This is a genomic window from Burkholderia sp. Se-20373 (assembly GCF_017104705.1).
GTDB lineage: Bacteria > Pseudomonadota > Gammaproteobacteria > Burkholderiales > Burkholderiaceae > Burkholderia.
In genome coordinates this window covers 1-57441 of sequence record NZ_JAAGPH010000015.1, presented here as the reverse complement: position 1 = coordinate 57441, position 57441 = coordinate 1, and the positions used below count along the sequence as shown (strand labels likewise).

Genomic DNA, 57441 nt, shown 5'->3' with positions numbered 1-57441 from the left:
CCCGCATCGCGCAGCTCGATCTGGATCGCGTTCTGCTCGAGCACCGTCGACAGCGAGCGGCGCAGCTCGGTCATCAGCTCCGCGAAGCTCGTGCGCAGGTCGTCGTGCACGTAGACCGCAAGCGACTGCGGGCGCCGGCCGGCCGCCGTGAACGTGCTCAGGTCGCAGGCGAGCTTCAGCCAGTCGCAGAACAGCGCCTCCGGGTGCGTCGACACATGCTGCTGCGCGTGCCAGGTCAGCGCCAGATAGCGGTTCACGAGTTGCAGCAGCAGGAAATCCGCGACTTCCGACACGCCGCCGCGCCCGGGCTCCGACAGCCGCGCCGCGAGCGCTTCGCTGCGTTGCGTGAGCAGCCCGTGCAGCTCGCGCGCATACGCCAGCAGCACGGCGTCGTGCTGCGCGACGAGGCGCGGCGGAATGTAGCCGTCGTCGACGAGCAGCCGCGCGTCGGTGCGCCGCTCGACGATCCGTGCGACGCCGAGCGCGTGCCAGTCGCCGGTCAGTTCGGCTGCGAGCATCAGCCGCACGTTCAGGCGGCCCGTCTGCAGCAGCGCGGGGCCGAGCGCGACCGCGTTCGCGTCGGCCACTTCGTATTCGCGGACGACGTAGCGCGCGACGTCGGCGCTGCTATTTGCACCACTTGCGCCGATCGCGGCATTGGCGCCGCTTGCACGTGCACCCGCACCGAACGACACCTCCTCGCCGCCGCCGCGCCACAGCGGCAGCGCGAGCACGACGAGCTGGTCCTTCGCATCGGCGGGCACGTCGAGCGGCTCGGGGAGATCGTCCGGATGGGACAGGTCGAACGGCGTGCCGTCGCGCATCACGCCCGATGCGGTGCGCAGCGCGACCTTGCCGAGCGCCAGTTGCTCGCGATCGAGTTCCAGCGTGTCGAAGCCCCAGTAGAAGCCTTGCAGCGGCAGGCAGCGCAGCGCGACGTAGCGTTCCCAATGCCGTTCGAGCTGCTGGAAATGCTGCGGCCGCAGGAACATCCCCTCGGTCCACACCACCCGCTGGCGGAGCGCCGCGACCGGCGTCGCGGACATCGTCGGTTCGGTCATGGGCGCCCCTTCGCGTCGTTCAGCGCGACGCCGCCGTTGCGGACGGCGATCGACAGCTTCAGCTCGCCCGGCGACGTCTGCCAGAACTTGTAGAGATTGAGCTGCTTCGCGCGCGGCAGCGGCACCGTCAGCCGCCAGCGGTTCTTGTCGAGCATCCGGTATTCGGCGACCACGCCGATCGCGCCGGCCTCGACGTTGCCACGATAGTGCAGCGTGCGCGACTCGCCCGGCCGCAGGATCACGCGGTCGGTGCCGAGCAGGTCCGCGCCGAGCACGTTTTCCGGCTTGTCCTGCAGCGAGAAGAAATCCGCGCTGTCGAACGACGCCGCCGCGCGGAGCTGGAACACCTTCAGCACGATCGGCGAAGGCTTGCGGTTCATGTCAGGGTTGACGTCCGGCGCAACGTCAACCGTGATCGCATACGGCACCGCCGCGGCGTGCTCCGTCGCACCGCACCCCGGCAACAGCATCACGCATCCCCATACGATGAAACTGCTCGACCGACATTGCATATTCCACCCTCGCCACCCAATAGCCGTGCGCCGGTTTTCAACTTCGAAGCCGGATGATCTGATTGAAAAAGGGACAATTAATTGATCGGTAATTGTGTAACTTGCATATCCATCCATTGCAATCCGTGTCGGCAAATTATTCTTGTAAAAAGCCGGGTCGTATCATTAATGGTTTTTGAAAGCCGCTTTGGCGAGATGATGGGCAATTGAATTTAGATTGGTAAATTAATGGCAAAAATTAATCCGACCGGTGCGCGTGGGCGGCCCGGTTCTGTGGCGTGGACACCTGTCGGATGGGCGCGGGGCGCAAGCCAGCTGGCCGCCGGGCGAGGGACGCTCGCGACGCTGGTGGTGTGCCAGGCTATTCGCTTCGCACGAACGGATGGCACCGTTTTTCGTGCATTGACGTGCGCTGACCAAACAACTGATGAATCCGAAAAACACAGCGAACTATAGGCCGTTTTTCCGGTTTAACAAGGACTGAAATTCGTAGTCGATTCCGTATTCAGGTAGAAGCGGATTGGCGAAATGAAACAAAACGTAACAGCTGGTTGAGTGCCGGTGATTGGCACTAGAATCCAACAGCGCTTGTGTGCCACCTTCCAATTACGCCCATTTTTAATTTCAATAATGAAAGGTCGTTCATCGCTCGTTCTTTTCCTCGGCGCATTGTTGCTGGGGGCCGGCGGGTGCAGTACGTCCCCGACACAGTCGGCTGCACGCGCGACGGTCGACAGCGCGCGCGCCGCATACGACAGCGGCGACTACGGGCGCACGATCGCACTGCTGAGCCATGCGAAGGAGATCGACGGTGCCGACACCGACACGCAGGTGGCCGCGCACAAGCTCCTTGCGTTCAGCTATTGCGTGACGAACCGCATCACGCCGTGCCGCGCCGAGTTCTCGAAAATTCTCGACCTCAACCCGCGCTTCGACTTGTCCCCTGCCGAGAAGGGGCATCCGATCTGGGGGCCCGCGTTCGAATTCGCGCGCCGCAGGCATGCGTCGTCATCCTGAACGAACCGGTTTCCACGCGAGCGCTTCACCGAGCGACGTATGACATGCAACTGATCGTGATCGAACATGCCGGCGAGCCGGTCGAAAACGACTCCTACGATGCCGTCGTGTTTCATCCGCCCGGCGGCACCATCGGCCGGGCCAGCGACAACCATCTCGTGTTGCGCGACGACACCCGGCAGATCTCGCGGCTGCAAGCGCTGCTGCAGGTCGGCGACGACGCGTGCCTGCTGAAGAACCTGAGCAGCGTCTCGACGATCGAGGTGAACCGCGAGCCGGTCGGCTATGCGCAGGAGCGCCCGCTCAATACCGGCGACATCATCCGCATCGGGCCGTACGTGCTGCGCGCCGAACGTGACGACGGCGGCCAGGGCGACGATGCGCCGGTCATCGACATGGCGACCGATACCGGCGTGCACGTCGATCCGCCGTCGCAGGCGCGAACGTCGGCGGCGCCCTCGCCCGCATCGTCTGCGCGGATCGATACGAAAGGCGCCGGCAACCGGCTGTGGGGGCTGCTCCAGGATCGTCTCGCGCCGCGGGGCAAGCCGGCAGATGCCGGTACACGCCCCAGTGGCCCTGCGCAGCGGGATGCCGCGCAACCGCCGAACCGCGCGGCGCAGGCCGCTCCGCCCGCGCCGTCGCAGCGCGACCTGAACCAGCTGTCGATCGATCCGCTCGACCTGTTCGCGCAGCCGTCGGGCGATATCGGCACATCAGGCGCAACGGGCACGGCACCGCATGCCGATCGCGGCAACACGGAACGCGAAGCGTCGTCCGCGACCCAGGCCGACCATGCGCCCGAGTGGACGCAACACGTGCGGGTGCAGCCCGCTGCCGCGCGCGCTGCCGATACGCATCCGCAGCCGGCCGACGAACCGGCGCCGCATGCCACGCGCCCGCCGACGCCCGATGAACTGCTGAGCGCGTTCTTCGAAGGCGCGGGGCTCGATACGGCTGCCGAGTCGCATCAGTGGTCGGCCGAGCAGCTGTACATCGCGGGCCAGTTGCTGGCGCTGTTCGCGAACGGCACGGTCGAGCTGCTGTCGTCGCGCAGCATCCTGAAGCGCGAGGTGAAGGCGCACATGACGATGCTGCTCGATCGCGAGAACAACCCGCTGAAGCTGCTGCCGGACGGCGGCGCCGTGCTGCGGCAGATGTTCGGGCTGCCGCTGCCGGGCTTCATGTCGCCGCAGAGCGCGGTGAGCGACGCGTTCCAGGATCTGCATGCGCACCAGATCGGCATGGTGGCCGGCATGCGCGCCGCGTTGATGGACCTGCTGACGCGCTTTTCGCCGCAACGGCTGCGCGAGCGCGACGACGCGATGCGCTGGTACGAGAAGCGCGTGCCCGTGCTGTACAAGGCGAGGATGTGGGATCGCTACGCGGCGACCCATCGCGACACGGTGTTCGCGATCGAGGACGATTTCGCGTCGGTGTTCGGCAAGGCGTTTCTGGCGGCGTACGACGCGGAAGTGGAAAGCTATCGCGGCAGCGGCCGGCATTGAGACTGAGCCCGGAACGCCACCTCCGCCATCGGCAGCAGGCGGTGCGTGCCGGCGATGGTGTCAGGCGCCCGTTTCATGCGAGGCCACCTTGTTTCGCCCCGTTTCCTTCGCGTGGTACAGCGCTTCGTCGGCCGCCCTGATCACCGACTCGACTTCCCCTTCCTGCCCGGGGTCCCAGCTTGCCACGCCGATGCTCGCGGTGACGTGCCCGAATTCGCTTTCCGCATGTTCGATCGCGAGCCCGTCGATGGCCGCGCGAATCCGTTCGGCGATCTCGGTCGCGCCCGTGGCCGGCGTATCGGGCAGGATCACGACGAATTCCTCGCCGCCATAGCGGGCGGCGGTGTCCGCGGGACGCCGGATGTTGTCGCCGATGCATCGCGCAACCGCCGCCAGCGCGTCGTCGCCGGCCTGGTGACCATACATGTCGTTGAAGGCCTTGAAGCGGTCGACGTCGACGAACAGCAGCGAAAACACCGAACGGGCACGGCGGGCGCGGCGCCATTCGAGATCCAGCACTTCCCCGAACGAGCGGCGATTGTTGAGCCCGGTGAGGCCGTCGGTGCGTGCGAGCATCACCAGCTCGGATTCGGCCCGCATCCTGCGCCGCAGCTGGGTGCCCAGCAAAAAGGACAGCACGATGAACGCCGCGCCGAAGGTCGCCACCAGCGCGCCGATCGTGATCGCGCGCCGCCGCCACGCCGCGTAGATGTCCTGCTCCGCCTCGGCGACCATGATGATCAGCGGCAGGTGCGGCAGCGTCTTGAAGTAGTACAGGCGGCGCACGTGGTCGATCGTCGAGGTCTCGATGAACGAGCCTTCCGGCGCCGTCATGAAGCGGCGGAACGTCGCCGCCTTGCTGATGTCGCGGCCGATGGTGCGCACGTCGTACGGCTGGCGCATGAACATGATGCCGTCCCGGCCGACCAGCGAGATCGCGCCGTGCGAGCCGAGCGCGAGGCCGGCGAACAGCGTGTGGAAATACTCGAGATTGACCGCGATCAGTGCAATGCCGGCAAACGAGCCGTCCGGATTCGACACGCGGCGCGTCAGTGCCACGCTGAGTGAGCCGCCGCGCAGGCGGGATGCAAACGGATCGCTGATGTAAAGCCCGGCATTCGGATTGTCCCGGTGAACCGTAAAGTATGTGCGGTCGCCGAAATTGCCCTGGCGCGGCACGTCGTTCGCCGAATCGAGGATGATGTTGCCGGCCGCATCCAGCACGAGCATCGAGCCGAGAAATTGCGCGGTCATCGCATGATCGAACAGAACGCTGCGCCGTAGGGCCGGCGTGGCCGTCATGACGTCCTGCCGCTGGAGGCCCTGGATCACCGCCTCCAGTGACAGGCCGTACAGCTCGATATTGCGTTCGATGTCGCGCTCGGCGACGAGCGCCAGGTTTCGCGACGTCTCGCGTGCGCGGTCGAGCGCGTCGTGACGGCTCTGAAACAACTGCAACACGCAGAGGCCCATCAGCGCGCACGCTATCAAGGTGCCCGCCAGCACAACGTAGTACGGCGCTGCCGACCGCGAATGCATCTGTGTCCTCTCAGGTTGGGCCGACGCTGACGCACCGGTTGTTATCGTTTCTTCTGAATAAGCTATACCAAAAAGTGTGACACCCGGGTACGAGGGGCAGTCCGTACTTGCCAGGTTGCGGGTCACGCGAGCTGAGCGGTATCGGGCGGAAGGTGCCGACGTCAATTCACCGGCGGATGCGGCACGCGTCGTTGCCGGTGACGGAATTGAAACGATCCGCCCGCAGTGACACGCATATTGAAATACCGAGGGAGTTGCCGTTCGAATGAATGGCGGGAGTGAGACGCTGGCAATAGGCCGGGCGCCCCGCCCGGCCCACGCCGATCGCGTGCGCGACGCCGACAGCGCCGCGCACGCGATCGATCGACGGCCGTCAGACGGCCATCACCGTCACCGACTTCGTGACGAGGTACGGCTCGAGCGCTTCCGGCCCGCCTTCCGATCCGTAGCCCGAGTCCTTCACGCCGCCGAACGGCATTTCCGGCCACGGCGTTGCCGGCTGGTTGATCCACAACATCCCGACTTCGAGGCGCTGCGTGAGCAGATGCACGTTCGCGAACGAACGCGTGAACGCGTAGCCGGCGAGACCGAACGGCAGACGGTTCGCTTCCGCGATCGCCTCTTCGAGCTTGTCGAAACCGCGAATCGCCGCGACCGGGCCGAACGGCTCGTTGTTGAACACGTCCGCTTCGAGCGGCACGTTCGCGATCACGGTCGGCGCGAAGAAGTTGCCTTCCGAGCCGATCCGCTCGCCGCCGGTTTCGATGCTCGCGCCGACCTTGCGCGCGTTGTCGATGACCGACGCCATCGCGGTCAGCCGGCGCGGGTTCGCGAGCGCGCCGAGCGTCGTGCCTTCCTCGAGGCCGTTGCCGACCTTCAGCCCTTCGGCATGCTTGACCAGCGCGCGCGTGAATTCGTCGCGGATGCTGTTGTGCACGAGGAAGCGCGTCGGCGAGATGCAGACCTGCCCCGCGTTGCGGAACTTCGCGCCGCCGGCCGCCTTCACCGCGAGCGCGACGTCGGCGTCCTCGGCCACGATCACCGGTGCATGGCCGCCCAGCTCCATCGTCGCGCGCTTCATGTGCAGGCCCGCCATCGCGGCGAGCTGCTTGCCGACCGGCGTCGAACCCGTGAACGTGACCTTGCGGATCACCGGGTGCGGGATCAGGTACGACGAGATTTCAGCCGGATCGCCGTATACGAGGCCGATCACGCCGGCCGGCACGCCCGCGTCGACGAACGCGCGCAGCAGCGCGGCCGGCGAGGCCGGGGTTTCTTCCGGCGCTTTCACGAGGAACGAGCAGCCGGTGGCCAGCGCGGCGCTCAGCTTGCGCACGACCTGGTTGACCGGGAAGTTCCACGGCGTGAAGGCGGCGACCGGGCCGACCGGCTCCTTCACGACCGTCTGCTGTGCGCCGAGGTTGCGCGGCGGCACGATCCGGCCGTACACGCGGCGGCCTTCGTCCGCGAACCATTCGATGATGTCCGCCGCCGACAGCACTTCGACGCGCGCTTCGGTGAGCGGCTTGCCCTGCTCCTGCGTCATCAGCTGCGCGATCGCGTCGGCGCGTTCGCGCACCAGCGCGGCCGCCTTGCGCATCGTCGCCGCGCGCTCGTGCGCGGGCACCTTGCGCCACGCTTCGAAGCCGCGTTGCGCGGCGGCGAGCGCCCGGTCGAGATCGGCGATGCCCGCGTGGGCCACCTTGCCGATCGGCTTGCCGGTCGCCGGGTTCACGACGTCGATCGTCTTGCCGCTCGCGGCGTCGACCCACTCGCCGTCGATCAGCAGTTGCGTATCCGTATAAGTCACGTTAGCCATCCAGACACCCCTACATTGCGTCGATAAACGCGCGCTGCCGCGAACGGCCGCGCGCCGGTTGACAGAAAAAGCCACGCCGCCGGGGCAGGCACGCACCCGGCGGCAGTGACGGCGGGCACGCGGGCCCGCCCTCGTTCCGCATGGGGCCGCGCTCAGCGCGCGGCCGCCGTCGCCTTGCGGAGTTTCGCGACGTCCGCCGCCTGCACGGCCGGCGCGCCGTTGTTCCAGCCGGCGCGCATGAACGTCAGCACGTCCGCGATCTGCCGGTCGTTCAACTGGTTCGAGAACGCCGGCATCGGATACGCGGACGGCACGCCGTCGATCACGAGCGTGTCGCTGCCGTTCAGCGTCACGTTGATCAGCGACGATGCATCGGCTTCGAGCACGTTCGGATTGCCGGCGAGCGGCGCGAGCAGCGGCGCGTAACCGCGCCCGTCCGCGCCGTGGCAATGCAGGCAGTAAGCGTTATACACCTTCGCGCCCGGATCGGCCGCCGGCCGGCCCAGCGCGGCCTGCGTCGCCTTCGGATCGTAGCTGTACGGCGGCGCGCCCGTGCCGCCCGCCGCCGGCAGCGATTTCAGGTAACGCGAAATCGCTGTCAGATCGTCGTCGGAGAGCGCCTGCGTGCTGTGGTTGATCACGCTGACCATCGAGCCGAACGCAGTCGCATGGCGGTTCGCGCCGGTCTTCAGGAACTGCGTGACCTCGGCCTCGTTCCAGCGGCCGAGCCCCGTATTGGGCTCGCCGGTCAGGTTCGACGCGAACCAGTTGTCGATCGGCGCACCCGACAGGAACGCCGCGCCGCCTTCGTCGAGCGCCTTCTCCTGGAAGCCGACGCCGCGCGGCGTGTGGCACGACCCGCAGTGCCCGAGCCCCTGCACGAGATACGCGCCGCGGTTCCACATCGCGTCCTTGGCCGGCTTGTCGGCGTAAGGCGTCGTGTCGAGGAACACCTTGTTCCACAACGCGAGCGGCCAGCGCATGTTGAGCGGCCACGGGATGTCCGACGGCCGGTTCGCCTGCTTCACCGGTTCGACGCCGTGCATGAAATACGCGTACAGCGCCTTCACGTCGTCGTCCTTCAGCTTCGCGTACGACGGGTACGGCATCGCCGGATACAGGTTGTGACCGTCCTTCGCGACACCCTTGCGCAACGCGCCGGCGAAGTCGGCTTCGGTATAGCCGCCGATGCCCGTCTCCGGATCGGGCGTGATGTTGGTCGTGTAGATCGCGCCCATCGGCGTGACCATCTTCAGGCCGCCGGCGAACGGCGTGCCGCGCGGCGCGGTGTGGCACGCGACGCAGTCGCCCGCTTTCGCGAGATACGCGCCGCGCGCGACGAGCGCGCTGTCGGCCGGTGCCGCCTGCGCGGCGTGCGCGGCCGTGCCGGCCAGCAGTGCGGACACGGCGAGCAACGACGTGCCGAGCGTCTTCAAGGTGAGGTTTTGCATGGTCGTCTCCTCCCCTCAAGCCGTCTTCAGCTGGTCGCCGACCGGCAGCTTGCGCAGCCGCTTGCCGGTCGCCGCGAAGATCGCGTTGGCCACCGCCGCGGCGGTCGCGGCCGTACCCGGCTCGCCGATCCCGCCCGGCGCCTCGCCGCTTTTCACGAGATGGACCTCGATCGGCGGCGTCTCGTTGATCCGCAGCATCCGGTAGTCGGTGAAGTTGCTCTGCACGACGCGGCCCTCCTCGATCGTGATCTCGCCGTACAGCGCGCCGGTGATCCCGAAAATGATGCCGCCCTGTACCTGCGCCTCGATCGTGTTCGGGTTGACGACCATGCCGCAATCGACCGCGCACACGACGCGCTTCACCTGCACCTCGCCGTTGTCCACCGCGACATCGACGACGATCGAGAAGAAGCTGCCGAACGCGTGCATCACCGAGACGCCGCGCCCCTGCCCCGTCGGCAGCGCCGGGCCGCCCCAGCCGGCCGCCTTCGTCGCGACGTCGAGCACGTTGAGCGCACGCGGCGTCTTGCCGAGCAGCGCGCGGCGGTATTGCACCGGGTCGGTCTTGGTCTGCGCGGCGAGTTCGTCGATGAAGCTCTCGACCACGAACGTGCCGCGCGTCGGGCCGACGCCGCGCCAGAACGCGGTCGGCACGTGGCGCGGCTCCTGGCGCACGTAGTCGACCAGCTGGTTCGGCAGGTCGTACGGCAGCTCGGCCGCGACTTCGACCGCATCGGGATCGACGCCGTGCTGGAACGCCGGCGGCGCGAAGCGCGCCATGATCGACGAGCCGACGATCCGGTGCTGCCATGCGACCGGCTTGCCGTTCGCGTCGAGGCCGGCCGAGATCCTGTCGTGGTAGCACGGCCGGTACATGTCGTGCTGCACGTCTTCCTCGCGCGTCCAGATCACCTTCACCGGCGCGTTGACCTGTTTGCCGACCTTCACGGCCTGGCCGATCATGTCCGTCTCGAGCCGCCGGCCGAAGCCGCCGCCGAGCAGGTGGTTGTGCACGACGATCCGCTCGGGCGCGAGGCCCGTGAGCTGCTGCACGGTATCGCGCGCCCGCGTCGGCACCTGCGTGCCGACCCAGATCTCGCACCCGTCGCCGCGCACGTGCACCGTGCAGTTCACCGGTTCCATCGTCGCGTGGGCGAGCAACGGCTGTTCGTAGACGGCGTCGACGCGCGTCTTCGCATTCGCGAAGGCCTTGTCGACGTCGCCGTCCTTGCGGGCGACCGCGCCCTTGCCGTTCGCCGCCGCCTGCGCGAGATCCGCGAACAGGTCCTTCGTCGAGACCTTCGCGCCCGCGCCCTCGTTCCACTTCACGACCAGCGCCGACGCGCCGCGCTTCGCGGCCCACGTGTGATCGCCGACCACCGCCACCGCGTTGTCGACGCGCACGACCTGGCGCACGCCGGGGAGCTTCTTCGCGGCCGTGTCGTCGACGCTCGCGACCGTGCCGCCGAACACCGGGCTGTTCACGATCACCGCGACCAGCATGCCGGGCAGGCGCACGTCGAGCCCGAACTGCGCGGTGCCGTCGACCTTTTCCGGCGAATCGAGCCGCTTCGCGGGCGTGCCGATCAGCTTGAAATCCGCCGGCGGCTTCAGCGCGACGTCCTTCGGCACCGGCAGCTTCGCTGCCGCATCGGCGAGCTGGCCGTACGACGCGCGCCGGCCGCTCGGCGGATGCTGCACTTCGCCGTTCGCGGCGCGGCAGGCTGCCGGATCGACGTTCCATTGTTTCGCGGCGGCCGCGACCAGCAGCGTGCGCGCGGTGGCGCCGGCACGGCGCAGCGGTTCCCATGCGTAGCGCACCGACGTCGAGCCGCCGGTGAGCTGGCCACCGAGCAGCGGATCGAGGAACAGCTTCTCGTTCGGCGGCGCATGGTCGAGCGTCACGCTCGACAGCGGCACTTCGAGTTCTTCCGCGATCAGCATCGGCAGCGCCGTATAGACGCCTTGCCCCATCTCGACCTTCGGCATCACCAGCGTGACCTTGCCGGCGCGGTCGATCTGCACGAACGCGTTCGGTGCGAAGACGCCCGGTTGAGCCGGTTCGGCGGCGTCGCCGCCGATCACCGAACGACGCGCATCGTCACCCGCGGCCGGCATGCTGAAGCCGAGCAGCAATCCGCCGCCTGCCGCCGCGCCCAGCGACATGCCGAGCTTGAGGAACGAACGGCGCGACACGCCCGCGCCGGCCCGACCGGCTTCGATCAGTCCTCGTGACATGTCAGGCCTCCTTCGCGGCTTGCTTCACGGCCGCGCGAATCCGGTTGTACGTGCCGCAGCGGCAGATGTTGCCGGCCATCGCCGCATCGATGTCGGCGTCGCTCGGGTTCGGGTTCGACGCGATCAGCGCGGTGGCGGCCATCACCTGCCCCGACTGGCAGTAACCGCACTGGACGACGTCGAGCGCGCGCCAGGCCTGCTGGACCTTGTGGCCGGCCGGCGTCGCGCCGACGGCTTCGATCGTCGTGATCTTGCGGCCGGCGACCGCCGCGACCGGCAGCACGCACGAGCGCGCGGCAACGCCGTCGAGATGCACCGTGCACGCGCCGCACTGCGCGATCCCGCAGCCGAACTTCGTGCCGGTGAGACCGACGACGTCGCGCAGCACCCAGAGCAAGGGCATGTCGTCGGGGGCGTCGACCGAGCGGGTTTCGCCGTTGATGTTGAGGGTGATCATTCAGCCTCCGGGGCCGGTGTATGGGGGAAGCGGCGCGAACGATGCGCCGCGTGGTGTCGTCATCGCCGCCGCGTGCCGTGCGGCGGGTGTCGTGCGGCCCGGGTGGGCGCGAGCCGCGACGAGGGTGCTGCGTGGTTACTCGGCGACGTCGATGCCCGCCAGCACCTTGATCACCGGCGGCGCGGTGAACCAGTCGGCCGACTTCGTGCGGAATTCGCCGAAATACGGGCTCGCGAGGTGCGCGTCGAACGCGGCCTGGTCGTCGTAGATCTCGTACAGGTGCAGGTTCGGCGAGCCGTCCTGTTCGCGGAACAGGTCGTAGCGCCGGTTGCCCGGCTCGGTGCGCGTCTTCGCGACCATGCTGCGCAGCTCGGCCTCGGCGGCCGCCGCGTGTTCGGGTTTCAGGAACAGGGAAGCAATCACGTGAAGCGCCATCTTGTCATTCTCCTAGTCGTCGATAGCGGAATCGAGCATGCCACAAGCCGGCGTCGCGTGACGCCAGCGTGCAGCCGTTGTGTGTCGCCGTGCCGAGGCGTCAGGCCAGTTCGTCCGGGCCCACGCGCACGACGACCTTGCCGAAGTTCTTGCCGGCAAGCAAGCCGATCAGCGCTTCCGGCGCATCGGCGAGATCGGGGACGACGTCCTCGCGCGTCTTCACCTTGCCCTGCGCGACCCATTCGCTCATGTCCTTCATGAACGTCGCATAGCCGGTTGCATAGTGATCCATGATGATGAAACCCTGCATCCGGATGCGCTTGCGCAGGATCGTGCCCATCAGTGCCGGCACGCGGTCGCGGCCGGTCGATAGGGCCTTGTCGTCGTAGGCCGCGTCGTTGTAGTGCGCGATGATCCCGCACACGGGCACGCGCGCATGGTCGTTGAGCAGCGGCCACACCGCGTCGAACACGGCCCCGCCGACGTTCTCGAAATAGATGTCGATGCCGTTCGGGCATGCTTCCTTCAGCTTCGCGGCGAACGCCGGATCGCGGTGGTCGACGCACACGTCGAAACCGAGCGCTTCGGTCACGTACGCGCACTTGTCGGCGCCGCCCGCGACGCCGACCACGCGGCAGCCCTTCAGCTTGGCGATCTGGCCGACCACCGCGCCGACCGCACCGCTCGCCGCCGCGACCACCACGGTTTCGCCGGCCTTCGGCTCGCCGATCGTCAGCAGGCCGGTATAGGCGGTGAAGCCCGGCATGCCGAGCACGCCGAGCGCGTACGACGGATGGGCGAAGTCGCGGCCGAGCGGAATCAGGCCGCGGCCGTCGGACAACGCATAGTCCTGCCAGCCGGCGCCTGCGACCACCAGGTCGCCTTCGCGGAACGCAGGCAGGTTCGACGAGACGACCTGGCTGACGGTGCCGCCGACCATCGGCTGGCCGAGTTCGGCCGGCGGCGCATAGGACGGTGCGTCGCTCATCCGGCCGCGCATGTACGGGTCGAGTGACAACCAGACCGTGCGCAGCAGCACCTGGCCGGCGCCGGGCGTCGGCACGTCACCGGATTCGGCGCGGAAGTTGTCCGGCGTCGGCGCGCCGACCGGGCGCGAATTCAGGATGATCTGGCGATTAGCGGTCTTGCTTTGTGGCATGTGAGTCTCCGTCAACAGGAAAGAACGTGCTTCGTGGGCACGATCGGATCAGGGATGGACCAGCGGGGGACGCACGCGGGCGGCGGCGTCGGCGCTCAGGCCGTCGCGGCTGCGCGCATGCGGTTGAATCAATCGGAACAGCCTAACGCGGCGTGGCACGTTCGTCATGCGGGATTGAGTAGACCAGTCGTCTAGAATCAGGGTAAAAACTAGGCGCGCCGATGCGCGCCCGGGTTACGACTGCTCCCCGCCCGGCTCGAGCGGCGGCAGGTTCAGCATGCGCCGCGTTTCGACCATCGCTCTTTCGAGCGGCTGGCGATTGCGGTGAATCTTTTCCAGCAGCGTAGCGCCCAGCCACAGCTCGTACAGGATCGCGGCCGTATGCGACGGATCGGCGACCCCGCTCAGCGAACCGTCGGCCAGCCCGGCCTCGATGCCGCCCGCGAGCCGCTCGATGATCTGGCTCGTGCCGTTCCGCAGCACCGCGCGCATCGCTTCCGACAGATCCGACACTTCCGCGCCGAGCTTCACCGCGAGGCACTTGCCTTCCGGATCGTCCGCGCACTGCGTATGCAGCCAGTTGCGCCAGTACGTCATCAGCCGCTCGGCGCCCGTGCCGGCCTGATGCTTGAACAGGTTGTCGAGATGCGCGAGATAGCCGTCGAAATACGATTCGAGCAGCGCTTCGCCGAATGCCTCTTTCGAGCCGAAGTAATGGTAGAACGAGCCCTTCGGGATGCCCGCGGCAGCGAGAATCTCGTTCAGGCCGACCGCCGAAAACCCCTTGTGGAGCATGATCGGCTTGGCGATATTCAGGATGTGCTGGCGGACTTCCGCGCCCGAAGATGCGTTCATGATGGCGTATGTTAGCAACGATTAGACCGGTCGTCTAGTAACGTCGAGCCGGCATGTTGAGCGGCACTTTACCCGATCCCCGCCCGGCGCCCAAACGTCGCGCCGGCATGCCTCCCTCCTTCCCGCCCCGCCGAGCGCGCGGCGTCACACGCCCGACTCGGTTTCGTCGCAGGCGTTTCATCGATCTCCCGCATAAATACGCGCGGCGCATGTGCCGGCAATCGAGCCTTCTCGACCGGCATTGCACACGTGTGCAATGCGCCGGATCGTCGTTGTCGCCTCCCGAAACCGTGACCAGGAACGTCCATGACCGCTTCGAAACCCGCACGCCCGTCCGCGCCGAACCGCCGGCGCTTCATCCAGCGCGGCGCCGCGCTGACCCTGTCGCCGCTCGTCGGCTCGCTGGCTGCCTGCGGCGGCGACGGCAGCCCGACGGCCGCGTCGTCGTTCGCCGCCGCCGGCGCCGCGGATGCATCCGCGCGCAGCTACGGCATCGCCGACCGCTCGATCACGATCAACGTCGTCAATGCGATCCCGTCGACGACGCTCGCGTACGGCAACGCGGCGAGCCAGAGCGGCTCGCTGCCGCAGGCTTCGCAAACGCAGGTCGCAACCGGGCAATCGACCGCCGTCAGCGCGTCGAACAGCTGGGGCGACTGCACGGGATCGTTCAGCCTTGCCGGCGGCGACGCATCGTTTGCCATTTCGTACACGCATCCGTTCGGGTCGCAACCGACCACCGTCAGCGTCACGCCGTCGGCCGGCTACGTGTCGGGCGCCGACGCCGCCACGTTTCCCGGTCACGATTCGGTCGCGAATCTCACGCTGTATCGCGGCGTCCCGACCGCGAATGGCGCGTGGGTCGTCCCGCTCGCGCAGCTCGCGACGCCGCCGGCCAACAATTGCCAGGATTTCGCGAACAGCATGTTCGGCAGCAACGTGCGCACAGCCGCGGCCATCCAGTCCGCCTATCAAAGCACCGGCCCGCTCGGCTACGTGCCGCCCGCCGACTTCACCGGCGGCCAGCTGGCGGGCTTCGTCGCGCAGTGGGTGCAGCGCTGGCAGCGCGGCGCGGCCTATGGCGTGTTGCCCGCGGCCGATGCGCAACTCATCGACGCGCTGAAGCAGTACGTGTCCAGTGCGTCGAACGCCGGCCCGCTGACGATGTGGGTGCCGCAGATCGCGTGGCAGGCCGCCTCCGATCCGGCGGTGTTCGCGCTGACGGGCTATCGCGCGTTTCCGTTCGTCGATGCGCAGGGCAACTGGAACGCGAGCACGCTGTCCGCGTTCCTGACGCTGCTGGCGGCCGGCTCGCATCTCGTCGCGATCAGCGCGACGAACGACCTGCCGGCGGGCGTCACGATGCAGGCGTTCGACAGCTTCATGGGCGCGAGCGGGCTGACGACGTCGACGGATATCGGCAACTCGCACTACGCGTCGGTGTTGAACACGACGGGCCGCTATTACCTGAGCGTCGGCAGCGATTTCGCGCCGGCGAACTGCGGGCTGATCCTGTCGTTCCTGTACGGGCGCACGGTGAACAACCTGCTCGCGGGCGCCGGCACGTACAACACGTTCATCCAGCTCGAAGGCTGGCAGGCCGGCGGTTCGCGGCACAACGCCGACTATGCGACGTATCAGCAGACGCTGTGGAACATCTCGACCTATGGGGCATCCGCGTATAGCGAGAAGCGTGCGACGTCGATCTTCCTCGCGCCCGCCGGGTGGACGCCGCGGGTCTATCAGACGACGCGGATGATGCCGTACGTCGGCGCCTATGCGCAGTCGAATGGGCCGCCGCAGGGCTGGCTCAATACGTCGCTCGTCACGATTCCGGCGGATGCGCCGGCGTTGCCGTCGCGGTATGTGTCGAGTTGATCGGTATCGGTGGATGGGTGGGTGATCGGGTGTGTGAGGGGCTCGGTCGCTTGCGGGGCCGCTTCAGGCTTCAGGCGTGCGTCGCTTTCGGCTGACGCACGCTCGTGGTTTTGCCGTCAGCGCGGCGGCGCTTCGTCCGCGCGCTTTCGCGTGCGCGCCCTCCGCTCGTCCCGTTGTGCGGCGGGCGCTGCCTTGGCGCCACGCAGCGCCGACCGGCGCGAGAGCGCCGTCATTTCGCGCCGCAGCGCATCGAGTTCCTTGACCCGTGCCGCATCGGTCGCCAGCGCGCCGTCGAGCTGCCCTTGAAGCACGCCGCATCGATGCAGCGCATCGCCGAGCTGCGTCTGCAGCGCGGCCACGTCCTTGCGCTGCTGCGCATCGCGCTGCTCCATGCGCAATGCCGCGGCCTCGAGTTCCTTCTGCAGCCGCGCGGCCGCGAGCCGCTCGCGATCGATCTCCTGAAGCGCCCGCTTCTCCGACGCGCGCAAGCGCTCCTCGGCCCGGCCGGCATCGTCGCGCAGCCGGTCGAGCTGGGTGGTGAAATCCGCGCGCGCCTGCGCAAGTGCGCGGTCGCCTTCCGCGTTGTCGGCCGTGAGGCGTTCGATGTCCGCTTGCAGCGCTTGCCGCGATGCGTCATCCGCCGCCCTCGCCTGTTCCAGTTCCTGAATGCGCACCTGCGCGGCCAGCAGTGCGGCCGTGCGTTGCTCCAGCGCGGTTTCGGTGCGGGCCAGTTCGGCCTGCATGGCTGCCACTTCCGCCTTTGCCTCCACCCGCTCGGCCTCGACCTCCGCGCGCAATGCGTCGAGCGCGCCGGCCGCGTCGGCGCTCGACCGATTCCACAGCGCCGCCACCAGTTCACCGGCGGCCGCCTGCAGATCGGCCGGCAGATCGGGATGCTCGATGCGCACGCGACTCTTTTCCCGCAGCTCAGCCCAGAACTCGCCGAGGACGGCCGTCGGCGTGCTCATGCTGCCCTTGCGGACGAGCTGGTACAGGCGATTGGCGGTGGGCGTGATGCCGAAGCGGAAGAACAGCAGCGCGCAGGCTTCGCGATACAGCTCGCGGGTTTTCGGGAAGTCGGCCTTGAGGCGCTCGATTTCGGCGGTCAGGCGGGATTCGTCGGCAGCGAGATCGGACATGGCGGGGTTCGGTCGGTAATTTCGGAAATAATATAACGTAAACCGTTAAATATCCAATTCATCGCCTCGTATAATTTGACATTATTTCTATAATGTCGAGATGGTAGAAGACGGCATCGCGTACAGAATCGCCGAGCGCAACGCTTCACCCCGATTCCCTCCCAGCCGGCCGGCATACCCCAACGCCTCTGCAATCTGCGCAAAAGACCGGTATTGCGAGATAGAAAGCCGACCGCCGGCCGCGACGAGTGCATCGTCATGCGCGACCCCGCCCCCGATGACGTGCCCTGCCCCTCATTCCCATACGCAAAGCCCCCGTTGACAGTATGCATATGCATAGATACCGTTCTCTCACGGAGCGGCGCGTGATCCGGTCATCGGAGGCGGCCGCATTGCACCACGCCGGCGAGGGCCGCCGGCGTTACGGCGCAATCGAACCGGCGACGCGAAGGGCGCGGCGCGCCCCCCGTTCGCCACCGACTCGTCCGCGCGGCTTGCAACGCGATCCAGGAACGCAACATGAGTACACGTGAAGTCGTCATCTGCCACCCCGTCCGGACACCGATTGGTACGTTCAACGGGTCCCTGAAGGACACCCCGCCCACCGAACTCGGGGCGATCGCCATCCGTGAAACCTTGCGGCGCAGCGGCCTCGACGGCGCGGCGATCGACACGGTCGTGCTGGGCAACGTGATCCAGGCCGGCAACAAGATGAATCCGGCCCGGCAGGCCGCCATCGGCGCGGGCTTGCCGGTCAAGGTGCCGGCGCTCACGGTCAACCGCGTCTGCGGCTCCGGCGCGCAGGCGGTCGTCAACGCCGCGCAGGAGATCCTGCTGGGCTATGCGAATGCGGCGATTGCCGGCGGCATGGAAAGCATGGAGCGTGCGCCGTACCTGCTCGACGGCGCACGCTCGGGGTACCGGATGGGCGACGCGCCGATCCGCGACAGCATGCTGCGCGACGGCCTCGTCGATGCGTTTTCCGACCAGCATTCGGGTTGGCATACCGAGGATCTCGCGAGCCAGCTCGACATCTCGCGCGATCGCCAGGATCGCTGGGCGCTCCGCTCGCAGCAGCGCTTTTCCGCCGCGCTGGCCGACGGCAAGTTCGACGCCGAACTCGTGCCGGTCGACGTCCTGCAGCGCAAGACGCGCGTCGCGTTTGCGCGTGACGAGACGCCGCGCCCCGATACGACGCTCGAAGCGCTCGCGAAGCTGAAGCCCGCGTTCCGTCCGGACGGCACGATTACCGCGGGCAATGCGCCGGGCCTGAACAGCGGCGCGGCGGCGATGCTGGTAATGGATCGCGCATTCGCCGACACGCACGGGATTGCGCCGAGTGCGCGGCTGGTTGCATTCGGCGTCGCTGCCGTCGAACCCGGCATGTTCGGGCTCGGCCCCGTGCCGGCCGTCAGGATCGCGCTGGAGCGGGCGGGCTGGACGCTGGCCGATGTCGAGCGTTTCGAGATCAACGAAGCGTTTGCGGTCGTGCCGATCGCGGTGGCCGCCCAGCTCGGCATCGCCGAGGAAATCGTCAACGTCGAAGGCGGCGCGATTGCGCACGGTCATGCGATCGGGGCGACGGGCGCGGTGCTGACGACTCGGCTGATCCATTCGATGCAGCGCGACGGCATCAAGCGCGGCGTCGTCACGCTTTGCATAGGCGGCGGCCAGGGCATCGCGCTGGCGATCGAGACGCTTTGAGTCGACGCTGACGCCGGCACATCCATGATTCGGAGGAAAGGGAAAAGCCGCGGGCGATGCGGCTCGCGGCGCGGGCTTCCCGAGTAACGGCGCAGCCGGTCACCTGCTCGGCCGCACCGCGCCACGCCGGCGGGCAGCCCGGAGGCTTTCGTACGCATCGCGCACGGATTCGGCGATTCCGCCCGTGTCACCGATCTGCCACCGTCGACCGGTAGCGTTCGGGTCTGCCCCACGCTCTCGACAGACGAATCCGCCATGCAGCGCACGTCGCGCGCCACGCCCCACGTTTATGCGGCCACGTCCCGCGCCCTTGCCGTCAGCCTCGCGATCAACCTGCTGTTGCTCGCCGTCGAGGTGGTCGCGGCATGGTCCGCGCATTCGTCGGGGCTGCTCGCGGACGTCGCCCATGCGGCGATCGATCTCGCGGCCGATGCAATGATCCTCATTGCGTGCCGGCTCGACGCGCGCCTGCCGCCAGCGCGGCGCCCGACCTACGAACCGCTCGCGCTCGCGGGCCTCGGCGCGTTGCTCGTCGTAACCGGCGCGCAGATGATCTGGCATGCAACGAATCGGTTCGCGACGCCGCCCGTCGTGCAGCCGGGCGCGACGCCGCTCGCGCTCGTCGCCGTCACGCTCGCCGGCAAGGCCGCGCTGTCGTACTGGATGCTGCGCAAGGCGCGCGAGACCGGCTCCGCGCTGCTCGAGGCGAGCGGCTGGCATGTGCGGACCGATGCGTTGTCGTCGTTGCTGGCGGCGCTCGCGATGAGCGCGGCGCTGGTCGGTCTCGGCCGTCTCGACGATCTGGCCGCGCTGGCGATCGGCGCACTCGTGATCCGCACGGGTGTGGGTTTCATCCGGCGCGGCTGTGCGCAGTGGCCGGCGCTGTCGGCATGGGCCGATCGGTCGACGCGCGGCTCGTGAACGCAGCGGGCATCGCCCTGCATCGCGGGCGGCACAGTAGCCGCTATCTGCGGCGATGAATGAAGAAGAGGCTCGCGCGGTGCGAGCCTCTTTTGCATGAGGTCGCCGCTCTCATCGTGCAATACGCGACGCGTTGACCGATGTCGATGTATCGCCAGACGAATGCGGCCGGTTCCGATGGATCGACCTTGATGGTCGCCTACCCGAGCGGCACGACACTCCCGAGCAGAATCCGCACGAGCGTCGCCTGGCGCGTGACACCCGTCTTCGAGAAGATCGCGCGCAGATGCGTGCGCGCCGTGTTCTTGCTGATCCCCGATTCCTCCGCTGCCTCCTCGAGCGTCAGCCCGTTCGTCAGCAGCAACGCGAGCGACGTCTCGGCGGGCGTCAGGTCGAACAGCTTGCGAATGATCTCCTGCGCGCCCTGCGGCTTGCGGTCGGGATCGCGCAGGAACAGCGTGACGGCCGGCCGCCGCTTGTTGTCCTCCGACCAGTCGGACAGCAGCACCGTGCGCACCAGCAGCCCAAGGCGCGGCTTGTCGAAGCTGCGCGTGATCGGCATCGCCTCGACGGTCGCCGCGGCCGTGCCGTGGTGCCCCATCACCGCATGGCGGATCAGCCGTTTCAGCGTGCGGTTCTCCTGCGCATCGGTCGCCTCGATCGTGCCGCGCGCAATCGTCAGACCGTTGTTCTGCTTGAGGATCTCGTCGGCCACGCTGTTCAGGTCGATGATCGTGCCGTTCTCGTCGAGCGTGATCGTGCCGATCTGCATCCGGTTGATCGCATTCGCATAGATCGAGCGTTCGACCTCGGCCGTGTCGAGCCGCGAATGCAATTCCACCGCGCGTTTCAGGTGCGGCAGCAGCAGCGCGCAGATCGCCTTGTCGCGCGCGGAAAACTGCTTCGACGCATGGTTGCGGCACACGCGGAAGCGGCACTCGACGCCCGACGCCGTGCGCAGGTCGGCGCCGAGGATATAACGCACGTCCTGCGGTTTCAGGAATTGCTTGTACAGCTCGCTCGACAGCCAGCCCGTGTCGCCGAACACGTCGTCGACCGTGACCACGCGATCGGCCGGCAGGCCGACGAACGGGTCGAGCGAATAGTAGTAGTTGTTGTACGACGCTTCGCCGTCGCCCGGCACCACCGGGCCGAATTCCGACGCGTGCACGGACAGCGGCGCGCGGCGGTCGCTGGCGGCCGCGCGCAGGATCAGCGTCACGTAGTTCGCCTGCAGCCAGCGCCGGACCAGTTCGAGCGCCCCCGCCCAGGGCGGCGTCTCCAGCGGCCCCTGGTAGATGCGCGCCATCAGTTCGCTGAAATCCGCGACGCCGATGTCGGCCTCGTCACCGGTTGCCTGGCTCTCTTGCGGAGCCCATCTCGTCTCCATCAGCACGCTCCATCCTCCATACGACATGTTTCCGGCGCGACCCAACCGCGCCGCCATGATTAAGACGCGTCTAAATTCCGGCGTCATCGGGAGATTCACTGAATGGTGAGAATTGGCCATCCGTGCGAACGAACCATCGTCCGATCGGATGATGTGGCGCCCTGCCCGCTGCGCTGGAATGCCCGTCAGGCCGTGCCGGCAAGCGTCCGGCGCGGACTCAGGGAAAACCGCGACACGGGTTTACCTGATTCAAAACGCATCCGATTCAGACAGGAGTCCCCATGCCGCTCGACCCACAGGCGCAGGCGCTGCTCGCCGCGTTTGCCCAGGCACCCGCGATCGATTTCGCGCAGCTGACCGTTCCCGCGTATCGCGCGAGCCTTGCCGCCGGCGGCGCGTTCGCCCCGGGCGATGCCGTCGCCGCCGAAGAGGACTGGCGGATTCCCCTGTCGGGCCGTCAGTTGTCCGCACGGCTGTATCGGCCCGCCGCCGACGGGCCGTTGCCGCTGACCGTGTTCTTCCACGGCGGCGGCTTCGTGTCGTGCGGGATCGATACGCATGCGAACCTGTGCCGCAGCCTGGCAACCCGGGCGCGCACGCTCGTGCTGTCGGTCGACTACCGGCTTGCGCCCGAGGCGCGCTTCCCGGCGGCCGCGCACGACGCGTGCGACGCGGTGCGCTGGGCCGCCGCCAGTGCGCACGATCTCGGCGCGTGCGCCGGTGCGCTCGCCGTGGCCGGCGACAGCGCCGGCGGCAATCTCGCGGCGGTCGCCGCGCTGCAGTTGCGCGGCTCGGGCATCGCGATCGCGCACCAGTTGCTGCTGTATCCGGTCGTCGATTGCGCGACCGAGCATCCGTCGTACGAAACGCTCGGTAACGGCTATTTCCTGACGGCGGACGCGATGCGCTGGTTCAAGCACCACTATTTCGACGACGGCGCCGATCGCGCGTCGCCGCTCGCGAGCCCGCTCGCCGCGCCGGACGTCGCAGGCGTGGCGCCGGCAACGATCATCAGCGCCGAATTCGATCCGCTGCGCGACGAGGCCGAAGCCTATGCGCTGCGCCTCGCGCAGGCCGGCACCCCGGTGACGCTCGTGCGCTGGCCGGGCCAGCTCCATGGTTTCGCGAGCATGCTCGGCGCGATCGATGCAGCCGACCGCGTGCTGACCGTCGGCGCCGATGCGTTGCGCCGCGCGTTCGATGTGACGGAGGCACGATGACGCTCGCCGGCACGCTGGAGATCGTCGACGAACTGCGGGCGGGCCGGATGGTCCTGCTCGTCGACGAAGAGGATCGCGAGAACGAAGGCGATCTCGTGATCGCGGCCGATCACGTGACGCCGGCCGCGATCAATTTCATGGCGCGCTTCGGGCGCGGGCTGATCTGCGTCACGCTGACCGCCGAGCGCTGCGAGCAGCTGAAGCTGCCGCCGATGGCCGATCACAACGGCACGCCGTTCGGCACCGCGTTTACCGTCAGCATCGAGGCGGCCGAAGGCGTGACGACCGGCATTTCGGCGGCCGATCGCGCCCACACGATCCGTGCGGCGGTGCGGGCCGGCGCCCGTCCGGACGATCTGGTGCAGCCCGGCCACGTGTTCCCGATCGCCGCGCGCCCCGGCGGCGTGCTCGTGCGTGCGGGACACACCGAGGCCGGCTGCGATCTCGCGGCGCTCGCAGGGCTCACGCCCGCCTCGGTGATCTGCGAGGTGATGAACGACGACGGCACGATGGCGCGGCTGCCGGAGCTGAAGGCGTTCGCCGCGCATCACGGGCTGAAGATCGGCACGATCGCCGACCTGATTCATTACCGACGCGAACACGAATCGCTCGTCGAACGCATCGGCGAGCGGCCGCTGCATACGCCCTGGGGACGATTCCGCGCGATCGAATATCGCGACACCGTGCACGGCGCGCCGCATCTCGCGCTCGTGCGCGGCGAGCCCGATCCGTCGACGCCGGTGCTGACGCGCGTGCACGAATGCCATTCGCTGCTCGACCTGCTCGATGCGGAGCCGTCCGCGCACTCGTGGCCGCTGCACGCCGCGCTGCAACGGATCGACGCGGCCGGCTGCGGGGTGGCGGTGCTGCTCGACTGCGACATGCGTGGCGACGCGACGCGGGTGCCGACCGGCCATGCGCGCCGCGACGGACGCGTGACGGGGATCGGCTCGCAGATCCTGCGCGAGCTCGGCGTGCGGCGGCTGAACGTGCTGTCGAGCCCGTTCCGGCTGCCGGCGCTGTCGGGGCACGACCTCGAGATCATGGCGTTCATTCCGCTCGGAGACGACGATCCGGAAAGCGCGCGGAGCGTGCAGGCGAATCCGCTGCGGGTGGGGTGAGGTGTTGACGCGGGATGGCGGGCGGGGTCTTCATTTGACAGTCTATCGTTTGTTTTTATTGAATACAGTCTATCATTTGTATTTTGACAATACATGTCATGGGTTGTATTTTAAAATTACAAACGATCGCTTGTCATCCTGCGGAGCGCCCGATGGCCTTTCCTGTCCAGACCCTGACCCAACTGCGTCCGATACTCGTCGGCTTCCGGAAAGCCGCGGGCCTCACGCAGGCGCAATTGGCTGCCCGTCTGGGCGTCACGCAACAATCCTACGCGCAGCTCGAGGCGAACCCGTCGGCGGTCAGCATCGAGCGGCTCTTCAAAGTGCTGAACGCGCTCGGCGTTCACATGACGCTCGCACTGGGCAAGCAGGACGTGTCGGCGGCATCGGCCGATCCCGTGCCGGTGCCCGATGCCACGCCGGCGGTTCGGAAACCGGCTTCGAGCCAACGCAAGCAGGAAACGTCACGCGGCACCACGCCCGCCATGAATCCAGCCAAACCTGCAACCGGCGCCAAGCGCAAGCGGCCCACTGACGCAGCACCCGGCAAGCCCCGGGGTTCGAAGCGGGAGGACTGGTGACGATGGCCACGCGTGGCCGCCACGACCGGCTCGACCTTTGGATGAATGGCATTCCGGTCGGCTACTGGGAAGTCCGGCGCGGCGTCGAGCGCCTCGTCTACCGGCCGGAATGGCTCGACGATCCACAGGGGCGGCCGCTGTCGCTGTCGCTGCCCTTCACGCCCGGCAACCAGCCGCACCAGGGCGCGATCGTCGCCGATTACTTCGACAACCTGCTGCCGGACAGCGAGCCGATCCGCCGTCGCATCGCGCAGCGTTACCGGCTCCGCTCGACGGCGCCGTTCGAACTGCTCGCGTCGATCGGCCGCGATTGCGTCGGCGCGATCCAGATGCTGCCGCCCGGTGAGACGCCCGTCGATCTCGAGGCGATCGACGGCATGACGCTTGACGACGCGGCCGTCGCCGACGTGCTGCGCCACGCGACCGCCACGCCGCTGCCCGGCCGCGCGGAGCTGGAAGGCGACCTGCGCCTGTCGATTGCCGGCGCGCAGGAAAAGACCGCGTTGCTGCGTCACGGAAACCGCTGGCTGAGACCATTGGGCAGCACGCCGACGACGCACATTTTCAAGCTGCCGCTCGGGCGCGTCGGGAACATGCAGGCCGACATGCGGACGTCCGTCGAAAACGAATGGCTGTGCTCGACGCTCGTCGCCGCGTACGGCCTGCCGGTCGCACCGTGCGAGATCGGCCGGTTCGACGACCAGAAAGCGCTGATCGTCGAGCGCTTCGACCGGCGTCCATCGCGCGACCGCACGTGGATCCTGCGATTGCCGCAGGAGGACATGTGCCAGGCAACCGGCACGCCCTCAGGCGCGAAATACGAATCCGACGGCGGCCCCGGCATCGAGACGATCATGGGCATCCTCGCGAATTCGGCCGACGCTGCGCGCGACCGGATGAATTTCTTCGTCGCGCAACTCGTGTTCTGGGTGCTGGCGGCGATCGACGGCCACGCGAAGAACTTCAGCATCGCGCATTTGCCCGGCAACACCTACCGCAGCACGCCGCTGTACGACGTGCTGTCCGCGCATCCGATCATCGGCACGCGCCGCAACCAGCTTCCGCCGCGCCGCGCGCGGCTCGCGATGGCCGTGTGCGGGAATAACCGGCACTACGTGATCGGCGAGATCCAGCCGCGCCACTGGATCGCGCAGGGCCGGCGTGTCGGCCTGACCGAAGATGACGTGCACGCCGCGATGGCAGCCGTCGTCGCGCGCACGGAACCCGCGATCGCCGAGGTTGCCGCGCAGATCCCGGCGGCGTTTCCGGCGGACGTGGCGGAGGCGATCTTCGATGGCATGCGACGGCAGGCCGGCAAACTGCGCGCGGCGGGGTAGCCTTGGCCGTCGACCGCGGCGACACGCTACGCTCCGGCGGCGAAGCGCCGGCAATGCTCCAGATACCCCGCTTCATGGCTACTCACGAGCTGGACGATGCTGTTCCACAGCCACATCGGTGCATCGATCGTCTTCGCGCGGTTGCGGCCGAGTTCGGTGCGCCACGCCATGCGTGTCGGCTTGTCCATCTGGCGCGCGTGAGCGGCGCCGACGGCCGCACCGAGATAGCGCGCGACGTCACGCGCATCGTCCTCGGCGAGCAGATCGATGTCGAGCTTCAGGTCCTGCGGCAGCAGTTCGCGGATCACGACCGCGCGATCGAGCAGGCGCGCGGCCCGCATCCGCTCGCCGAGGGCCGGCGACAGATGCCGTGCGCCTTCCACCACGCGCTCGGCGTTGTCGCGCGGCATCGTGGCCGTTTCGTCGCGCGGTGCAGCGGCCGTCATGCCCTCCTTGATGTCCATCAGACACAGGTCGTCGCCGTCGCTCACGTCGCCGTCGATGTCGAGCAGCACCGCGTAGCGCAGCCGTCCAAGCGAACTGCAGCCCTTCACCCAGTACGCCGCGTCGAGCACGTCGACCTTGCCCCCGTCCTTGCGGCCCTTGAGGCTCGTCGCGAGTGACGCGATCGCCTCGTCGCCGAACAGCTTGCCGATCGCGCGGGATTCCTTCGCACTCAGCGGCCAGAAGCGACGGCCAAGCGGAATCGTCGGCGCGAGCCCTTCGATCCGTTCGACCGCGAGTTGCCGCCACGAGCGGCGCATGGCCTGCTTCATCACGAGGTGCACGGGTTCGGGGCGTTCGGGCAGCTTCGCGTGGCGGCTGCCGAATGCCGACGTATAACCCGCCGTCATCGCCTCCATCATGTGCACGATCGTCAGGCCCGCCAGTGCGGACCCGCGCGCGGCCGTCGCCAGCGAAAGCCCGAGGCGGATCAGGTCGTGAACGGGATTGCCGATGACCGTTTGGTCGAGATCCCGGATCTGCACGTCGACCTTCCCTTCGCTGTTCGCGACCGGGCCGAGATTGCCGGTATGGCAGTCGCCACAGATCCAGATCGACGGCCCGTGCGGCAGTGCGCTGCCGTTGGTTTCGACGAGCCATTCGTAGAAACGCGCCGTATTGCCGCGCACGTACGCGTGAGGTGAGCGCGCCATCTTCCGGCGGCGCTGTTCCGTCAGGATCGCCTGGCGCGCGGCGGGTTTCGGCATGCGCTTCTGTTTGTGTTTCTGCTTCGGCTGTGACTGGCTGCTCATTCGGTTCTCCGGATGTTCCTGTCGTGTGTGGCATGCCGTTTCGTCACGATGCCATTGATCGATGCCATTCTGCAAACCGGTAGCGTCGCCACAGTCCGCCCCCCGGCCTGCCATCTCATGCTTCATTCGGCCGGATCGGGGCCATCCACCTGGACGATGCGCGCCGGTGCGGGTTGCGCACAATGACCGTCGAACCCATTCCCGACGTCTTCCCGACATGGAACCCACCGAACTGTCCCCCGCGTTCAGCCCGCTGCAGATCGGCCCGCTGACGCTGCGCAACCGCCTGATCAAGTCCGCCACCAACGAGGGGATGACGCCGAACGGTATACCGTCGCGTGCGCTCGTCCGCTTTCACGAACGCATCGCCGAAGGCGGCGCCGCGCTGACGACCGTCGCGTACTGCGCGATCAGCGACGACGGCCGCACGTTCGTCGACCAGGCGCGGCTCGACGCGCCGACGGTCCGCCAGTTCCGCGCGCTGACCGACGCCGTCCATCGCCACGGCGCCGCCGCATCCGCGCAGATCACGCACGGCGGCTGCTTCACGTTCCTGCGGTCGCTGTCGACCAAGCGGCCATTGAGCGCGTCCGGCGGCTTCAACAAGGTCGGCGTGATGAGCGGCCGCTTCCTGAAGCAGGCGATGACGCGCGACCAGATGTCGATCGTCGCCGATGAATTCGCGCAGGCCGCACGCCATGCGCGCGACGCCGGATTCGACGCAGTCGAGATCCACATGGGGCACGGCTATCTGCTCAGCCAGTTCCTTTCGCCGCTGTACAACCGCCGTCGCGATGCATTTGGCGGCGACGCGGCGCGGCGGGCCGCGTTCCCGGTCGAGGTGCTGCGCCGCGTGCTCGATGCGGTGGGCCGCGACCTCGCCGTCGTCTGCAAGATCGGCGTGACCGAAGGCGTGCGCGGCGGCGGTACGGCCGACGACGCTTGCGAAGTCGCGCGGCGGCTCGAAGCCGAAGGCGCGCACCTGCTCGTGCTCAGCGGCGGGATGAACGTCGAATCGGTGTGGCAGCTGTTCGGCAGCCCGTTGCCGGGCGACGCGCGCGCGAATGCCGACAACGCGATCGTGCGCGCGGCAATGGCGCTGCAGAAGCTCACCGAGCCGAAGATGGGTGAGTTTCGGGAGATGTATTTCCTCGAGCACTCGAGGAAGGTGCGCGCGGCCGTCAGGATGCCGCTCGCTTACCTCGGCGGCGTGCGTTCACGCGGGAACGTCGAGCGGGCGATGCGCGAAGGGTTCGACGCGGTGGCGCTCGCACGTGCGCTCGTGTTCGAGCCGGATTTCGTCAACGGGCTGCGCGACGGCCGGCTCGCGCAGTCGGGCTGCACGTCGTGCAACCGCTGTGTCGTGTCGATGTACACGCCGGGCGGCACCGCGTGCGTGCTGCGCGAGCCGAACGACCCCGCGCCGAACCGCGTGCCGGCCGCCGGCGCGTGAGGCTCGATGTGTAACGCGTGATGCCTGATGCCCGATGCGGGCGCCGCGGCCGCTCAGCCGGCGTCGCGCGCGCGGGCGAGTGCCGCGAGATTCCCTTCGCCGAACCCGTGGTGCCCCTTGCGCTGCACGATTTCGAAGAAGATCTCGCCGGGCCGGCGCTTGACGAAGGTCTGGAAAAACAGGCGCGGCACGCCGTCGCTGCCGACCTCCCCGTCGACCAGCACCGCGCGGTGGCGCAGCGCGTCGAGGTCGACGCCGTGCCCCGGCAGCCGTGCGTCGACGTCGTCGTAATAGCGGGCCGGCGGCTCGACGAATTCGACGCCGTTCGCCCGCAGCGCATCGACGCAGGACAGGATGTCGTCGGTGGCCAGCGCGACGTGCTGCACGCCCTCACCGGGGTGGTCGGGCAGGTACGCATGCATCAGTTGGGTGCGCCGCGTGCCTTCCTCATAGACCGGAATCCGCACCGCGCCGCACGGCGACACCATCACGCGCGATTCCTCGGACACATGCCAGTGCGCGTCGATTTCGTGGATCTCGCGAAAATGCAGCAGGTCGTGGTAGAAATCCAGCCACTCCTGCATGCGCCCCGCGCCGACGGTCTGCGTGAAATGATCGACCTGCTGCAGCCCGACGCCCACGCAGTCGAGATCGGTATGCGCAGTCGCGATGTCGATCGGCCGGAAATCGATGTCGAAGATGGAAATATCGCCGACGCCGCCGCGCTGGCCATCGCGCCCGCGCCAGCGGTCGACGAAATAAAGGTGCGAATCGCCGATGCCCTGGATCGCCGGAATCTTCAGCTCGCCGACGCCGACCTTCTCGCCCTCGAACGCCCACGCGCCGAGCTCGATCGCCCGCTCGAACGCGCGCCGGGCGCTGGCCACGCGCAACCCGATCGCGCAGACACCCATTCCGTATTCCTCCGCGTAGCGCGCGGCGAACGAATCGGGCTCGGCGTTGATCAGGAAGTGCATCTGCCCTTGCCGGTACAGCGTGACGTTCTTGCTGACGTGCCGTGCGATCGCCTTGAAGCCGAGCTGCTCGAAGCGCTGCGCGAGCGCTTCCGGCACGGGCGCCGCGAATTCGACGAACTCGAGGCCGGCCATCCCGAGCGGATTGGCAGCCGGATCGGCAACGGGCGGCGTATCGCTGGACAGGGGGTGGGAATTGCCGGGCATTCCAGTCTCCGGAGGCATGCGTCGATGGGGATGGCGCCCGTTGCGTGCGGAAGGCGCGGCCAGGGTGGCGACCGCGCGTCCCGCCCCGAACGGGCGAGTTTTCAATGCTGCCGATTTTAACCAGTTCGTTCACGGCGGCACACCCTGGCCAAACGGGATATCGCCACGCCGCCTAGTGCAAACCCGAAAAGCGTTCGATAATCGCACGGACTTGAACGATAATCGCGCATTCTGTCCGAATGGCCAATTGCCGCCGTGCGGCGCGCGCCCTATTCTCCGTTCACTCATCGACTTCAATGCAGCATCGGACGCGGCGCCGCCACGATTCCACGATGCGCCGTGCCAGGAGACATCACCATGACCCCCACCTTCGACACCCTCAACGCCGCCGCCAGTGCCCGCATACGCAGCCAGGCCCGCAAGGCCGCGATCGGCAGCTTCGTCGGCGCCGTCGTCGACTGGTACGACTTCCTGCTGTACGGGATCGTCGCCGCGCTCGTATTCAATTCCGAGTTCTTCCCGAAAGTCAGCCCGACGATGGGCACGCTCGCGGCGTTCGCGACCTTCGGCGTCGGCTTCCTGTTCCGGCCGCTCGGCGGCGTCGTGTTCGGCCACTACGGCGACCGGCTCGGCCGCAAGCGGATGCTGGTGCTGACCGTGATGCTGATGGGGCTGTCGACGGTCGCGATCGGCCTGCTGCCGGCGTTCTCGACGATCGGCTGGTGGGCGCCCGTGCTGCTGGTGCTGATGCGCGCGATCCAGGGTTTCGCCGTCGGCGGCGAATGGGGCGGCGCGGCGCTGATGGCCGTCGAGAGCGCGCCGAAGCAGAAGAAGGCGTTCTACAGCAGCGGCGTGCAGGTCGGCTACGGCGTCGGCCTCGTGCTGGCCACGGGCATCGTGTCGATCCTGAGCCACACGCTCGGCGAGGCCGCGTTCAAGTCGTGGGGCTGGCGCCTGCCGTTCGTGTTCAGCATCGTGCTCGTGCTGATCGGGCTGTGGGTGCGCAAGAACATGGACGAATCGCAGGAGTTCGTCGAGAAGGTCGAACACGGCAACCGCAAGCTGCGCCTGCCGGTGCTGGAAGCGCTCACGCGTCATCCGAAGGCATTCCTGCTGATCATCGCGCTGCGCCTGGCCGAACTGTTCACGATGTATATCGTCACCGCGTTCGCGCTCAGCTATTCGACGACCAACCTCGGCATGTCGCGCGACCTGTTCCTGAACATCGGCCTGCTGGTGGGCGCGGTGAGCTGCGTGACGATCCCGTGCTTCGCATGGCTGGCCGACCGCTACGGCCTGCGCCGCATCTACCTGATCGGCGCGCTGATCGGCCTCGCGTCCGCGGTGCCGTTCTTCGTCGCGCTGGAAGCGCGGTCGATCGCATGGATCGTGATCTTCTCGATCCTGCTTGCGAATGCCGCGCACGACATGGTCGTGAGCGTCCAGCAGCCGCTGTTCACCGAGCTGTTCGGCGCCGAATACCGCTATAGCGGCGCGGGCGTCGGCTACCAGTTCGCGAGCGTGGTCGGCGGCGGGTTCACGCCGTTCATCGCGGTCGGCCTCGTCAGCGTGGCCGGCGGCTCGTGGCACCTGGTCGCCGGTTATCTCGCGGTGGGCTGCCTGATCTCGCTGGTGGTCGCCGCGCGGATGCGGGCGGCGCAGTAACACCCTGACCGGATGGCCGGCCCGATGCGCGGCCGGCCATCCCGCGTGGCTCGACGATGACCTGCAACGGCGCCGCTGCCTCGCGTTCGAGCGCACGACGTCAAACAGTGTCAGTTGCACGCGTCGATTCCCCCTTTTCCCCGCTGAACATGCCACGCCGCGTGCCGACCAATGGCATCATATGGGCCTACGTCAGTCACCGATACGCCCCCATATCATGTCGAATCTCATCGTCCACGGCGGCACTCCGCTGCGCGGGGACATCAAGCCGTCCGCGAACAAGAACGCCGTCCTGCCGATTCTGTGCGCCACCCTGTTGACCGATCAGCCGCTGCGCCTCATCGGCGTGCCGGACATCACCGACGTGCGCAAGATCCTCGACATCTTCCGCACGCTCGGCAGCGACGTGTCGGTCGACTTCACGACGGGCCTGCTCGAACTCCACCATCGCAACACGAAATTTGATCCGGCCGTCCACCGGCTGCCGGAAGCGATGCGCTCGTCGATCATGCTGATCCCGCCGCTGCTCGCGCGCTTCGGCGTCGCGCGCCTCGAGAACGACGTGAAGGGCTGCACGCTCGGCGTGCGCGAGATCGATCCGCACGTCGAGGTGTTCGAGCGCTTCGGCGCGCACATCGAGCGCACGCCTGATTCGCTGATCGTCCGCACCGACGGCCCGCTGACGGCCAACGATCACTGGCTCGACTACGCATCGGTGACGACCACCGAGAACTTCGCGCTGTGCGCGACGGCCGCCAACGGCACGTCGACGCTGATGAACGCCGCGTCCGAGCCGCATGTGCAGGAGTTCAGCCAGTTCCTCGCGATGATCGGCGTCGCGATCGAGGGCATCGGCACGTCGCGGCTGTGCGTGACGGGCGGCGGCAAGCTCGGCGGCGGCGAGTTCCGCTTCGCCGAGGATTTCCATGAAATCGCGACGTTCCTCGCGCTCGGCGCGATCACCGGCGGCGACATCACGGTGCGCAATTCGTCGCCCGAGCATTTCCCGCTGATCGACCGCACGTTCGCGAAATTCGGCGTGACCGTCACGCACCGCGACGGCTGGTCGCGCGCGGAACGCGACGGCCCGCTACGCGTGCGCCGGCCGTTCACGCAGAACATCCTCACCAAGGTCGAAGCCGCGCCGTGGCCGTATCTGCCGGTCGACCTGCTACCGATCTTCATCGCACTCGGCGTGCGCGCGGAAGGTAGCGCGATGTTCTGGAACAAGGTGTACGACGGCGCGCTTGGCTGGTCCGGCGAACTGTCGAAGTTCGGTGCGCACGTGCTGCTGTCCGATCCGCACCGACTGATTACGTTCGGCGGGCTGCAACTGACGCCGGCGCGCGTCGAGAGCCCGTACATCATCCGCGTCGCGATCGCGCTGCTGATGGTGGCCGCGAGTATCGAAGGCCGCTCGGAAATCATGAACGCGCTGCCGATCCGCCGTGCTCACCCGCATTTCGTCGAGAACCTGCGCTCGGTCGGCGCGAACGTCGAGTGGACGAGCAGCGAGTAAAGCCCTGACGGTACGGCGCACGCGCGGCGAGCGGCCGTACCACCCGCCACACCCGGTCGGCGCCTGCGCCGGCCGCGCCCTCCCGCGTTACTCGCCTCCCCCGCAATCGACATCGCCGCCGCCCATGTGGTCGAAGCCGTAGAGCATCACGGCCGTCGTGCCGCGCGCGGGGTTGCTTGCGCGTTTCGCCAGGCTTTCATCGAGCGGAGACGACGGGTACTGGACACTCGTGTCCATCAGGTTGCCCGGCTCCGAGCGCAACTCCGCTTCGGTCAGCTTGCCCCCTTCCGCGCGCGGCAGCCCGAACGCCTTGCGCACGTCCGTTTCGTTCCACGTCCCCTTCAGCGTGACGGTGACCATCTGCAGCCTGCCTTGCTCCCAGTCGAGCTCGACCTTCGTCGCGAGCGGATGCACGCGGGCCGCGAGCCGGTCGGGGAACGCCGGGCCCTCGTAGTACGCCTTCGTGTTCTTGCACGCGTCGCCCGTGTTCCGGGACTGCTTCAGCGCGCAATTGAAGCGCTTGTCACGGTAGCCGAAGGCCGTTTCGACGTAGCAGCCGAATTTCGGTGACGTCATGCGCGGCCACGCACGGACGTCGACGGTCGGACGCGGCAAAGACGTGTCAGCCGAGGAATTGGCAGCGGCAAGTAACGGCACGAACGAGGCGTACGCAATAAACAGGGATTGTCGGATTTTCATGTCGAGTTCAAGTCGATGCCGCGTTTGGCCCGATGTCATGTTCGCCTGCGCTGACAGACGCACGGGGCGGGCAACTGAAAGCGTCGTTACTCACGCGAACGGATTTTTCAGCACCGGCCCGCCCTCCACACACAAGCCGTCATGCATGTCCTCGGTATAGAGGTATTCACAACCCTCGATCGAAGCGCTTGCAACGATACACGCGTCGTAAAAGGACAAACCGTGCCGCTCCGCCAGCTTTCGCCCCAGGTCGTGTGTATCGACCGAGATCGGCACGACACGGCACAAACCCCTGATCGGCTCCAGAAACTGTCCCACGTCGATCCACGGCATCCGCAATTTGCGACTGCAGACACGGGCTACCTCGTTCAGTACCTGGACACTGATGATCGGCCGCCGAAGCAGGAGCGACTCTGCCAGGTCCGCCTTGCGATCGTCCTCGGACAACAGATAAAGCACGACGTTGCTGTCGACGAACGATCGCGTCGCATCAGTCCTGCTCATTCGCGTCATCCCGGCTGAACTTGAAATCGGCAGGCAACTTGCCACGGAAACGCCGCAACCGCTGCAGAAGCTCTTCGGGCCTGGGCTTGCGACTCACGGCAAAAACGCGCGGGCTATCGACCACGATTTCGATGTCGTCACCTTCGCGAAGCTCCAGGGCGTCGACCACACTGGCCGGAAGGCGGACGGCCAGACTATTGCCCCACTTTGCAACCAGCATATGGACCTCCTTGGATATACATTGACGATTGTATATCCCGGTCTGCCGCCTGCAAAGCTGACCCAATGGGGGGATCCCGTCCTCCGCACGCCTCTCACCTGAAAAAGTGCGCGATAATCGCCCATTCACGCGCGATGATCGCGCATTCCGAGGCCTGCTCACGATGATGAAAAAGCCCGAACTCGACCGACGCGACTGGATTGCCGGCCTCGAAAAAGGCCTGGCGATCCTCGAGGCGTTCGACAGCCAGCATGCGCGCATGACGCCCACCCAGGCCGCCGCGCGCACCGGCCTCACGCGCACGGCCGCACGGCGCTACCTGCTGACGCTCGAATCGCTCGGCTACGTGTACACCGACGGCAAGCTGTACGGTCTCACGCCGCGCGTGCTGCGGGTCGGCTGGTCGTACTTCGATTCGGCCCGCCTGCCGCGCACGGTCCAGCCCTATCTGCAGCAATTGAGCGCATCGCTGAACGAGTCCGCGTACGTGAGCGTGCTCGACGACTGGGAACTCGTGTTCATCGCGCGCAACGGCGTGTCGCGGGTGATGACGACCGGCTTCGTGCTCGGCGCGCGCGTGCCGGCGCCGCTGACGTCGCCCGGCGTCGTGCTGCTCGCCCATCATCCGGATCGCGAAGCCGTGCGCGCGTGGCTCGACGACACCGAACTGCCGCCGTTCACGCCGCACACGATCACCAACAAGGCGCGCCTGCTCGAACAGGTCGACCACGCACGCGACGCCGGTTTCGCGGCGATCGAACAGCAATTGCAGGTCGGCGTGCGCGGGATCGCGGTGCCGCTGAAGAACCGTCATGGTGAAGTGGTCGCCGCGCTGAGCACGAACATGCCGATCGGCGCGGAGACGACCGACGCGGCCGTGCGGCGCGTCCTGCCGCATCTGCAGGAAGCCGCGCTCGCGATGCTGAATGTGCTATAGCGGCAGCACTCACCCAGGCCGCGTCCGCGGCCGCCCGATCTCGCTACGCGACGGATGGCGCTCACCTGCCCGAATCGGCAGCCTGCCGGCAGCGCCTCGTCCGTCTCACCCGATCCGCCACCACCGCGGCAGCAGGTCGCGCACTTCGCGCCGCCGGTAACGGTCGTCGATCAGGTGCACGACACCTTCGTCGTGCTCGGTGCGGATCACGCGCCCGGCCGCCTGCACGACCTTCTGCAAGCCCGGGTACAAGTACATGTAGTCGTAGCCGTTGCCGAAGCGCGCGTCCATCGCACGCCGCATCTGCTCGTTGACGTCGTTGACCTGCGGCAACCCGAGCGTCGCGATGAACGCGCCGATCAGCCGCTCGCCAACGAGGTCCACACCTTCCGAGAACGCCCCGCCCAGCACCGCGAAGCCGACGCCGCGCCCGCCTGCGTCGAAGCGGGCGAGAAAGGCGTCGCGCTCGCTTTCCGCCATGCCGGGCGCCTGCGCCCAGACGGGCACGTCCGGATGCCGCGTCTGCATCAGCGCGACCACGCGCCCCAGGTAGTCGAAGCTGCTCAGGAAGCCGAGGTAGTTGCCGGGCCGCGTCGCGTATTGCGCGGCGATCAGGTCGGCGATCGGTTCGAGCGAACGGTCGCGGTCGCGCCAGCGCGTCGACACGTGGCTCGCGACGCGCACCGTCAGTTGCTCGGCGCGGAACGGCCCGTCGACGTCGAGCCAGCCCGTGTCGCCGGGCAACCCGAGCGTGTCGCGGTAGAAATGAAACGGGCTCAGCGTGCCCGAGAACAGCACGGTCGCGCACGCGGCTTCGTAGCGCGAGGCGAGAAAACCGGCCGGAATCACGTTGCGCACGCACAGCGTCGACTGGACGCGGCGCCGGCGGCCGGCCGACCCGACGCCGTCGAGCGCCGGCTGGCGCGGCATCGGTTCGCCCTGCTGCGTCGCATCGAAGATCGACGCGCTGTCGAACGCGTCGGCCAGCACGCCGAACTGGATCGCCTCGAAATGAAACCGCAGCAGCGCATCGCCGTTCGCGCGCGGCGCGTCGGCCAGGTGTTCGCCGATTGCCGCAACGAGGTTCTGCACGGCCGACACGATCGGGCCCGGGATCTCCGGATACGCGGCATAGCGCTCGGCCTGCGCGCGGCTGACCGTGCCCCAGGCGCGGGCGAGCCGGTCAAACGCCTTGCGCAGCGCCGCGGGCGCAATCTCGCGGGCCGCCGCGAACGCGAACGGATCGAGCGACGCGCTGAACATCTTCCTCGCGCGATCGAGCAGGTTGTGCGCTTCGTCGACGAGCACGCCGACACGCCACTGGTTCTGCTGCGCGAGCGTGTGCAGCATCGCGCTGCCGTCGTAGTAGTAGTTGTAGTCGCCGATCACCATGTCGGACCAGCGCGCGAGCTCCTGCGACAGGTAGTACGGGCAGACGTCGTGCGCGAGCGCCGCTGCGCGCACGGTCTCGCGGTCGAGCAGCCCGGCCTCGATGGCCGCATCGCGCGCGGCCGGCAGCCGGTCGTAGAAGCCTTTCGCGAGCGGACACGATTCGCCGTGGCATGCGCTGTCCGGATGCTCGCACGCCTTGTCGCGTGCGACGAGTTCCAGCACGCGCAGCGGCAGCGCCGGCGTGCCGGCGCCGAGCGTCATCGCCGCTTCGAGCGCGAGCGCGCGGCCGGGTGTCTTCGCGGTCAGGAAGTACACATGATCGAGCTCGCCCTCGCCGCAGGCCTTCAGCAGCGGAAACACGGTGCCGAGCGTCTTGCCGATGCCGGTCGGCGCCTGCGCCATCAGGCACCGCTCGTCGCGTGCCGCGCGATAGACGGCCACCGCCAGCTCGCGCTGGCCGCTGCGGAACCGGCCGTGCGGAAACGCCAGCGCGCGCAGCGCCGCATCGCGCGCCGCCCGATGGGCCGTCTCGCGCTCGGCCCAGCCGACGAAGCACGCGCACTGCTCGGCAAAGAACGTCGCGAGCTCGGCCGCGCCCAGCGTTTGCGTCAGCACCGTCTCGCGCTCGGACACGATGTCGAAATAGACGAGCGCGACGTCGATTTCGGGGAGGCTGCGCGCGTCGCACATCAGGTGCGCGTAGACCTTTGCCTGCGCCCAGTGCAGCGCACGGTGGTTGTCGGGCATCGCATCGAGGCTGCCGCGATAGGTCTTGATTTCCTCGAGACGGTTCGCCACCGGGTCGTAGCCGTCCGCGCGGCCGCGCACGGTGAGCGTGCCCCAGGTGCCCGTCAGCGCGATCTCGGTTTCGTAGCGGGCGCCGCGATTCGACGTGACCGCACCGTGGCCGGCGATGCCTTCGAGCGCGGTCGGTGCGGGCGTGAAGCGCAGGTCGAGGTCGCCGCGTCGCGCGGTGAACTCGCACATCGCCCGCACCGCGACGACGTAGCTCATGCGGACAGTCCCGCCGCTTCGGCGTGCGCGACGCCCTCGCCGGCCCACTCGACATCGATCACGCGCACCGGCATGCCGTGCGCGACGCAGTACGCGAGCCAGCGCGTCTGGTTGTCCTGCAGGCGGTCGCCGGGGCCTTTCACCTCGATCAGCTCGTAGCGGCGCTCGCCGGGCCAGAAACGGACGAGATCGGGCAACCCCGAACGGTTGCTGCGGATATCCGCGAGCAGGCGCGTGAACCACAGCCGCAGGTGCTCGGGCGGCAGGCACGCGAGCGCCTCGTCGAGCAATGCGCCCGTCAGCACGCCCCAGAACACGAACGGCGATTGCAGCCCGGCTTTCGTCGCGAAATGCCGTCGGATCGTGTCGCGATAGGCGCCCGAATCGAGCTGCGCAAAGCATGCGGCGAACGCTTCCGCACGACGTGCGACGAAATCGGGTGCGTGCAGATCGGCCGGGCCGCGCTGGAACGGGTGGAAGAACGCACCGGGCACCGCGGCGAACACGGGCTCCCAGCACAGCAGCCCGAACAGCGAATTGATCAGCGTGTTTTCGACGTAATGGACCGGCGACGCCGGGTGCGCGAGATGGTCGCGCACCGCGAATTCGACGCTGACGAACGCATCGGGGCGCGCGATCACGAGCGTCTCGCGCGGCACGTCTGCGACCGCGGCAGCACGTTCGACGCGCTGGCCGAGCCGGCGCTGCAGGCGCGGCAGCATCCGCTCGACACGCTGGCGCTCCTCGTCGCTCTCGAAGCCGCCGCGCGCGGCGAGCGCCAGCGCGAGCGCCTCGTCGTCACGCCCGCAGCGTTCCAGCACGCGGATACGCCGATGGCGGCTGCCGGGCCACGCGCTGCGTGCATACGCGTCGAGCGCGCCGTCCCAGTCGGCCCGGCGCTCACACGTCTGCCCGAGCGCGAACAGCAGCTTCGCGCGACGCGTCGCAAGCCACGGCTGGGTGCAGCCGACCGCGTCGATGGCGCGCATCAGGTCGTCGAACGGCAGATCGTCGGGCCACGCGTCGAGCGCATCGCGGCACATCTGCAGCGCGAGATACGCATCGACGTCGCCGCGCTGCTGGAACGCACGCGACGACGGCGCGATCGGCACGCTTTCGTACTGGAACACGCCGAGATCGGCGAGCACGAACTCGCTCCAGTCCTGATGGAGATTGCCGAAGAACATCAGGCGCAGCCGGTCGCACAGCGCGCCGACCGTCACGCGCAGCACGCGGTCGCCGGCCTGCGCGCACCACGCGTCGAGCGGTTGCGCGACGTCGTGCGCGGGCCGCAGCCGCTCGAGCCAGTCGGGCTTGCGCTCGCCCGCATGCGCGGCGAGTGCCGGAAAGATGCGCAGCAGATCGGCCTTGGTCGACAGCGCGAACAGCTCGTCGAGCGTCAGCGCAGGCGCCGGATCGACCCAGCCGAGTGCGACGAGCGGCGCGACCGCGTCGAGCGCGCAGCCGATTTCGTCGTAGACGAGCTTGCTGGCGCGGAAGTCGGACCCGTTGCGCATCAGCATCCGCACGAGCAGCGCGCGCGACGCCTGCGGCAGCGTCGCGAACTGCCGGACGAACGCGTGCTCGTGCTCGTCGAACAGGTCGTCGTAACGCGCGCCGAGCCAGGCCAGCGCGCGTTCGAAATTGGTCAGGTAGTAAAACGCCGGGGGCGTCGGCGATGCAGGCGTCACGGGGATCGATCACTGTACATTTGTACAGGTCGGAATCATATCAAATGTGACGGCAACTGCCGCACGCCCCGTCGGCGATCGGCTGCACGGCCCCGCTCAGAACTGGTAATTCACCGACATGTCGAACACGCCGTTGGTCGTCTGCTGCGTGATCGGGCTGCGCGCGGCGCGGCCGACGAGCTGCTCGATCGCGCCGTCGATCGTGACGAACCAGTGCTTGTTCACGAACCAGGCCATCGTCACGCCCGCGCCGACCGACTTGAGCCCGGCCCCCGACGAATAGGCCGGCAGCCCGGAACGCGCGGCACCGCCCTGGCTCACGCCGAACCAGCTGTTCATGTAGCGCGAATCGGCGAACGACACGGTCGGCCCCGCGAACCAGAAGAAATGCTCGTTGCTGCCCGGCAGCGGCATGTATGCGGAGAAATCGCCGACCCAGCCATTCGAACCGCCGATGCTGCGCCGGACATCCGCGCGCAGCACGAGCGGAAATTCCTTCGAGATCACGTAGTCGGCCGCCAGTTTCATCACCGGTGCCGCGTTGATGTTGTCGAGGCCGTTCAGGTGCTGGATGTCGTCGGCCGAGCGGCGCCCGAGGTCGTAGCCGACGGACAGGCTCACGCGCCAGTTCGGCCCGCGCAGCACGTTCGCGCCGAGCCCTTCGCCGGTGGACAGGAAGAACAGGTCGCGATAGCGGATATCGACCGTCGGGCCGCCCATCACGCGATAGCGATCGGAGCCCGCATAGCGCGGCTGCAGCGTCATCGCGGCGCCCATGCTGATATCCCAGGTGGAGACATTCGGCTCGAACAGTTTCTGGAGCGGCACGCCCGCCGAGTATTGCCACTCGCCGAGCGGTGAAGGCGTCTGGGCCGACGCGTCGCGGGCGCCGGCCGCGGCAAGCGCCGCGCAGGCCGACACCCCGGAAACGAACCGGCGTGCGCCGGGTGACAGCAAAGGGCGAGCAACAGTCATCAAGGTCCCCGTCGGTTGCGCGAAACGAACCCGAAGTAAAGGAGCGCATTGCGCCTCTTCGGCTGCAGCGGCTGGCAGCCTGCGGCGCGAACGTAGCATGCGCTGAATTAACGGACATCCTACGCGACACGCGCGCGGACGCAAAGCGCCCGCTGCGTGCGGGCACTTTGCCGTACGCGGGACAGTCCGGTGAAGCGGGATGGAATCAGAAACGCTCGACGTGATAGTCGCCGGCCAGCGCGGCCGGGCTGCGCGCCGACATCATCCGCGAGAAGCCGTCGGCGAGCCGACCGAGCGCGAGCTGTTTCTGGCTCGCATCCCAGTGCGTATAGGTGTCGTATGCGGCATCGTCGAACGACACGGTGACGGCGGCCGGGCGGCCGCTGGCGCGAAAGCCGATCTGCAGCACGCCGCCCGGCAATTCCTCGATGTGATAGCGCAACGAGCGCGATTCGAAGTAGCGGCCCAGCACCTGAGCGATCGCGCGCTTGTCTGGCGATTGCACGTGAATGTCCATGAGGGTCCTCCTTTTTTCAGTGTTCGCGCGGACGGTTGTGACGCACCGCCTCCCGGCATCCGCATCGGTGGCGGCTGCGACGGCGGGTCGCCTTCCGGCAGCCCATCCGGCACGGGCGGATCGACGGGATCGTCGTGCCCGGGCGGCGGCGGGTCCGGGTCGACATCGGGCGTCGTCGGCTCGGGGCGGTGCAGCTTGGATGGCGTATTCATGTCTCTCCTGCGCGACGGCGCGCGCATCTCGATGGCGCCGGCATCGCGCGCAAGCGGCGTGCCCGCTCCGGCGCGCCCGGTTGCCCGCTCCGGTCGGACGCTGCCGCGCACTCAGTCGTCGTAGGCCGCCATCACCAGCCACATCGTGCGGCCTTCCGCGGTCAGGCGTGCCGCGAGCGCGAACCGGTCGGACGGCGTGCATTCCGCGACGAGCGCCCGCTGCGCGCGCTCGGGGCCGTCGTAGACGGTGTCGTTCAGTTCGCGTACCTCGTCCTTGCCGTCGAACATGCGCCGCTCGGGCCGATAGACCAGCGACTCGCGCTTCCACGTGTCGAAACGCTCGCGCACATGGGCGAAATCGCCGCCGCATACGTTCGCGTCGTACCGTATTCTTTCCCTGGATGCATTCATCACGATGTCCTCTTGTCCACGCCGACGGCGCGCGTGGCTGCGCCGCGCCCCGTGCGGTTTCGCCCACGCGCAAGCGTCGTACCGTCGGCCCGCGCGGGCATGGCGCTTGCGCCCCCATCCATGACCAAGGAGGTTCGACCATGACCGTTCACGCCCCCGGCCGCCACGACGCCGTGTCACCGGCTGCCGGACTGCTCTGGCTCGCCACGTCGCGCCCGCCGTCCGAAGACAAGACGGAGGAGCGCATCGACGAGGGCCTCGAGGAGACGTTTCCGGCCAGCGACCCGCCCGCCGTGGGCGGCGCGACCCGTATCGATCCTGCCAAGCCCGCCGGCGAGCACGAACGCCGCTCGCCGCACGTCCCTTCACCGCCCCGCGATCACGGCTGACGGCGGCAACCGGCCCGCGCTGCGCGGCGGCGCAGCGGCGTGCCGGAGCAATCCGGAGTTGATCTGATGAAACGCCTTGAACGCAGATGGCATGAAGTCAGCGGCGCCGCCGGCGTCGCCGCGCTGGCGGCGATCGAAAGCGCGGTGGTGCTCGCGATCGTCGCGATGACGGGCATCGGCCACTGATGTCCCGCCCCGCCCGTTCGCGGCTGTCGCCGTGGAAGATGTACAAGCGGGCTGGCAAATTTCTCCGTCGCCTGGCCGGCGCGGCCCGGCGTGTGCGGCCCGCGCGCGGCACGCCATCTGCTCCCCGATAGTCTTGCTCACGAAGGAGACCTTCATGTATCGCGTCACCGAGATCATGTCGCGCGACGTGGTGTGCGTCGCGCCGACCGACACGATTCGCCACGCGGCCGAACTGATGCGGCGCTTCGATATCGGCGTGCTGCCCGTTTGCGACGGCGCCGAACTCGTCGCGATCGTGACCGACCGCGACCTCGCGGTGCGCGGACTGTCGCACGGCCATTCGTCCGACACGCCTGTGCAGGCGGTCGCGTCCCACCCCGTGCAGTGGTGCGTCGAGGACGACGGTGTCGGCGACGTCCAGCAGCGGATGGCCGACGTGCAGTTGCATCGGATGCCGGTGCTCGACCGCAACCGGCGGCTGGTCGGCATCGTGTCGCTCGGCGACATCGCGACGCGCGCGGGCGGCCCCGAACGCGACGAGCTGGCCAATACGCTCGAGGACGTGTCGCTGCCGCGCCGGCGTTGACCGGCGCCCGTTGATACCGCGTGGCCCGCCCGGGTGCCGCTTCGACCAGGAGGTGTTCGATGACAACGGACAGACCGTCGCGTGACGACACGCGCATCGTCGGCGGCAAGCGCCGCACGGCCGGCGGCGGGCCGGGGCCCGACGTGATGGCCGCCCGCACGCTCGAAGGCGACCGCGTGCTGACGATGGACGGCGACGACATCGGCCAGATCGCCGACATCATGCTCGACGTGCGCTCCGGCCGGATCGCGTATGCGGTCGTGTCGGCGGGCAGCCCGCCGGGGATCGGCGACAAGCTGCTCGCGGTGCCGTGGAACGTGCTCGTGCTCGACGTCGAACGCCGCTGCTTCGTGTTGCCCGTCGCCACCGAACGCGTGCGCGAAGCCCCCGGCTTCGACAGGAACCGCTGGCCCGCCATGGCCGATCCGGCGTGGGCCGAGGCGCTGCATGCGTACTACGGCAGTTCGCCGTACTGGCTGATCGAGGAAGGCGAAACGGCGCTCGACTCTCCGCCGTACGAAGCGTCGCCGGGCGGTCCCGAAGCGCCTGAAAGCCCAGAAAGCCCCGACGGCGGCAAGCGGTAGCGCGGATCGGCGCTCAGTGTGCGGCCGCCACCGTCCGCGCGAGTTGCCGGGCGGCGGCCAGAAGCGCCTTCAGCGTCGGCAACGCGTTGGCCGCGAACGCGCGAAGCTGCGGATCGCGGCCGTTGCGCGCTTCTGTTTCGTAGAGCCGGATCGCCGCTTCATGCGCGCTCGGGCCCGCCAGCGCGACATAGGCCGTGTCGAACGCATGACCTTCCCTGGTTCGCAGCGCGGTCACGGCCGGATCGACGAGCATCCGCGACTGGACCGGTACGCCCTTGGTCGCGCCAAGCTGCCGCAATTCGCCGGCGATTCGTCCGTGATCGTCGACCATCCGGCGCGCGAATGCCTTCACGTTGGGGTTCGACGAGCGGTCGAGCGCGAGCTGGCTGGCCTGCCGCGCCACCTTGCCGATCATGCCGGCCTTGTCGACGAATTCGGCATCGATACCGGTCGGCCGCTGGGTCAAGCCGGCCTCGTCGGCCGTCGTGCCGGGGCGGATGACGCCCGGCGCGACCTGCGCCGACGAAGCGGGTAACGCCTGCGCATGGGCGAGTACGGCGATCGATGCGCCGACGCTCGCGGCCAGCATGATCGCCGCCGGCCGATGCATTCGATTCGTTTTCATCCGGACCTCCGTGTGTCGCGACGGAGCGGGCCGGCCGCGCGGGTTGCCGTTGCGTCCATCGCGCCGCCTTCCCTCGTCATGACCCGGCAAGCCGCCACGCCGGCTGCTACCGGCCACGCCCTTTCCGATCGTGCGCGGCGTCCGGCGCGACATCGGCGATCACGCTCGCCAGCGTCGGCATGTCCACCGGCTTGCGCAGGTACGCGTCGAACCCGGCCGCCATCACGCGTTGCCGGTCGGCGTTGCCGGCATGGGCCGTGACCGCGACGACAGGCAGATGCCCGCTGCTGCCCGGCAAATGACGGATGCGGTCGAGCAGCCAGAAGCCGTCACCGTCCGGCATCGCGAGATCCGACAGCACGACGTTCGGCGCCTGCCGCTCCACCGCGTCGAGCGCGTCGTGCCCCGACTGCGCGGTCGATACCTGCGCGCCCATCGTTTCGAGGGCCGCGGCGAGGCTCGCGCGCGATGTCGCGTCGTCGTCGACGACGAGCACGCGCTGGCCGTCGAGCGTCACCGGCGCCGGCGTGGCCGCCGCGTGCAGCAGGTTTTCGGCCGGATCGTCGATATCCCAGCCAGCCGGCAGCGTGACCGTGACGGTCGTCCCGCGCCCGGCGCCCGCGCTCGTCGCGACGACATCGCCGCCGTGCAGTTGCGCGATGTTGCGCACGATCGACAGGCCGAGCCCGAGGCCGCGCTCCGGCGACGCGAATGCGCGTTCGGGCCGGCTGAACGTCTCGAACAGGTGCGGCAGGTATTCCGGCGCAATGCCCTGCCCCGTATCGGCGACCGACAGCCGCACGCGCTCGCCGGCCCGGGCCAGCGACACGACGATGCGCCCGCCCGGCGGCGTGAACTTGATCGCATTCGACAACAGGTTCGACAGAAGCTGGCGCACGCGCTCGCGGTCTGCCGGAATCACGCAGGTCGGCATCGCGTAGTGGGTCGACAGCGCGAGCCCGCTCGCCCGTGCCGTCGCGTCGAGTTCACGCGTGGCATCGCGCACGATCCGCACGAGATCGACCGGCACGCGCTCGAGGCGCAAACGGCCGGTCGCGAGCGACGACGCGTCGAGCAGGTCGGCCACCATGTGCGACAGCGACCGCGCGCTGCGATCGATCGCGTCGACGGCCTGTTGCGCGAGCCCCTGGCCGTCGACGTTGCGCAGCACCTCGACCCAGCCGTAGATCACGTTCAGCGGCGTGCGCAGCTCGTGCGACACCGTGGCCAGCAGTTCGTCCTTCAGCCGGTTCGACGTGTCCGCCTGGGCGCGTGCGTCGCGTGCACCGCGCAGCGAGCGCAGGTTGCGCCGCTCGCCGCGGCGTCGTTCGTGCGCGTCGCGCAGCGTCATCGACAGGCCCGTGCAGTTGCCCTGCGCATCGACCATCGGCGAGGCGGCGAAGGTTGCCCGAAAACGGCCGCCGTCGCGTCGCACGCACAGCACGTCGAGCGGACCGACCGGCGCGTGCAGGTTCGCGAACGACGCGGGCAGCGGATGGCGCCGCAGCCAGCGCGGCGCGATCATCGCGGCGACGTCGCGCCCGGCGGCCTGGGCCGCGTCGATGCCGAAGATCCGCCGCGCGGCCGGATTCCAGCTCGTGATCCGGCGTGCGGCATCGACCCCGACGATCGCGTCCGGCGAAGCGTCGACCACACGGCGCAGCAGGCGGTCGTCGGGTGCCGGCACGCGTGCGGCCGGCGCCGGCTCGCGATGCGGCTCGCGGGCAGCGGCGTCGTCATCGGGTTCGCGCAGGCGATCGTTCGCGAGCAGCGGCTTCACGGCCATCACGAGCACGCACTCGACGAAGCTGATCGCGACGAATGCACCGGCTTGCGTAAGCAGCGCGGCCAGCGGCGCATCACGCCACCACAGCGTGCCGATCACGGCGACGCTCAACGCAGCCGCGACCAGCCCACCGCCGAACGACGTCAGCCAGGCGGCAGCCGCGACGCCTGCATAAAAGGGCAGCGGCGCAAATGGCGCGTGCTCACCGACGACGCGAACCGCCCACGCCTGCAGCGCGGACGCCAGCCCGACGGCCAGCACGATCCATGCACCCTGCCGTAACAGCTCACGGGTCAGGGTCCTCATTGCATCCTTGCCTCGCGCCGGCTCCGGTCGCATGGCGTCATGCCGCAAGTCGACCATCCGGCCTGCCGTCGAGCGTGCCGGGCGAGCCTGATGGCATCCGCAAGCGGCATGCCCGGCACGGATCGTGGATGGCTGCCCACCCGACACCCTGGCTGGCGGGTGTGCCGTGACGGGTTGAGCACCGGCCGGTGTCGCGCGCCGCGTCAACGCATGATGGTCACGTCCGGCTTTTTCATCGGAATTCTGTAAAAAAGCACCGTTACGACCCTGGATGGCATTGAGAGGCCGCGATGCGCGTCGGGAATCGATGGCCTGTTTCTTCTGTCCCCGCCGCGCACATTGGAAATTTCTATTTCGCGGCACCTTCATGGTCGTTTCGCTGTCGATGAAAATATTGCAATCAACGGAGCGCGTGGTGCCGATTTTCAAAACGGCCCCACCCAATACCGATCCATGCCAATGGGAGAAACCGCCAACCGGTCGAAGCAACGTGCGGACGGCCGCCGGTTGTCCGGCCGGTCCACCGCGATGCGCACGCTGCTCGGCCGCATCGAGAAGATCGCACCGACCCGCGCCAGCGTGATGATTGCCGGCGAAAGCGGGGTCGGCAAGGATATCGTCGCGCGCCGGCTGCACGATCTCAGTGCCCGGTGCGACGGCCCGTTCGTCCCCGTGAACTGCGGCGCGATTCCGCCCGATATCGCGGAATCTCAATTGTTCGGGCACGAGAAAGGCAGCTTCACGGGCGCAATCGCGCAGCGCGAAGGGTTCTTCGAAGCCGCGCGCGGCGGCACGCTGCTGCTCGACGAGATCGCGGAAATGCCCGCGTCGTTGCAGGTGAAGTTGCTGCGGGCGATCGAATCGAACGTGATCGTGCGGGTGGGCGGCACCGAGCCGATTCCGCTCGACGTGCGCATCGTGTCGGCCACGCGCCACAACCCGGCCGAAGCCGTGCGCGACGGCCGGCTGCGCGAGGACCTGTTCTATCGTCTCGCCGCGTTTGCGCTGTACGTGCCGCCGCTGCGCCAGCGCGACAGCGACATCGAGACGATCGCCCTGGAATTCGTCGACGCGCTCAACGCGCGGCACCATGCGCACAAGCGGCTGAACGACGCGGCGATCGCCGCGCTGCGCGCGTATTCGTGGCCCGGCAACGTCCGCGAGCTGCACAACACGATCGAGCGCGCGTACATCCTGGCGGACGAAGGCATCGACGTCACGCTGCCGAAGCCGGCGATGCCGCCCGAGCGCCTGTCGGAGAACACGATGGCGCTGCCGCTCGGCGCGACCTTGCACCATGCGCAGCAGCGCTTCATCGCGGCCACGCTGCGCCACTTCGACGGCAACAAGCCGCGCGCCGCGCAAGCGCTCGGGATCAGCCTGAAAACGCTCTACAACCGGCTCGCGCTGATGCGCGACAACGGCCGCTCCTGAGCGGCGCGGCCGTGTTTCCCGCAAGCCGCGTCAAGCGACCTTGAACCGCCCGACCGTGGTCGCCAGCGCGTTCGCCTGCGACTGCAGCGCCGTCGCGGCGGCCGTCGACTGTTCGACGAGCGCCGCGTTCTGCTGCACCATTTCGTCGAGCTGCGTGACCGCGCGATTCACTTCCTGGATGCCGCGCGTCTGCTCGTTCGCCGCGTGCGTGATCTCGGAGATGATCGTCGTCACGTTCGACACGTTGGACACGATCTCGCGCATCGTGTCGCCCGCCTGACGCACCTGCCCGGACCCGGCCGACACGCTCGCGACCGTCGATTCGACCAGCACCTTCACTTCGCGCGCGGCCTGCGCGCTGCGTTGCGCGAGGCTGCGTACTTCCTGCGCGACGACCGCGAAGCCGCGGCCCTGCTCGCCCGCGCGCGCCGCTTCGACGGCCGCGTTCAGCGCGAGGATGTTGGTCTGGAACGCGATCCCGTCGATCACGCCGATGATGTCGCCGATGCGGCCCGAGGCTTCCTCGATCCTCTCCATCGTCGCGACGACGTCCGACACGACCACGCCGCCGTGCGACGCGATCCGCGAAGCGGCCGCCGCGCGTTCGTCGGCCTGGCCGGCGGCGGCGGCCGATTGACCCACCGTCGCGGTGATCTCTTCCATCGACGCGGCCGTTTCCTCGAGGCTCGCCGCCGCCGATTCGGTGCGCGACGACAGGTCCTGGTTGCCCGCCGCGATCTCGTTCGCGGCCGTGCGCACCGATTCGCTTGCGTCGCGGATCTGGCGCATCACATCGTTCAGCTTGTCAACGAAGCTGTTGAACGAGCGGGCGATGTCGGCCACTTCGTCACGTCCGTCGGCCGGCAGGCGCTGCGTCAGGTCGCCGGCGCCCGAGCCGATCGCGGCCATGGCCTGGCGCACTTGCGACAGGCGGCGGAACGCGGTCGCGGTGATCGCACCGATGATCAGCGACGCCACACCGACGATCACGAGCAGCGTGATCAGCGACGCGGTCAGCAGCGAGCGCATCCCGGCCGTCGCTTCGTTCTTGTCGAGCAGCACCAGCGCGTACCAGTCCGTGCCCGGCACCGGGCGCGCGCGCACCAGCTTCGCGTCGCCGCCGACCGTCACCTCGACGGGCGCGGCCGCGGCCGCGATCGTCGCGCCGTTCGTCGCACCGAGTTCGGGCGACACGTCGGCGACCGGCTTCAGCGTCAGCTTCGGATCCGGGTGGGCAACCACGTGGCCGTTGCTGTCGATCAACATCCCGAAGCTCGCCGGCGTCGGACGGATCGACTTCACGTTCGCGATCACGGTGTCCATCGCGACGTCCGCTGCGACGACGCCCTTCACCGCGCCGTCACGCAGGATCGGCACCGCGAACGTGACGACGAGGTTGCCCGTGCCGGCGTCGACGTACGGCGGCGTGACGACCGGCTTGCCGGCCTGCGCGGCCTGCTTGTACCACGGGCGGCCGGTCGGATCGTAGTCGGGCGGAATGCCGGTCGGGTCGGAGAAGTGGAACGCCTTGTCGGCGTAGCCCGCGTAGACGTTCGTGAAACCGCCGGCCGTGGCCATCTGCTTGAACACCGGCAGCGGATCGGGCGTCAGCGCGGCATCCTGCAGCGACGCGATCATCCGGCTCCGGGTGGCGACCCAGTCGGCGATCCCGACCACGTGGCCGCTGGCGACGGAGGTCAGGTTGCGGTCGATCGCGTCGTCGTTGTACGAGCGCGCGATGAAATAGTTGATGAGCGTGGTGGCGACCAGCGCGAATACGACGATGGCGACACACGCGGCAAGGATGCGGGCGCGGATGGACGAGAGCATGGCAACGACTCGGTAAGGGAGCGGGAACGCCCGGTGGACGAATTCACCGGGTAAACGGCAATCGCGCCACTTACTTGAGGCCGCTGTGACAATTCAGTGAAACGCATGACGAAACGCAAGACTATTGTTAGCGGATCGTCAGGATTACCGCGCTTCACGGCGCCGTGCGCGCACCGGCCCCGGACGCGACGACGGCACCGTCGATCCCGGGCACGGCGATCAAAAAGCGCGTTGGAACGGGCCGGTTCGATGTCGACCCGCGCATGAATGTCGATCAGGATCCGGCCCTGGCCCGGCGCCGGATCGTGTCATGTCCGCGGCATCCGCCGCGCCGCTCGCCCGTCACAGGCGATGGCTCGGACGCGGATCGGCGTCCGCGGGCGGCGCATCGGCACGCGAGTCGTCGTGGAGATCGTCCTGCCGGCGCATCCGTTCGCGCAGGTGCCGGATCGCGAATACGTGAATGTAGTCGTGCACCCGCGCGTCGGACGACAGCGCGCGGACTTCGTCGTCGAGCATCGCGCGCAACTGATCCGAACCGATCGCACGCTGTTTGGCGGCTTCCTTGAGTGAATCGAGCAAACTGTCCTTGGACATCGACGGACTCCTGACGGTCGAGGAACGAAAAGAAGAAGGTACCGGAAGCTTAAAGACTGAACGGCGGCACGGCGTGCGATGCGCCGGCGCATGTTTGTGCGCGATCAACGGCACGTTGCGTGCCGCCGTGCCGATCCGTCCCCGAACCGGCCGCGCAAGATTCGCGGCGCAAACTGCCCGCGAACGAGACTGGAGCCCTGCCACGCCACCCCGGGGCGCGGCACCGGCTGACACAGGCCAACGATGGAACGTTGCCCGACGCCGATGCACTGGCCAAGTTAGACCGGCCGAAATCATGCGTCAAGCGCTCTCCTCCACGCGCGGCCCATTCGTCCGAACGAACCGGCCGGCGCGTCGCCGGGACGGCCGATCGGCCGATCGGCGTGTCAGCGGATTCCGATAGGCGCCGCGCATTACCTGACAGCGACTTCAGCGCGCGCTGCTTGGCAGCGCACGGGCGCGACACGATACTGGTGACATGGACGAAACGTTCATACGGGTCATCGCTCAGCCGGCCGTCGAGCCGGCATGCGGGGCCTGGCGCAGGAGACCAACCATGGCACATCGCAACTTACCGGGCCGGGACGGCCAGCGGCGCGCGTCGGGCAAAGCGTGCGCCCTGCCCGCCCAGCCCGTGTCGGCGGGCAACCTTCCGTCCGACAATATCGACACCTTGCTTGCGCTTGCACGCGAGGCCGGCTTGCTCGTCACGCTCGACGGGCAGATCGGCCGCGAAAAGTACCAGAGCGTCGCGGGCTCGGTGCTCGCGTTGCAACGGTTCGCCGCGGCACTCTGCGCGCGGGCCGCACCCGACGCGCCCGCCGATGCCGAGCCACGTCGCAAGGCGCGCCCCGGCTGGCCGCACGCGAACCGCCTGCGCAACCGCATGTGCAGCGCGTGCGCGCCGCTGCATGTCGGGCGTCCGCGTCCGCGGGTGCGCCGCGCTCCCGGCCGACGGCACGACCTGCGGTCGATACTTCGCTTCACCTGAGCATGCAGGCAGCCGTTGGGCGGCGCGGGGGCCGTGCAACGGTTGAACATCTCACGACGTCGCGGCGCCTGACGCGCGCCGCGCCTGTACTACAGCGAGCGGCGCATAGGCCGCGATCCTCACCGATCCGCATCGGCGCCACCGCGCGCCATCACGACTCATGACGCGCCGTTCGACGCGGCGGCCATGACGACGATTCCTGCGGGGAAGGCAATCCAGACGGGGCCAACTACAACACGAACGCGGAAAGCGGACGGGGTGACTTGCACCCCGCCCGTCCTCCAAGGCAACCGTGGCTGCCTACCCTCGTGCCAGAGAGTTCTCGGTCGGATGACGCGCCGTGCATCGCACGGTGCGGCTCCGGAAATTGATGTCACGGCTGTGAACGCACCGCCATCGACACGCGTGTTGCAGCGTGGCTGCGCGGTACATGCACGACAGACCGGCGGTGTCGCCGGACGTTCCGTCAATGTCTCACGCGCGGAGCGCGCCGTTTCTGATGCAGGTCAAGCCAAGCCTGCTTCGCTCTCGACATCGCACGATTTATTCGGCACCGCGCACGAGGAGCACCGGCACCTGTGCGAGATGCGCAATGCGGCGCGCCACGCTGCCGATCAGCCAGGCGGCGATGCCGCGCCTGCCATGCGTGCCGACCACCAGCAGTTCGGCGCGCCAGTGCACGGCGTCGCGCATCAGCGCATGAGCGACGTCGTCGCTGGTCGGGCGGGTTTCGACGACACCGCGCTTGCTCGGGTTCCCGGTCGCATGGAACAGCGGGCCGATCTTCGCGAGCGCATCCTCGCCCTCCGCGCGATAGGCATCCTCGAGCGCACGCACCGGCACGATATCCGTCAGACGAACCGCGCGATCGATCACGTAGGCCGCGTACAGCAACGTCGTCGGCGTCGCGAAGCCGAGCCCGACGCGCACCGCGTGCAGCGACGGCTCGCTGCCGTCGACCGCGAACATCAGCCGCTGCAGGCCGCCGTCCGACGGCCGTACGTAGGCTGCCGGCACGATCAGCAACGCGCAGCGCACGCGATTCGTCAACGTGTCCGACATCGCGCCTTCGACGAGCCGCAGCAGCCCGTGATGCGGATTCGCGCCGACCATCAGCACGTCCGCACGCCATGCCGACGTATCGCTCACCAAGGCATCGGCCACCGAGCCGCCCGTCACCGACGTATCGATGATGGCCTGCTCGACCTCGACACCACTGCCGGCGAACATCGCCCCGATCCGTTCGTTGATGGCTTGCGCCTCGCGCATCATGTCCTCGCGCGCGGACGTCAGCAGTGCGTCGATGCGGGGGATGTCGGGCAACACGAGGCGCGGGTTGTCGATGGCGCAGACGATGCGCAATCGCATGCCGGGGCGCAGCAGCGTGCGCGCATAGCGCGCGGCGGACAGCGATTCGGGCGTCGGATCGACGGCCAGCGCGATCCGCGCAAGCGTCGGGATGGGCTGGGCAGGCTGCATGGCGAAGGCCTCCGTGCGTGCGCGTCGTCGCGGAACGACGACGGGAGCTTCGCGCGGAAGCGGCGCACGGCGGCCGGACCACCGCCGCGGTCGCGGCGGTCACGGGGATCGGCGGGTTGCCACGCGAAACGCGGACAATCGATTCGTTCAGCATAGGTCGTCCGGCCCGCGCGTGCATGATCGTGATCAAGGTCACGCGGGCCCCTGCCCGTGCCGCTTACGACTTCGTCGGCACCGATGCCGCCGGACGGTTCGCGTAGAACAGCGCATACGTGATGCCGAGCAGCACGATCCAGACTGGCCCGATCACGAGCGCGACGCGCGTGTCGGGCGTGAACGCCATCAGCACGACGACCAGCACGAGAAAGCCGAGCGCGACGAACGAACCGAGCGGATAGAACGGCACGCGGATCGGCAGGCGCGCGATCTTGTCGGCCGACAGCGTGCGGCGAAAGCGCATCTGCGCGATCAGGATCACGCACCACGTCCAGATCGCGCCGAACGTCGACACCGACGTGAGCCACGTGAACACGTGCTGCGGCGCGAGATAGTTGAGCAGCACGCCGATCAGCAGCAGCGCGACCGACACGATCACGCCGTACACCGGCACGCCGTTGCGATTGACCTGGCCGAGCTTGCCCGGCGCCTGGCCCTGCTGCGCGAGGTTGTAGAGCATCCGCGCGGTGCTGAACAGGCCGCTGTTGCACGACGACAGCGCCGCGGTCAGCACGACGAAGTTGATGATGCCGGCCGCCGCCGGGATGCCGAGCCGCGAGAACGTCATCACGAACGGGCTGCCCTGCGTGCCGATCTGGTCCCACGGATACAGCGACATGATCACGAACAGCGCGCCGATGTAGAAAATCAGCACACGCCAGAACACCGAGTTCACGGCCTTCGTCAGCGACTTCTCCGGGTTGCGCGCCTCGCCGGCGGTGAGGCCGAGCATCTCGACGCCGAGATACGCGAACATCACGATCGGCAACGCGGCGACCACGCCGTCGATGCCGTTCGGCATGAAACCGCCGTGCGCCCACAGGTTCGACAGGCCGATCGCGACACCGCCGTTGCCGATGCCGAACGCGATCATCAACCCGCCGCCGATGATCATCAGCACGATCGTGACGATCTTGATCAGCGCGAACCAGAACTCGAATTCACCGTACAGCTTGACCGCGATGAAGTTCACCGAGCCCATCGCCATGAGCGCCGCGAGCGCCCAGATCCAGTTCGGCACGCCGGGGAACCACATGTGCATGTAGACGCCGACCGCCGTGATTTCCGCCATGCAGGTGACGATCCACACGAACCAGTAGGTCCAGCCGGTCAGGTAGCCGGCGAGCGGCCCGAGGTAGTCGCGTGCGTAGCGGCTGAACGCGCCGGCGACGGGATTGGCGATCGCCATCTCGCCGAGTGCGCGCATGATCAGGAAAATCGCGATGCCGCCCAGCAGGTAGGTCAGCAGGATGGCCGGGCCGGCGACGCGGATCGCGGTGGCCGAGCCGAGGAACAGGCCGACGCCGATCGTCGCGCCGAGCGCCATCAGGTTGATGTGCCGCTCTTCCAGCCCTCGATGCAACTGGTCTTCTGGTTGTTTCAAGTCCGTCTCCTGGCAGCCGCGAATGGGCCGCCGTCATTGTCGATATCAATGCGCGACCGTTCATGCCTACTCCGGCATGCCGAAAACGAAATAATCTCCGCCGCCGTTTTCTGAATTGGAAACGACACGGATGCTGCGTCAATCCGATGGGAATCGCCGCGGATTATCCGTATGTTCCGGAACAATCCGGAAAACGGATCGGGTCTTTCACGGAATACGCCCGCGCGGCCCGTGTGATGCGGCTGTGCGCGTAACGGACGATGGCGGGATCAATCGCTTTCGGCGCGAACGAACACGCGTCGAAGGTGCGCGATCAGGCGCACGCAATATGCAGGCGGGATTATAGGGAGGATAAGCCGTTTCACGCCAGTCGATTTTCGTAAAAATCGCAGGGCGTGAAACCGGTAGTGGAATTCGAATGCGCGCAACTCCCGCGCTTGGATTTATTTCGACAGCGTCGCGCGCACCGTATATTCGCCTTCGATCGCACCGTGATCCGGCCGCACGAAATATCGCGACGCATCGAGATCGGCCGGCATCGGCTCGACCGGATAGCCGTGCTTTTCCCACGCATCGAGGCCGCCCTTCAGCGCGCGGATGTTGTGGATCATCTTCTTGCGCTGCATCTTCGCGATCAGGCGCTTCGCGGTGGCCTCGTTCGGGCACACGCAATACACGACGATCGGCCGCTTCAGCATTTCCGGATCGAGCAGGTCCGGCGAATCGAGATCGACCGGCACCGCGCCGGCGATCCGGTACGGTTCGCGCTCGCGGATCGCTTTCGGCCGTGCGTCGAAGATCAGCGGCGGCTCGTCCGACGTCATCATTTCGACGAGCTGCGGCGGCGAGATGCGCACCTGCGCGAGATAGCGGCGGAACTGCACGCGACGCACCCAGCGGTACAGCAGGAACGTGATGAAGATCGCGAGGAATGCATCGAGGATCGTGCCGCCGCTCGCGCGCACCCACAGCACGAACTGGACGATCTGGTCGTGAATGGCCGCGCCGCCGACCAGCCAGAACGCGGCCCACAGCGATGCGCCGGCCAGGTCCCAGAACAGGAACACGCCGACGCCGATCGCGGTCGTGCCGAGCAGCGGCGCCGACACGAGGCCGAGGCCCGGCAGGAATTTGGACAGCACCAGCAGCGGCGCGCCGTATCTTTCGAATACGTTACGTGCGAAACGCAGCGTCGTGTCGAGCGACAGCGAGAAGCGCACGAGGCCGTTCAGCAGGCGCCGGCCGCGCGTGCGGCCCATGAAGAACCACAGCGAATCGGCCAGCATCGTCGCGCCGATCGCCGCCGCGAACATGCTGACCCAGGACGCCTGCCCCATTGCCGCCATCGTGCCGCCGAGAATCAGCATCGGCACGGCCGGCACCGGCACGCCGAGCTGCGTGATCAACACGCTCGCGAACACCGCCCATGGGCCGAGCGACGATGGAATAGCAATGGGAAAGTGCCACACGGCGGCGCTCCTGGAAGGCGTGCAGCCGTGCGACGAGGGCCGTCGGCACGGCTGGGCAACGGCCGCCGCGGCACGCCCGCGGCCGACCCGATGCACCACGGCATTCTAAACGGGTTTGGCCGCGACCGCGCGGAACACGCACCAGCGGCGCGGGCTTCGCGCCTTGGGCGGCACCGCCGTGACAGTCACATGTCGGTGCGCTGGGCAAGCTGCCCGACGTGTTCCGCGTAATCGGGAAACGCGGCGGCCAGCGCGGCCGCGTCGGCCAGTTCGAATTCCGCGAACTCGAAGCCCGGCGCCACCGTGCAGCCGACGAGCGCGACATGCTCCGGCAACGCGCAGCGCGCGCCGAACCAGCGCCCGGCCCGCACGACCGCCTGGAACACGGTGCCCGGATGCGTGAGCGGGTTGCCGAGCCGGTGGATCGTCAGCCCGTCGCGCTCGTCGAGCACCCACACTTCGATCGGGTCGCCCGCGTAGAAATGCCAGACTTCGTCGGAACGGATCCGGTGCCACGACGAATACGCGCCGTCGCACAGCAGGTAGTAGATCGCGGTCGACGCGGCGCGTGGCGCGCCGTCGGCCGGACGCACGACCGAATCGGCCGCGCGGTAGGTTTCGCGGAAATAGCCGCCTTCGGGATGCGGCTGCAGGTCGAACTGGCGAATCAGGTCGGTAGCGGAGATCGGCATGGCGGATGACGTCGGTGAAGTAAGGAACCGGGCACCCGGCGTACGGCGTCGCCTCGCTCATCGCGAACGCGGTCGCATCGCGCCGGATACGGCTGCGTCGATCGCCGCGGCCACGCGCACGGCGAACAAGCGGACACCGGTCGATGCTGCCAGAACTGCATGTCGGGATGCAACCGCCGGCACGCGATCGCGCGCAGGGGGGACATCGGGCGTGCCGCCCTCGCGCGGTCGATGTGACGGTAGCGACAGCCGCGCTCACACGCCGTGCGCGGGGCGTTTCCGTTTCATCAGGCCGTCATCCGACGAATGCGCGAGACGGTCGCCGCCCGCGACCGCCCGTGCGTCAACGTCGGTGCATTGCCGCGTGCGTCACGCAGCCGCCGGCGTGCCGGGCTCGCTGTGCCGCACCAGCAGCACGGGCCGGTCGGCCGCGCGCAGCAGCGATTCGGCGACGCTGCCGAGCAGCAGCCGGCGCAGGCCATGCCGCCCGCTCGTGCCCATCACGATCAGGTCGGCATCGGCTTCGGCCGCCGTGCGCATCAGCACGGCGGCGACATCCTCGCCGTACGCGTCGAGCGCGCGCACGGTGCCCGACACATGCTCCTGCGCAAGCACGGCCTTCGCCTCGTCGAGCACCGGCGTCACGGTATCGGTCGCGGCCGCCTCGCCCTCGCGCGCGGCAGCGAAGCCCGCATCGACGTCGACGAGCTGCGGCCGGTGCTCGACGACATACGCGCAGGTCACTTCGCCGCCGGACGCCGCCGCGATCCGGATCGCCTCGTTCAGCGCGAGACGCGCGCTCGGGCTGCCGTCGAGCCCGACGAAAATCCGCTTGTACATGGTCCGTCCCTCCGACCGGGCACGCATCGCGCGTCGCGCGACGGCGGCCCGTTATCGCTATCCGGCCCTGTGCCGGATGGCCTGCCGAACAGTCTGCCCCACGTGCCGACGCGCCCGTTGATGCGCGTCAAGCGCGGCCGGCGCGCCCGCTGCTTCACGCCGGTTGCCGCAATTTCTAGTGACCCCATTACAAAAAACGTGTAAATCGCGCACAATTTCATCTTGAAATTAGACGTTGCGTGCAGCCGGTGCGAGTTTTGCCCGGTTTTGCTGTGCTGCTCCCGGTGCTAAGGGCCTGTTTACGCTTATAGCGGACTTGCGAACGTGCCTTGCCGGCCGTAGTGCAAGGAGTGAGGAGCGCCGTTTGGCCATGCCAAACGCCCCGAAGGAAGTCCCCTTGGGGGACAAGCGACGATCGACGCCGCAATACGGCCGGCAAGGCACGTTCCCCTGTCTTGGAAAATTCATTTGCGGGGCTGGCCCCCAGAAGGGCCGATCGCGGCGTCATACTCCTCACGAATACGTCGAGTATTCGCTTCGTCGCATTCCTTGCGCTCGGCCCTTCTGGGGGCCAGCGCAAGTCCGTTATAAGCGTAAACATGCCCTTAGGCGGCCCCTGACAACAGAATGCCAATCGAATGACCGCAAGTGGAACCCCGACGCGTGACACCCGAGGGCCCACGCGCCTCCCGACCATGTTACGCCAGCCGCTCGCGGCCGGCGTCGTGGCACTGTGCGCCGGCGCCATGCTGTCGCTCGGCGTCGCGCTGCTCGTGCGCGAGCAGTGGCAAGGCGCCGTCCATACGCGTTTCGAACGCCGCACGACGCATGTGACGGCCATGCTCCGCCACGAGCTGCAATCCGGCGCGGCCGTGCTCGAAGGCGCGCGCGGCGCGTTCAATCTCGTCCCGGGCATGACGCCCGAGCAATGGCGCGTAGATATTGGATGGAAGTCCAGCGAATGCCGCGTTGCCGGCCACGGCCGCGATGCTCAGCAGCGCCGCGAGCCCGACCGGAACGACGATCGACAGCAGGCGGCCGATGCCGGCGGCCGCGAGC

The 57441-nt window shown here is 68.2% G+C and carries 49 protein-coding genes and 1 pseudogene (1 of these 50 only partly in view); 19 read left to right on the top strand and 31 right to left on the bottom strand.

Going from position 1 to position 57441, the window contains the following annotated elements; all coding sequences use genetic code 11:
* A protein-coding gene (tssK, locus tag G3N96_RS08150; RefSeq protein WP_206136886.1) for a type VI secretion system baseplate subunit TssK crosses the window boundary here: on the bottom strand, nucleotides 1-1061 show its 5' portion. It extends 358 nt beyond the left edge of the window; 1061 of the gene's 1419 nt are visible here — the first part of the coding sequence; its start codon is at nucleotides 1059-1061; its stop codon lies beyond the left edge, outside the window.
* Nucleotides 1058-1573, bottom strand: a complete 516-nt coding sequence (tssJ, locus tag G3N96_RS08145; RefSeq protein ID WP_124576870.1) for a type VI secretion system lipoprotein TssJ — start codon at nucleotides 1571-1573, stop codon at nucleotides 1058-1060. Before tssJ ends, tssK begins: the two co-directional genes overlap by 4 nt.
* 630 nt (nucleotides 1574-2203) lie before the next feature.
* Here tssJ and G3N96_RS08140 point away from each other — a divergent pair.
* A complete protein-coding gene (locus G3N96_RS08140) occupies nucleotides 2204-2590 on the top strand; it encodes a TssQ family T6SS-associated lipoprotein (RefSeq protein WP_027791608.1) in 387 nt (128 codons plus the stop codon).
* Between the two features lie 44 nt (nucleotides 2591-2634).
* Entirely contained in the window at nucleotides 2635-4098 is a 1464-nt protein-coding gene (gene tagH / locus G3N96_RS08135) for a type VI secretion system-associated FHA domain protein TagH (protein ID WP_206136885.1), read from the top strand.
* A 60-nt stretch (nucleotides 4099-4158) separates the two neighbouring features.
* On the opposite strand, the gene G3N96_RS08130 is transcribed toward tagH, so the two are convergent.
* From G3N96_RS08130 to G3N96_RS08095, 8 genes are all read right to left on the bottom strand, one after another.
* The gene (locus tag G3N96_RS08130) at nucleotides 4159-5637 is read right to left on the bottom strand and encodes a sensor domain-containing diguanylate cyclase (protein ID WP_206136884.1); all 1479 of its coding nucleotides are present in this window, start codon (nucleotides 5635-5637) and stop codon (nucleotides 4159-4161) included.
* A gap of 373 nt (nucleotides 5638-6010) precedes the next feature.
* Complete coding sequence (locus G3N96_RS08125; protein WP_089462634.1) at nucleotides 6011-7456, bottom strand: NAD-dependent succinate-semialdehyde dehydrogenase; 1446 nt, start codon at nucleotides 7454-7456, stop codon at nucleotides 6011-6013.
* 152 nt (nucleotides 7457-7608) lie between these two features.
* A complete protein-coding gene (locus G3N96_RS08120) occupies nucleotides 7609-8907 on the bottom strand; it encodes a cytochrome c (RefSeq protein WP_206136883.1) in 1299 nt (432 codons plus the stop codon).
* Between the two features lie 15 nt (nucleotides 8908-8922).
* Complete coding sequence (locus G3N96_RS08115; RefSeq protein WP_206136882.1) at nucleotides 8923-11145, bottom strand: xanthine dehydrogenase family protein molybdopterin-binding subunit; 2223 nt, start codon at nucleotides 11143-11145, stop codon at nucleotides 8923-8925.
* Between the two features lies 1 nt (nucleotide 11146).
* Nucleotides 11147-11602, bottom strand: coding sequence for a (2Fe-2S)-binding protein (locus G3N96_RS08110; RefSeq protein ID WP_089432687.1), 456 nt, complete (start codon nucleotides 11600-11602; stop codon nucleotides 11147-11149).
* Nucleotides 11603-11737: 135 nt separating this feature from the next.
* Nucleotides 11738-12037 carry a putative quinol monooxygenase gene (locus tag G3N96_RS08105; protein WP_206136881.1) on the bottom strand — a complete coding sequence of 100 codons (300 nt, stop codon included), beginning with the start codon at nucleotides 12035-12037 and terminating at the stop codon, nucleotides 11738-11740.
* Between the two features lie 100 nt (nucleotides 12038-12137).
* On the bottom strand, nucleotides 12138-13196 hold the full coding sequence (locus G3N96_RS08100; protein WP_206136880.1) for an NADP-dependent oxidoreductase: 1059 nt from the start codon (nucleotides 13194-13196) through the stop codon (nucleotides 12138-12140).
* 234 nt (nucleotides 13197-13430) lie between these two features.
* On the bottom strand, nucleotides 13431-14051 hold the full coding sequence (locus G3N96_RS08095; RefSeq protein WP_206136879.1) for a TetR/AcrR family transcriptional regulator: 621 nt from the start codon (nucleotides 14049-14051) through the stop codon (nucleotides 13431-13433).
* A gap of 306 nt (nucleotides 14052-14357) precedes the next feature.
* Here G3N96_RS08095 and G3N96_RS08090 point away from each other — a divergent pair, with 306 nt between their 5' ends.
* Entirely contained in the window at nucleotides 14358-15929 is a 1572-nt protein-coding gene (locus G3N96_RS08090; RefSeq protein WP_206136878.1) for a hypothetical protein, read from the top strand.
* Nucleotides 15930-16045: 116 nt separating this feature from the next.
* Here the strand turns inward: G3N96_RS08090 and G3N96_RS08085 are convergent, their stop codons facing one another.
* On the bottom strand, nucleotides 16046-17068 hold the full coding sequence (locus G3N96_RS08085) for a DNA-binding protein (RefSeq protein WP_206136877.1): 1023 nt from the start codon (nucleotides 17066-17068) through the stop codon (nucleotides 16046-16048).
* A 519-nt stretch (nucleotides 17069-17587) separates the two neighbouring features.
* Between G3N96_RS08085 and G3N96_RS08080 the strand changes: the two genes are divergently transcribed.
* Nucleotides 17588-18772 carry a thiolase family protein gene (locus G3N96_RS08080; protein ID WP_206136876.1) on the top strand — a complete coding sequence of 395 codons (1185 nt, stop codon included), beginning with the start codon at nucleotides 17588-17590 and terminating at the stop codon, nucleotides 18770-18772.
* Nucleotides 18773-19027: 255 nt separating this feature from the next.
* A complete protein-coding gene (locus G3N96_RS08075; protein WP_206136875.1) occupies nucleotides 19028-19693 on the top strand; it encodes a cation diffusion facilitator family transporter in 666 nt (221 codons plus the stop codon).
* Between the two features lie 199 nt (nucleotides 19694-19892).
* Here the strand turns inward: G3N96_RS08075 and G3N96_RS08070 are convergent, their stop codons facing one another.
* Complete coding sequence (locus G3N96_RS08070) at nucleotides 19893-21083, bottom strand: LuxR family transcriptional regulator (protein WP_124576850.1); 1191 nt, start codon at nucleotides 21081-21083, stop codon at nucleotides 19893-19895.
* 281 nt (nucleotides 21084-21364) lie between these two features.
* Here G3N96_RS08070 and G3N96_RS08065 point away from each other — a divergent pair, with 281 nt between their 5' ends.
* From G3N96_RS08065 to G3N96_RS08050, 4 genes are all read left to right on the top strand, one after another.
* Entirely contained in the window at nucleotides 21365-22303 is a 939-nt protein-coding gene (locus G3N96_RS08065; RefSeq protein ID WP_124576848.1) for an alpha/beta hydrolase, read from the top strand.
* Entirely contained in the window at nucleotides 22300-23424 is a 1125-nt protein-coding gene (ribBA, locus tag G3N96_RS08060; protein WP_206136874.1) for a bifunctional 3,4-dihydroxy-2-butanone-4-phosphate synthase/GTP cyclohydrolase II, read from the top strand. Before G3N96_RS08065 ends, ribBA begins: the two co-directional genes overlap by 4 nt.
* A gap of 152 nt (nucleotides 23425-23576) precedes the next feature.
* Complete coding sequence (locus G3N96_RS08055) at nucleotides 23577-24005, top strand: helix-turn-helix transcriptional regulator (RefSeq protein WP_206136873.1); 429 nt, start codon at nucleotides 23577-23579, stop codon at nucleotides 24003-24005.
* A 2-nt stretch (nucleotides 24006-24007) separates the two neighbouring features.
* On the top strand, nucleotides 24008-25342 hold the full coding sequence (locus G3N96_RS08050) for a type II toxin-antitoxin system HipA family toxin (RefSeq protein ID WP_206136872.1): 1335 nt from the start codon (nucleotides 24008-24010) through the stop codon (nucleotides 25340-25342).
* A 26-nt stretch (nucleotides 25343-25368) separates the two neighbouring features.
* Here G3N96_RS08050 and G3N96_RS08045 read toward each other — a convergent pair whose 3' ends face one another.
* Entirely contained in the window at nucleotides 25369-26598 is a 1230-nt protein-coding gene (locus tag G3N96_RS08045; RefSeq protein WP_206136871.1) for a DUF2252 family protein, read from the bottom strand.
* Between the two features lie 217 nt (nucleotides 26599-26815).
* On the opposite strand from G3N96_RS08045, the gene G3N96_RS08040 reads away from it, so the two are divergent.
* Entirely contained in the window at nucleotides 26816-28051 is a 1236-nt protein-coding gene (locus tag G3N96_RS08040; RefSeq protein ID WP_206136870.1) for an NADH:flavin oxidoreductase, read from the top strand.
* A gap of 53 nt (nucleotides 28052-28104) precedes the next feature.
* Here the strand turns inward: G3N96_RS08040 and G3N96_RS08035 are convergent, their stop codons facing one another.
* Nucleotides 28105-29232 (bottom strand): VOC family protein, encoded by a 1128-nt coding sequence (locus G3N96_RS08035; RefSeq protein ID WP_206136869.1) that lies wholly within the window; start codon nucleotides 29230-29232, stop codon nucleotides 28105-28107.
* Between the two features lie 357 nt (nucleotides 29233-29589).
* Between G3N96_RS08035 and shiA the strand changes: the two genes are divergently transcribed.
* Both shiA and G3N96_RS08025 read left to right on the top strand, forming a co-directional pair.
* On the top strand, nucleotides 29590-30897 hold the full coding sequence (shiA, locus tag G3N96_RS08030) for a shikimate transporter (RefSeq protein ID WP_124576834.1): 1308 nt from the start codon (nucleotides 29590-29592) through the stop codon (nucleotides 30895-30897).
* Between the two features lie 217 nt (nucleotides 30898-31114).
* The gene (locus tag G3N96_RS08025; RefSeq protein ID WP_089458185.1) at nucleotides 31115-32416 is read left to right on the top strand and encodes a UDP-N-acetylglucosamine 1-carboxyvinyltransferase; all 1302 of its coding nucleotides are present in this window, start codon (nucleotides 31115-31117) and stop codon (nucleotides 32414-32416) included.
* A gap of 87 nt (nucleotides 32417-32503) precedes the next feature.
* Here the strand turns inward: G3N96_RS08025 and G3N96_RS08020 are convergent, their stop codons facing one another.
* The 3 genes from G3N96_RS08020 to G3N96_RS08010 form a co-directional block, all read right to left on the bottom strand.
* Nucleotides 32504-32992, bottom strand: coding sequence for a hypothetical protein (locus G3N96_RS08020; protein ID WP_241022545.1), 489 nt, complete (start codon nucleotides 32990-32992; stop codon nucleotides 32504-32506).
* 213 nt (nucleotides 32993-33205) lie between these two features.
* Entirely contained in the window at nucleotides 33206-33619 is a 414-nt protein-coding gene (locus G3N96_RS08015) for a PIN domain-containing protein (protein ID WP_206136867.1), read from the bottom strand.
* On the bottom strand, nucleotides 33606-33839 hold the full coding sequence (locus tag G3N96_RS08010; RefSeq protein WP_206136866.1) for an AbrB/MazE/SpoVT family DNA-binding domain-containing protein: 234 nt from the start codon (nucleotides 33837-33839) through the stop codon (nucleotides 33606-33608). Before G3N96_RS08010 ends, G3N96_RS08015 begins: the two co-directional genes overlap by 14 nt.
* A gap of 166 nt (nucleotides 33840-34005) precedes the next feature.
* On the opposite strand from G3N96_RS08010, the gene G3N96_RS08005 reads away from it, so the two are divergent.
* Nucleotides 34006-34776: an IclR family transcriptional regulator C-terminal domain-containing protein gene (locus tag G3N96_RS08005; RefSeq protein WP_206136899.1), complete on the top strand. Its 771-nt coding sequence runs from the start codon at nucleotides 34006-34008 to the stop codon at nucleotides 34774-34776.
* A gap of 105 nt (nucleotides 34777-34881) precedes the next feature.
* Here G3N96_RS08005 and G3N96_RS08000 read toward each other — a convergent pair whose 3' ends face one another.
* From G3N96_RS08000 to G3N96_RS07980, 5 genes are all read right to left on the bottom strand, one after another.
* Nucleotides 34882-37182, bottom strand: a complete 2301-nt coding sequence (locus tag G3N96_RS08000; RefSeq protein WP_206136865.1) for an ATP-dependent DNA helicase — start codon at nucleotides 37180-37182, stop codon at nucleotides 34882-34884.
* Nucleotides 37179-38873: a VRR-NUC domain-containing protein gene (locus G3N96_RS07995; RefSeq protein ID WP_206136864.1), complete on the bottom strand. Its 1695-nt coding sequence runs from the start codon at nucleotides 38871-38873 to the stop codon at nucleotides 37179-37181. Before G3N96_RS07995 ends, G3N96_RS08000 begins: the two co-directional genes overlap by 4 nt.
* Before the next feature lie 96 nt (nucleotides 38874-38969).
* The gene (locus tag G3N96_RS07990; RefSeq protein ID WP_206136863.1) at nucleotides 38970-39848 is read right to left on the bottom strand and encodes a MipA/OmpV family protein; all 879 of its coding nucleotides are present in this window, start codon (nucleotides 39846-39848) and stop codon (nucleotides 38970-38972) included.
* Between the two features lie 205 nt (nucleotides 39849-40053).
* Nucleotides 40054-40365 (bottom strand): hypothetical protein, encoded by a 312-nt coding sequence (locus G3N96_RS07985; RefSeq protein WP_124576817.1) that lies wholly within the window; start codon nucleotides 40363-40365, stop codon nucleotides 40054-40056.
* Nucleotides 40366-40688: 323 nt separating this feature from the next.
* Nucleotides 40689-40988 (bottom strand): hypothetical protein, encoded by a 300-nt coding sequence (locus G3N96_RS07980; RefSeq protein ID WP_206136862.1) that lies wholly within the window; start codon nucleotides 40986-40988, stop codon nucleotides 40689-40691.
* Between the two features lie 140 nt (nucleotides 40989-41128).
* Between G3N96_RS07980 and G3N96_RS07975 the strand changes: the two genes are divergently transcribed.
* The 3 genes from G3N96_RS07975 (at nucleotide 41129) to G3N96_RS07965 (ending at nucleotide 42733) form a co-directional block, all read left to right on the top strand.
* Nucleotides 41129-41377: a hypothetical protein gene (locus G3N96_RS07975; RefSeq protein ID WP_124576812.1), complete on the top strand. Its 249-nt coding sequence runs from the start codon at nucleotides 41129-41131 to the stop codon at nucleotides 41375-41377.
* Nucleotides 41378-41717: 340 nt separating this feature from the next.
* A complete protein-coding gene (locus G3N96_RS07970) occupies nucleotides 41718-42149 on the top strand; it encodes a CBS domain-containing protein (RefSeq protein WP_206136861.1) in 432 nt (143 codons plus the stop codon).
* 59 nt (nucleotides 42150-42208) lie between these two features.
* Complete coding sequence (locus tag G3N96_RS07965) at nucleotides 42209-42733, top strand: PRC-barrel domain-containing protein (RefSeq protein ID WP_206136860.1); 525 nt, start codon at nucleotides 42209-42211, stop codon at nucleotides 42731-42733.
* A 13-nt stretch (nucleotides 42734-42746) separates the two neighbouring features.
* Here the strand turns inward: G3N96_RS07965 and G3N96_RS07960 are convergent, their stop codons facing one another.
* Together G3N96_RS07960 and G3N96_RS07955 are read right to left on the bottom strand one after the other, a co-directional pair.
* Entirely contained in the window at nucleotides 42747-43322 is a 576-nt protein-coding gene (locus tag G3N96_RS07960) for a DUF4142 domain-containing protein (protein WP_241022548.1), read from the bottom strand.
* 142 nt (nucleotides 43323-43464) lie between these two features.
* Nucleotides 43465-45450: an ATP-binding protein gene (locus tag G3N96_RS07955; RefSeq protein ID WP_206136858.1), complete on the bottom strand. Its 1986-nt coding sequence runs from the start codon at nucleotides 45448-45450 to the stop codon at nucleotides 43465-43467.
* A 453-nt stretch (nucleotides 45451-45903) separates the two neighbouring features.
* On the opposite strand from G3N96_RS07955, the gene G3N96_RS07950 reads away from it, so the two are divergent.
* A complete protein-coding gene (locus G3N96_RS07950) occupies nucleotides 45904-46884 on the top strand; it encodes a sigma-54 dependent transcriptional regulator (protein ID WP_346778883.1) in 981 nt (326 codons plus the stop codon).
* Between the two features lie 30 nt (nucleotides 46885-46914).
* Here the strand turns inward: G3N96_RS07950 and G3N96_RS07945 are convergent, their stop codons facing one another.
* Nucleotides 46915-48714 carry a methyl-accepting chemotaxis protein gene (locus G3N96_RS07945; protein WP_206136857.1) on the bottom strand — a complete coding sequence of 600 codons (1800 nt, stop codon included), beginning with the start codon at nucleotides 48712-48714 and terminating at the stop codon, nucleotides 46915-46917.
* 342 nt (nucleotides 48715-49056) lie between these two features.
* The gene (locus G3N96_RS07940; RefSeq protein WP_124576801.1) at nucleotides 49057-49311 is read right to left on the bottom strand and encodes a DUF3562 domain-containing protein; all 255 of its coding nucleotides are present in this window, start codon (nucleotides 49309-49311) and stop codon (nucleotides 49057-49059) included.
* 556 nt (nucleotides 49312-49867) lie between these two features.
* Here G3N96_RS07940 and G3N96_RS07935 point away from each other — a divergent pair.
* Nucleotides 49868-50302, top strand: coding sequence for a hypothetical protein (locus G3N96_RS07935; RefSeq protein WP_206136856.1), 435 nt, complete (start codon nucleotides 49868-49870; stop codon nucleotides 50300-50302).
* A 543-nt stretch (nucleotides 50303-50845) separates the two neighbouring features.
* Here G3N96_RS07935 and G3N96_RS07930 read toward each other — a convergent pair.
* The 5 genes from G3N96_RS07930 to G3N96_RS07910 all read right to left on the bottom strand — a co-directional run bounded on the left by G3N96_RS07930 (nucleotide 50846) and on the right by G3N96_RS07910 (nucleotide 56382).
* The gene (locus tag G3N96_RS07930; RefSeq protein WP_206136855.1) at nucleotides 50846-51781 is read right to left on the bottom strand and encodes a universal stress protein; all 936 of its coding nucleotides are present in this window, start codon (nucleotides 51779-51781) and stop codon (nucleotides 50846-50848) included.
* Between the two features lie 217 nt (nucleotides 51782-51998).
* Entirely contained in the window at nucleotides 51999-53381 is a 1383-nt protein-coding gene (locus G3N96_RS07925; protein WP_206136854.1) for an amino acid permease, read from the bottom strand.
* A gap of 443 nt (nucleotides 53382-53824) precedes the next feature.
* Complete coding sequence (locus tag G3N96_RS07920; RefSeq protein ID WP_041493311.1) at nucleotides 53825-54850, bottom strand: DedA family protein/thiosulfate sulfurtransferase GlpE; 1026 nt, start codon at nucleotides 54848-54850, stop codon at nucleotides 53825-53827.
* Between the two features lie 185 nt (nucleotides 54851-55035).
* Nucleotides 55036-55542, bottom strand: a complete 507-nt coding sequence (locus tag G3N96_RS07915) for a cupin domain-containing protein (protein WP_124577970.1) — start codon at nucleotides 55540-55542, stop codon at nucleotides 55036-55038.
* A 369-nt stretch (nucleotides 55543-55911) separates the two neighbouring features.
* The gene (locus G3N96_RS07910; RefSeq protein ID WP_124577967.1) at nucleotides 55912-56382 is read right to left on the bottom strand and encodes a universal stress protein; all 471 of its coding nucleotides are present in this window, start codon (nucleotides 56380-56382) and stop codon (nucleotides 55912-55914) included.
* A gap of 638 nt (nucleotides 56383-57020) precedes the next feature.
* On the opposite strand from G3N96_RS07910, the pseudogene G3N96_RS39680 reads away from it, so the two are divergent.
* Nucleotides 57021-57317, top strand: a pseudogene (locus tag G3N96_RS39680) (hypothetical protein); the annotation flags it as partial.
* Nucleotides 57318-57441 lie beyond the last annotated feature (124 nt).

Coding starts and splice junctions, on each gene's coding strand:
- tssJ (WP_124576870.1), bottom strand. CDS start 1,573: ATGCAATGTCGGTCGAGCAGTTTCATCGTATGGGGATGCGTGATGCTG.
- G3N96_RS08140 (WP_027791608.1), top strand. CDS start 2,204: ATGAAAGGTCGTTCATCGCTCGTTCTTTTCCTCGGCGCATTGTTGCTG.
- tagH (WP_206136885.1), top strand. CDS start 2,635: ATGCAACTGATCGTGATCGAACATGCCGGCGAGCCGGTCGAAAACGAC.
- G3N96_RS08130 (WP_206136884.1), bottom strand. CDS start 5,637: ATGCATTCGCGGTCGGCAGCGCCGTACTACGTTGTGCTGGCGGGCACC.
- G3N96_RS08125 (WP_089462634.1), bottom strand. CDS start 7,456: ATGGCTAACGTGACTTATACGGATACGCAACTGCTGATCGACGGCGAG.
- G3N96_RS08120 (WP_206136883.1), bottom strand. CDS start 8,907: ATGCAAAACCTCACCTTGAAGACGCTCGGCACGTCGTTGCTCGCCGTG.
- G3N96_RS08115 (WP_206136882.1), bottom strand. CDS start 11,145: ATGTCACGAGGACTGATCGAAGCCGGTCGGGCCGGCGCGGGCGTGTCG.
- G3N96_RS08110 (WP_089432687.1), bottom strand. CDS start 11,602: ATGATCACCCTCAACATCAACGGCGAAACCCGCTCGGTCGACGCCCCC.
- G3N96_RS08105 (WP_206136881.1), bottom strand. CDS start 12,037: ATGGCGCTTCACGTGATTGCTTCCCTGTTCCTGAAACCCGAACACGCG.
- G3N96_RS08100 (WP_206136880.1), bottom strand. CDS start 13,196: ATGCCACAAAGCAAGACCGCTAATCGCCAGATCATCCTGAATTCGCGC.
- G3N96_RS08095 (WP_206136879.1), bottom strand. CDS start 14,051: ATGAACGCATCTTCGGGCGCGGAAGTCCGCCAGCACATCCTGAATATC.
- G3N96_RS08090 (WP_206136878.1), top strand. CDS start 14,358: ATGACCGCTTCGAAACCCGCACGCCCGTCCGCGCCGAACCGCCGGCGC.
- G3N96_RS08085 (WP_206136877.1), bottom strand. CDS start 17,068: ATGTCCGATCTCGCTGCCGACGAATCCCGCCTGACCGCCGAAATCGAG.
- G3N96_RS08080 (WP_206136876.1), top strand. CDS start 17,588: ATGAGTACACGTGAAGTCGTCATCTGCCACCCCGTCCGGACACCGATT.
- G3N96_RS08075 (WP_206136875.1), top strand. CDS start 19,028: ATGCAGCGCACGTCGCGCGCCACGCCCCACGTTTATGCGGCCACGTCC.
- G3N96_RS08070 (WP_124576850.1), bottom strand. CDS start 21,083: ATGGAGACGAGATGGGCTCCGCAAGAGAGCCAGGCAACCGGTGACGAG.
- G3N96_RS08065 (WP_124576848.1), top strand. CDS start 21,365: ATGCCGCTCGACCCACAGGCGCAGGCGCTGCTCGCCGCGTTTGCCCAG.
- ribBA (WP_206136874.1), top strand. CDS start 22,300: ATGACGCTCGCCGGCACGCTGGAGATCGTCGACGAACTGCGGGCGGGC.
- G3N96_RS08055 (WP_206136873.1), top strand. CDS start 23,577: ATGGCCTTTCCTGTCCAGACCCTGACCCAACTGCGTCCGATACTCGTC.
- G3N96_RS08050 (WP_206136872.1), top strand. CDS start 24,008: ATGGCCACGCGTGGCCGCCACGACCGGCTCGACCTTTGGATGAATGGC.
- G3N96_RS08045 (WP_206136871.1), bottom strand. CDS start 26,598: ATGAGCAGCCAGTCACAGCCGAAGCAGAAACACAAACAGAAGCGCATG.
- G3N96_RS08040 (WP_206136870.1), top strand. CDS start 26,816: ATGGAACCCACCGAACTGTCCCCCGCGTTCAGCCCGCTGCAGATCGGC.
- G3N96_RS08035 (WP_206136869.1), bottom strand. CDS start 29,232: ATGCCCGGCAATTCCCACCCCCTGTCCAGCGATACGCCGCCCGTTGCC.
- shiA (WP_124576834.1), top strand. CDS start 29,590: ATGACCCCCACCTTCGACACCCTCAACGCCGCCGCCAGTGCCCGCATA.
- G3N96_RS08025 (WP_089458185.1), top strand. CDS start 31,115: ATGTCGAATCTCATCGTCCACGGCGGCACTCCGCTGCGCGGGGACATC.
- G3N96_RS08020 (WP_241022545.1), bottom strand. CDS start 32,992: ATGACGTCACCGAAATTCGGCTGCTACGTCGAAACGGCCTTCGGCTAC.
- G3N96_RS08015 (WP_206136867.1), bottom strand. CDS start 33,619: ATGAGCAGGACTGATGCGACGCGATCGTTCGTCGACAGCAACGTCGTG.
- G3N96_RS08010 (WP_206136866.1), bottom strand. CDS start 33,839: ATGCTGGTTGCAAAGTGGGGCAATAGTCTGGCCGTCCGCCTTCCGGCC.
- G3N96_RS08005 (WP_206136899.1), top strand. CDS start 34,006: ATGAAAAAGCCCGAACTCGACCGACGCGACTGGATTGCCGGCCTCGAA.
- G3N96_RS08000 (WP_206136865.1), bottom strand. CDS start 37,182: ATGAGCTACGTCGTCGCGGTGCGGGCGATGTGCGAGTTCACCGCGCGA.
- G3N96_RS07990 (WP_206136863.1), bottom strand. CDS start 39,848: ATGACTGTTGCTCGCCCTTTGCTGTCACCCGGCGCACGCCGGTTCGTT.
- G3N96_RS07985 (WP_124576817.1), bottom strand. CDS start 40,365: ATGGACATTCACGTGCAATCGCCAGACAAGCGCGCGATCGCTCAGGTG.
- G3N96_RS07980 (WP_206136862.1), bottom strand. CDS start 40,988: ATGAATGCATCCAGGGAAAGAATACGGTACGACGCGAACGTATGCGGC.
- G3N96_RS07975 (WP_124576812.1), top strand. CDS start 41,129: ATGACCGTTCACGCCCCCGGCCGCCACGACGCCGTGTCACCGGCTGCC.
- G3N96_RS07970 (WP_206136861.1), top strand. CDS start 41,718: ATGTATCGCGTCACCGAGATCATGTCGCGCGACGTGGTGTGCGTCGCG.
- G3N96_RS07965 (WP_206136860.1), top strand. CDS start 42,209: ATGACAACGGACAGACCGTCGCGTGACGACACGCGCATCGTCGGCGGC.
- G3N96_RS07960 (WP_241022548.1), bottom strand. CDS start 43,322: ATGCTGGCCGCGAGCGTCGGCGCATCGATCGCCGTACTCGCCCATGCG.
- G3N96_RS07955 (WP_206136858.1), bottom strand. CDS start 45,450: ATGAGGACCCTGACCCGTGAGCTGTTACGGCAGGGTGCATGGATCGTG.
- G3N96_RS07950 (WP_346778883.1), top strand. CDS start 45,904: ATGCCAATGGGAGAAACCGCCAACCGGTCGAAGCAACGTGCGGACGGC.
- G3N96_RS07945 (WP_206136857.1), bottom strand. CDS start 48,714: ATGCTCTCGTCCATCCGCGCCCGCATCCTTGCCGCGTGTGTCGCCATC.
- G3N96_RS07940 (WP_124576801.1), bottom strand. CDS start 49,311: ATGTCCAAGGACAGTTTGCTCGATTCACTCAAGGAAGCCGCCAAACAG.
- G3N96_RS07935 (WP_206136856.1), top strand. CDS start 49,868: ATGGCACATCGCAACTTACCGGGCCGGGACGGCCAGCGGCGCGCGTCG.
- G3N96_RS07930 (WP_206136855.1), bottom strand. CDS start 51,781: ATGCAGCCTGCCCAGCCCATCCCGACGCTTGCGCGGATCGCGCTGGCC.
- G3N96_RS07915 (WP_124577970.1), bottom strand. CDS start 55,542: ATGCCGATCTCCGCTACCGACCTGATTCGCCAGTTCGACCTGCAGCCG.
- G3N96_RS07910 (WP_124577967.1), bottom strand. CDS start 56,382: ATGTACAAGCGGATTTTCGTCGGGCTCGACGGCAGCCCGAGCGCGCGT.